Annotated in this window: 52 protein-coding genes and 1 pseudogene (1 of these 53 running past the window's edge); 23 read left to right on the forward strand and 30 right to left on the reverse strand. The window is 60.0% G+C overall.

Going from position 1 to position 56897, the window contains the following annotated elements; translation table 11 throughout:
- Positions 1-365 (reverse strand): annotated as a pseudogene (locus GQF02_RS11900) (serine/threonine protein kinase); the annotation flags it as partial.
- A gap of 213 nt (positions 366-578) precedes the next feature.
- On the opposite strand from GQF02_RS11900, the gene GQF02_RS11905 reads away from it, so the two are divergent.
- On the forward strand, positions 579-1577 hold the full coding sequence (locus GQF02_RS11905; protein ID WP_160797418.1) for an isocitrate/isopropylmalate dehydrogenase family protein: 999 nt from the start codon (positions 579-581) through the stop codon (positions 1575-1577).
- Positions 1578-1593: 16 nt separating this feature from the next.
- On the opposite strand, the gene GQF02_RS11910 is transcribed toward GQF02_RS11905, so the two are convergent.
- Positions 1594-1851, reverse strand: coding sequence for a hypothetical protein (locus GQF02_RS11910; protein WP_124736503.1), 258 nt, complete (start codon positions 1849-1851; stop codon positions 1594-1596).
- A gap of 159 nt (positions 1852-2010) precedes the next feature.
- Between GQF02_RS11910 and GQF02_RS11915 the strand changes: the two genes are divergently transcribed.
- The 6 genes from GQF02_RS11915 (at position 2011) to GQF02_RS11940 (ending at position 7370) form a co-directional block, all read left to right on the forward strand.
- Entirely contained in the window at positions 2011-3648 is a 1638-nt protein-coding gene (locus GQF02_RS11915) for a phosphoethanolamine transferase (protein WP_235930173.1), read from the forward strand.
- Positions 3649-3651: 3 nt separating this feature from the next.
- Positions 3652-4386 carry a phosphatase PAP2 family protein gene (locus tag GQF02_RS11920; protein ID WP_160797420.1) on the forward strand — a complete coding sequence of 245 codons (735 nt, stop codon included), beginning with the start codon at positions 3652-3654 and terminating at the stop codon, positions 4384-4386.
- Between the two features lie 63 nt (positions 4387-4449).
- On the forward strand, positions 4450-4719 hold the full coding sequence (locus GQF02_RS11925; RefSeq protein WP_124736505.1) for a PepSY domain-containing protein: 270 nt from the start codon (positions 4450-4452) through the stop codon (positions 4717-4719).
- 63 nt (positions 4720-4782) lie between these two features.
- Positions 4783-5331, forward strand: a complete 549-nt coding sequence (locus GQF02_RS11930) for a cytochrome b/b6 domain-containing protein (RefSeq protein ID WP_160797422.1) — start codon at positions 4783-4785, stop codon at positions 5329-5331.
- Positions 5332-5358: 27 nt separating this feature from the next.
- Positions 5359-6021, forward strand: a complete 663-nt coding sequence (locus GQF02_RS11935; protein WP_124736507.1) for a winged helix-turn-helix domain-containing protein — start codon at positions 5359-5361, stop codon at positions 6019-6021.
- The gene (locus GQF02_RS11940; protein WP_328698616.1) at positions 6018-7370 is read left to right on the forward strand and encodes an ATP-binding protein; all 1353 of its coding nucleotides are present in this window, start codon (positions 6018-6020) and stop codon (positions 7368-7370) included. The genes GQF02_RS11935 and GQF02_RS11940 overlap by 4 nt, the downstream gene beginning before the upstream one ends.
- Here the strand turns inward: GQF02_RS11940 and GQF02_RS11945 are convergent.
- From GQF02_RS11945 to GQF02_RS11960, 4 genes are read right to left on the reverse strand one after another with little or no spacing between them, the layout of a single operon-like run.
- Positions 7367-8164 carry an SDR family oxidoreductase gene (locus GQF02_RS11945; protein WP_124736508.1) on the reverse strand — a complete coding sequence of 266 codons (798 nt, stop codon included), beginning with the start codon at positions 8162-8164 and terminating at the stop codon, positions 7367-7369. The genes GQF02_RS11940 and GQF02_RS11945 overlap by 4 nt on opposite strands.
- Entirely contained in the window at positions 8161-8841 is a 681-nt protein-coding gene (locus tag GQF02_RS11950; RefSeq protein WP_124736509.1) for a TenA family transcriptional regulator, read from the reverse strand. The genes GQF02_RS11945 and GQF02_RS11950 overlap by 4 nt, the downstream gene beginning before the upstream one ends.
- Entirely contained in the window at positions 8838-10286 is a 1449-nt protein-coding gene (locus GQF02_RS11955) for an AMP-binding protein (protein ID WP_124736510.1), read from the reverse strand. The genes GQF02_RS11950 and GQF02_RS11955 overlap by 4 nt, the downstream gene beginning before the upstream one ends.
- Complete coding sequence (locus GQF02_RS11960; RefSeq protein ID WP_220789456.1) at positions 10283-10951, reverse strand: thermostable hemolysin; 669 nt, start codon at positions 10949-10951, stop codon at positions 10283-10285. The genes GQF02_RS11955 and GQF02_RS11960 overlap by 4 nt, the downstream gene beginning before the upstream one ends.
- 196 nt (positions 10952-11147) lie before the next feature.
- On the opposite strand from GQF02_RS11960, the gene GQF02_RS11965 reads away from it, so the two are divergent.
- Positions 11148-11330, forward strand: a complete 183-nt coding sequence (locus GQF02_RS11965) for a hypothetical protein (protein ID WP_160797426.1) — start codon at positions 11148-11150, stop codon at positions 11328-11330.
- A gap of 127 nt (positions 11331-11457) precedes the next feature.
- Here GQF02_RS11965 and GQF02_RS11970 read toward each other — a convergent pair whose 3' ends face one another.
- Positions 11458-13407, reverse strand: a complete 1950-nt coding sequence (locus tag GQF02_RS11970) for a TonB-dependent copper receptor (RefSeq protein WP_160797428.1) — start codon at positions 13405-13407, stop codon at positions 11458-11460.
- Between the two features lie 180 nt (positions 13408-13587).
- On the opposite strand from GQF02_RS11970, the gene GQF02_RS11975 reads away from it, so the two are divergent.
- Both GQF02_RS11975 and GQF02_RS11980 read left to right on the forward strand, forming a co-directional pair.
- Complete coding sequence (locus tag GQF02_RS11975) at positions 13588-13839, forward strand: MCP four helix bundle domain-containing protein (protein WP_160797430.1); 252 nt, start codon at positions 13588-13590, stop codon at positions 13837-13839.
- Between the two features lie 94 nt (positions 13840-13933).
- Positions 13934-15223 (forward strand): methyl-accepting chemotaxis protein, encoded by a 1290-nt coding sequence (locus tag GQF02_RS11980; protein ID WP_160797432.1) that lies wholly within the window; start codon positions 13934-13936, stop codon positions 15221-15223.
- Here GQF02_RS11980 and GQF02_RS11985 read toward each other — a convergent pair.
- Positions 15220-15801, reverse strand: coding sequence for an SCO family protein (locus GQF02_RS11985; protein ID WP_160797434.1), 582 nt, complete (start codon positions 15799-15801; stop codon positions 15220-15222). The two genes, GQF02_RS11980 and GQF02_RS11985, sit on opposite strands and share 4 nt — an antisense overlap.
- Before the next feature lie 99 nt (positions 15802-15900).
- On the opposite strand from GQF02_RS11985, the gene GQF02_RS11990 reads away from it, so the two are divergent.
- From GQF02_RS11990 to GQF02_RS12005, 4 genes are all read left to right on the forward strand, one after another.
- Entirely contained in the window at positions 15901-17139 is a 1239-nt protein-coding gene (locus tag GQF02_RS11990; protein ID WP_328698617.1) for an ATP-binding protein, read from the forward strand.
- Positions 17136-17663, forward strand: a complete 528-nt coding sequence (locus tag GQF02_RS11995; RefSeq protein ID WP_160797438.1) for a response regulator transcription factor — start codon at positions 17136-17138, stop codon at positions 17661-17663. The genes GQF02_RS11990 and GQF02_RS11995 overlap by 4 nt, the downstream gene beginning before the upstream one ends.
- Before the next feature lie 145 nt (positions 17664-17808).
- The gene (locus tag GQF02_RS12000; RefSeq protein WP_160797440.1) at positions 17809-19434 is read left to right on the forward strand and encodes a 3-(methylthio)propionyl-CoA ligase; all 1626 of its coding nucleotides are present in this window, start codon (positions 17809-17811) and stop codon (positions 19432-19434) included.
- 391 nt (positions 19435-19825) lie between these two features.
- The gene (locus GQF02_RS12005) at positions 19826-21703 is read left to right on the forward strand and encodes a methyl-accepting chemotaxis protein (protein ID WP_160797442.1); all 1878 of its coding nucleotides are present in this window, start codon (positions 19826-19828) and stop codon (positions 21701-21703) included.
- Positions 21704-21706: 3 nt separating this feature from the next.
- Here the strand turns inward: GQF02_RS12005 and GQF02_RS12010 are convergent, their stop codons facing one another.
- Positions 21707-23305 carry a DUF389 domain-containing protein gene (locus GQF02_RS12010; protein WP_160797444.1) on the reverse strand — a complete coding sequence of 533 codons (1599 nt, stop codon included), beginning with the start codon at positions 23303-23305 and terminating at the stop codon, positions 21707-21709.
- 160 nt (positions 23306-23465) lie between these two features.
- On the opposite strand from GQF02_RS12010, the gene GQF02_RS12015 reads away from it, so the two are divergent.
- Positions 23466-25355 carry a methyl-accepting chemotaxis protein gene (locus GQF02_RS12015; RefSeq protein ID WP_160797446.1) on the forward strand — a complete coding sequence of 630 codons (1890 nt, stop codon included), beginning with the start codon at positions 23466-23468 and terminating at the stop codon, positions 25353-25355.
- Positions 25356-25385: 30 nt separating this feature from the next.
- Here the strand turns inward: GQF02_RS12015 and GQF02_RS12020 are convergent, their stop codons facing one another.
- The 6 genes from GQF02_RS12020 to GQF02_RS12045 form a co-directional block, all read right to left on the reverse strand.
- Positions 25386-26777, reverse strand: coding sequence for an FAD-binding oxidoreductase (locus GQF02_RS12020; RefSeq protein ID WP_160797448.1), 1392 nt, complete (start codon positions 26775-26777; stop codon positions 25386-25388).
- Positions 26774-28258 carry a sodium:solute symporter family transporter gene (locus tag GQF02_RS12025; RefSeq protein ID WP_160797450.1) on the reverse strand — a complete coding sequence of 495 codons (1485 nt, stop codon included), beginning with the start codon at positions 28256-28258 and terminating at the stop codon, positions 26774-26776. Before GQF02_RS12025 ends, GQF02_RS12020 begins: the two co-directional genes overlap by 4 nt.
- A complete protein-coding gene (locus tag GQF02_RS12030; RefSeq protein WP_160797452.1) occupies positions 28255-28446 on the reverse strand; it encodes a hypothetical protein in 192 nt (63 codons plus the stop codon). The genes GQF02_RS12025 and GQF02_RS12030 overlap by 4 nt, the downstream gene beginning before the upstream one ends.
- A 58-nt stretch (positions 28447-28504) precedes the next feature.
- Positions 28505-30448 (reverse strand): UvrD-helicase domain-containing protein, encoded by a 1944-nt coding sequence (locus tag GQF02_RS12035; protein WP_220789457.1) that lies wholly within the window; start codon positions 30446-30448, stop codon positions 28505-28507.
- The gene (locus tag GQF02_RS12040) at positions 30433-31788 is read right to left on the reverse strand and encodes an aldehyde dehydrogenase family protein (protein WP_160797456.1); all 1356 of its coding nucleotides are present in this window, start codon (positions 31786-31788) and stop codon (positions 30433-30435) included. Before GQF02_RS12040 ends, GQF02_RS12035 begins: the two co-directional genes overlap by 16 nt.
- Positions 31789-31882: 94 nt before the next feature.
- The gene (locus tag GQF02_RS12045) at positions 31883-33046 is read right to left on the reverse strand and encodes an NAD(P)H-dependent flavin oxidoreductase (protein ID WP_124735385.1); all 1164 of its coding nucleotides are present in this window, start codon (positions 33044-33046) and stop codon (positions 31883-31885) included.
- Between the two features lie 292 nt (positions 33047-33338).
- Here GQF02_RS12045 and GQF02_RS12050 point away from each other — a divergent pair, with 292 nt between their 5' ends.
- The gene (locus GQF02_RS12050) at positions 33339-34259 is read left to right on the forward strand and encodes a LysR family transcriptional regulator (protein ID WP_160797458.1); all 921 of its coding nucleotides are present in this window, start codon (positions 33339-33341) and stop codon (positions 34257-34259) included.
- A gap of 92 nt (positions 34260-34351) precedes the next feature.
- Here the strand turns inward: GQF02_RS12050 and ubiT are convergent, their stop codons facing one another.
- The 3 genes from ubiT to ubiU are packed head-to-tail and all read right to left on the reverse strand — an operon-like array spanning position 34352 to position 36708.
- Positions 34352-34786 carry a ubiquinone anaerobic biosynthesis accessory factor UbiT gene (ubiT, locus tag GQF02_RS12055; protein ID WP_160797460.1) on the reverse strand — a complete coding sequence of 145 codons (435 nt, stop codon included), beginning with the start codon at positions 34784-34786 and terminating at the stop codon, positions 34352-34354.
- Positions 34773-35696, reverse strand: a complete 924-nt coding sequence (locus GQF02_RS12060; protein WP_160797462.1) for a U32 family peptidase — start codon at positions 35694-35696, stop codon at positions 34773-34775. Before GQF02_RS12060 ends, ubiT begins: the two co-directional genes overlap by 14 nt.
- 4 nt (positions 35697-35700) lie before the next feature.
- Entirely contained in the window at positions 35701-36708 is a 1008-nt protein-coding gene (gene ubiU, locus GQF02_RS12065; RefSeq protein WP_160797464.1) for a ubiquinone anaerobic biosynthesis protein UbiU, read from the reverse strand.
- A 252-nt stretch (positions 36709-36960) separates the two neighbouring features.
- Between ubiU and GQF02_RS12070 the strand changes: the two genes are divergently transcribed.
- The 6 genes from GQF02_RS12070 to GQF02_RS12095 are packed head-to-tail and all read left to right on the forward strand — an operon-like array spanning position 36961 to position 44033.
- A complete protein-coding gene (locus tag GQF02_RS12070; protein ID WP_160797548.1) occupies positions 36961-37449 on the forward strand; it encodes a GspH/FimT family pseudopilin in 489 nt (162 codons plus the stop codon).
- Positions 37388-38008 (forward strand): type IV pilus modification protein PilV, encoded by a 621-nt coding sequence (gene pilV, locus GQF02_RS12075; protein WP_160797466.1) that lies wholly within the window; start codon positions 37388-37390, stop codon positions 38006-38008. The genes GQF02_RS12070 and pilV (GQF02_RS12075) overlap by 62 nt, the downstream gene beginning before the upstream one ends.
- A 10-nt stretch (positions 38009-38018) precedes the next feature.
- Positions 38019-38750: a PilW family protein gene (locus tag GQF02_RS12080; RefSeq protein ID WP_160797550.1), complete on the forward strand. Its 732-nt coding sequence runs from the start codon at positions 38019-38021 to the stop codon at positions 38748-38750.
- The gene (locus tag GQF02_RS12085; RefSeq protein WP_160797468.1) at positions 38747-39157 is read left to right on the forward strand and encodes a pilus assembly PilX family protein; all 411 of its coding nucleotides are present in this window, start codon (positions 38747-38749) and stop codon (positions 39155-39157) included. Before GQF02_RS12080 ends, GQF02_RS12085 begins: the two co-directional genes overlap by 4 nt.
- 14 nt (positions 39158-39171) lie before the next feature.
- Positions 39172-43584: a pilus assembly protein gene (locus GQF02_RS12090; RefSeq protein ID WP_160797470.1), complete on the forward strand. Its 4413-nt coding sequence runs from the start codon at positions 39172-39174 to the stop codon at positions 43582-43584.
- A 5-nt stretch (positions 43585-43589) separates the two neighbouring features.
- Positions 43590-44033, forward strand: coding sequence for a type IV pilin protein (locus tag GQF02_RS12095; protein ID WP_160797472.1), 444 nt, complete (start codon positions 43590-43592; stop codon positions 44031-44033).
- A 5-nt stretch (positions 44034-44038) separates the two neighbouring features.
- Here GQF02_RS12095 and GQF02_RS12100 read toward each other — a convergent pair whose 3' ends face one another.
- From GQF02_RS12100 to GQF02_RS12155, 12 genes are all read right to left on the reverse strand, one after another.
- A complete protein-coding gene (locus tag GQF02_RS12100; protein ID WP_160797552.1) occupies positions 44039-44446 on the reverse strand; it encodes a type IV pilin protein in 408 nt (135 codons plus the stop codon).
- A 44-nt stretch (positions 44447-44490) separates the two neighbouring features.
- Positions 44491-47862, reverse strand: coding sequence for a pilus assembly protein (locus GQF02_RS12105; RefSeq protein WP_160797474.1), 3372 nt, complete (start codon positions 47860-47862; stop codon positions 44491-44493).
- Positions 47856-48374, reverse strand: a complete 519-nt coding sequence (locus GQF02_RS12110) for a pilus assembly PilX family protein (protein WP_160797476.1) — start codon at positions 48372-48374, stop codon at positions 47856-47858. Before GQF02_RS12110 ends, GQF02_RS12105 begins: the two co-directional genes overlap by 7 nt.
- The gene (locus tag GQF02_RS12115) at positions 48371-49486 is read right to left on the reverse strand and encodes a PilW family protein (RefSeq protein ID WP_160797478.1); all 1116 of its coding nucleotides are present in this window, start codon (positions 49484-49486) and stop codon (positions 48371-48373) included. Before GQF02_RS12115 ends, GQF02_RS12110 begins: the two co-directional genes overlap by 4 nt.
- Before the next feature lie 2 nt (positions 49487-49488).
- On the reverse strand, positions 49489-49929 hold the full coding sequence (pilV, locus tag GQF02_RS12120; RefSeq protein WP_160797480.1) for a type IV pilus modification protein PilV: 441 nt from the start codon (positions 49927-49929) through the stop codon (positions 49489-49491).
- On the reverse strand, positions 49916-50509 hold the full coding sequence (locus tag GQF02_RS12125; RefSeq protein ID WP_220789458.1) for a GspH/FimT family pseudopilin: 594 nt from the start codon (positions 50507-50509) through the stop codon (positions 49916-49918). The genes pilV (GQF02_RS12120) and GQF02_RS12125 overlap by 14 nt, the downstream gene beginning before the upstream one ends.
- A gap of 403 nt (positions 50510-50912) precedes the next feature.
- Positions 50913-51542 carry a type IV pilus modification PilV family protein gene (locus GQF02_RS12130; RefSeq protein WP_160797484.1) on the reverse strand — a complete coding sequence of 210 codons (630 nt, stop codon included), beginning with the start codon at positions 51540-51542 and terminating at the stop codon, positions 50913-50915.
- 2 nt (positions 51543-51544) lie between these two features.
- Positions 51545-53347, reverse strand: coding sequence for a DUF342 domain-containing protein (locus GQF02_RS12135; protein WP_160797486.1), 1803 nt, complete (start codon positions 53345-53347; stop codon positions 51545-51547).
- Positions 53344-53931: a PilW family protein gene (locus tag GQF02_RS12140; RefSeq protein ID WP_160797488.1), complete on the reverse strand. Its 588-nt coding sequence runs from the start codon at positions 53929-53931 to the stop codon at positions 53344-53346. The genes GQF02_RS12135 and GQF02_RS12140 overlap by 4 nt, the downstream gene beginning before the upstream one ends.
- Positions 53928-54416: a GspH/FimT family pseudopilin gene (locus GQF02_RS12145; RefSeq protein ID WP_160797554.1), complete on the reverse strand. Its 489-nt coding sequence runs from the start codon at positions 54414-54416 to the stop codon at positions 53928-53930. The genes GQF02_RS12140 and GQF02_RS12145 overlap by 4 nt, the downstream gene beginning before the upstream one ends.
- A 2-nt stretch (positions 54417-54418) precedes the next feature.
- Positions 54419-54841 carry a type IV pilin protein gene (locus GQF02_RS12150; protein ID WP_160797490.1) on the reverse strand — a complete coding sequence of 141 codons (423 nt, stop codon included), beginning with the start codon at positions 54839-54841 and terminating at the stop codon, positions 54419-54421.
- Between the two features lie 198 nt (positions 54842-55039).
- Complete coding sequence (locus GQF02_RS12155; RefSeq protein ID WP_160797492.1) at positions 55040-55423, reverse strand: SirB2 family protein; 384 nt, start codon at positions 55421-55423, stop codon at positions 55040-55042.
- 67 nt (positions 55424-55490) lie between these two features.
- Between GQF02_RS12155 and recC the strand changes: the two genes are divergently transcribed.
- A protein-coding gene (gene recC / locus GQF02_RS12160; RefSeq protein WP_235930174.1) for an exodeoxyribonuclease V subunit gamma crosses the window boundary here: on the forward strand, positions 55491-56897 show its 5' portion. It continues 1830 nt past the right edge of the window; the window shows 1407 of its 3237 coding nt (coding positions 1-1407); its start codon is at positions 55491-55493; its stop codon lies off the right edge, out of view.

The following is a 56897-nucleotide window of genomic DNA, read 5'->3' on the forward strand; positions in this document are numbered from 1 at the left end:
GACATGGCCGCTTCGATGATTTCGTTACCGATGGTGAGCAGGGTGTCGCGTGGCGGCATGCAGGTCATCATCGAGCCGGTGCGGAAGTCCGGGGTGATCACCGGCTGGTTCCACTGCAGCGGGCTTGGACGGTCGACTTTGACGCCGCGCTCTTCCAGTACCTTGGCCAGGTTGTCGAGCTGGATATTGGCTTTTGCAACGGTTTCCAGTGGACGTGGGCCCCACATGCCGCGCATCGGACTGTCGATTGGTACCTTTTCGGAGGTTGCTGGTTCTTCCGGCGGTACGCAGCTGTGGTCGGCGCGGCCGACAATCACGTGCTTGAGCGGGTCGAAGTCGTTCCAGGAGTTAACAATCTTGGTCATGGTTGATGCCCTCGTTTAGTAAAACCGGTGTGATTTGCTTGGACGTATTTTTACGCGCTAAGCCTTACGCGGGCATTCCAAAAACTGTTCATTCGCTATCAAAAAACTGGCGTTCCACCTGGGGGCAAACCGGGTGTTTTTTCTGATATAGGCTTGCAAGCCTTGCCGGTAAACGCTTAACTTCTATGTCATTGCTTGTATCAGGGGTTGGGCATGCGTTTATGTGTGATTGCCGGGGACGGTATCGGGCGTGAAGTGACCGAGGTGGCGGTCGAAGTGCTGACGGCGCTGCTGCCGGGCTTGCAGATCATGGAGCACGAAGCAGGGTGGGACACATTTTGTCGTACTGGCACCGCCCTGCCCGAGGCGACGCTTGCCAGTGCCCGTGCATGCAAGGCGGTGCTGTTTGGTGCGGTGAGTTCGCCTGCGCGCAAAGTGGAAGGCTACCGTTCTCCGATTGTGGCCTTGCGCCGTGCGCTGGATTGTTATGCCAATTTGCGTCCGACCCGCTCCTTGCCGCTGGCCGCCGGCCGGCCGGATCTGGACTTGCTGATTGTGCGCGAGAACACCGAAGACCTGTATATCGGCGAAGAACAGAGTGACGGCGAGACGGCCACCGCCATCAAGCGCATTACGCGCCATGCCTCGATGCAGGTGGCCAAGGTGGCATTTGAACTGGCGGCAAGGCGGGCGCGCCAGCGCCTGTGCATTATCCACAAGGCCAATATCCTGCCGCTGACCGATGGCCTGTTTCGCGATGCGGCGCGTGCGGCAGGCGCAAACTATCCACAGGTGGCGGTTGACGAGTTGCTGGTGGATACGGCCGCACTGCGTCTGGTGCAGGCGCCACAAGCATTCGATGTGCTGCTGGCGCCTAATCTGTATGGCGACATTCTGTCTGATCTGGCTGCAGGCCTGAATGGCGGGCTGGGGCTGGCGCCTTCGCTGAGCGTGGGGCAGGGCGTGGCGATTGCCGAACCGGTGCACGGCTCGGCCCCCGATATTGCCGGGCAAGGTATCGCCAATCCGGTCGCAGCCTTGCTTAGTGCTGCCATGCTGTTGCGTCACCACTGGCAACTGCCGGTTAAGGCCGATGCGCTGGAGTCGGCTATCCGGCAGCTATTGTCTGCCGGTATCGCGACCGCCGATCTTGGCGGCACGGCCTCTACGCGCGCCTTTGGCCGGGCAGTTCTTGCGCAGCTGGCGCGTTAAGCGGCCAGTCTTGTGCCTATTCCGGCGCCGATGATTCGGCAGCCTGCATGATCTGCTCGATCAGTTTGCTGCGGGCGGCGATATGGTGATCGAAGCGCCAGTCCTGCAGTAGCTGGATGGCGGTGTCGAAGTACTTCATGTCGATATCGTACAGGGTGCGGATATCGAAGGCGGTGCCGGTTTCCAGTGCGGCGGCCAGCGCAATCAGCACTGCCAGCTGTTCCGGATCCTTATTGTCTTCCACCAGTTTCCTGATCTGTTTGGCTGCATTCATCTTGCCAGTCTCTCCCGGGTTGGCCATCCTGCCTTGGCCATGATAGGACGCTGCAGCGCTGCGGCAAGTCCAGGCCGGCTATTGCTGAGCCCTGAATGCTTAAGCTTGCGTTAATCTATTTAGGGTAAACTGCCGCAACAATATTTCTGCCTATCAAATATGCGACTGCCTGCCCTGCGTCCCCAGCGCCCAGAAATTGTGGCTTTGGTGCTCTCCTTACTGTTTGTCGTCCTGTTTAACCTTCCTTTGTGGCAGCGTGTTCTGGGCATTGTCTCTCCGGTGACCGGCCATAGCGTGTGGATGCTGGGACTGACCTTTGTCCTGCTGGCGGCCTTCTTTAATCTGGCATTGCTGTTGTTTGCCTGGCCGTGGATCTTCAAGCCGGTGGCGACCGTGCTGCTGCTGACCAGTGCGGCGGCGACCTATTTCATGCAGCAGTATGGCGTGCTGATCGACATGAATATGGTGCAGAACGTATTCCAGACCGATCCGGCCGAAGTGCGCGACCTGATTACCGGGCGCATGCTGGCGAGCATTCTGTTGCTGGGTGTATTGCCTGCGCTATGGCTGTGGAAAACGCCCATTCATTACCGCCCGGCTTGGCGTGAGCTGTTGGTACGCATCGTCGCCTTTTTTGTGGCTTCGATGATGCTGGCCGGTGTGGCGCTGGCCGGCTATCAGGAGTTTGCCTCGCTGTTCCGCAACCACCGCGACCTGCGTTATCTGCTGACCCCGAACAACTATATCCAGGCCACCAGTTCCTATTTGCGCCAGCATACGGCGACGCCCGATGTGATCCAGCCGTTTGCGACCGATGCACGCAAAATGTCGTTTGCCACCTTGCCGCACAAGAAGCGGGTGCTGGTACTGGTGGTGGGAGAGACGGCGCGTGCCGATCGTTTCGCACTGAATGGCTATGCACGTAATACCAATCCCGAGCTGTCTAAAATACCCGGCCTGATCAACTTCAGCGATGTCAGCTCCTGCGGTACTGAAACGGCGGTGTCGCTGCCGTGCATGCTGTCTGGCATGACGCGTGCCGACTACGATGCCAAAGTCGCCAAGAAGCGGGAAAACCTGCTCGATATCGTGCAGCGCAGCGGCTATGGCGTGTTGTGGCGCAATAACAATTCCGGCTGCAAGGGCACATGCCTGCGCATGCCGATCGAGGATATGGCGCATCTGGAAACGCCGGGGCTGTGTAACAAGGAAGAGTGCGGCGACGAGATCCTGTTGCAGGGTTTGCCGGAAAAACTGGCGGCAGCCAAGGGCGATATGCTGATCGTGCTGCATCAGAAAGGCAGCCATGGTCCGGCCTATTACAAGCGTTACCCCAAAGAGTTCGAGGTGTTCAAGCCGGTATGCCGCACCAGCGAGTTGCAGAAGTGCTCGGAACAGGAAATAGGCAATGCCTTCGATAACACCATTCTTTATACCGACCACTTTCTGGCGCGCACCATCGCGCTCTTGCAGCAGCAAAAAGATGTAGACAGCGCCATGGTGTATCTGTCGGATCATGGAGAGTCGCTGGGCGAGAACAATCTCTACCTGCACGGCACGCCTTACTTTATGGCGCCGGAAGCGCAGTACAAGGTGCCGATGCTGATGTGGTTCTCCGATGGCTACCAGAAGCGCAATGCCGTGAATACCCAGTGCCTGTCCGCCAAAAAGACCGGCTCTTACAGCCACGACAATCTGTTCCATTCGGTGCTGGGCCTGCTGGACATCTCGACGACCGAGTACCGCAAGCCGCTGGATGTATTCGCCGACTGCCGCCAACCCCGTCCCAAGGACTGATCAATGAGCGCCGAAATTTTACCGATGCCGGTAGCTGTTGCTGCTGGCGACAAGCGGGCGTTTTACCAGATGCAGGGCATGGTGCTGGCCAGCCTCGCGCTACTATTTTGGGTGCTCAACCGCTTTACCGGTCTGGATTTGTGGCTGGCTGGTCTGGCTTATGATCCGGCATCTGGCGGTTTTGCGCTGAAAAACAGCGTGTGGCTGGACTGGATCAATCACCGCCTGGCCAAGTATGCGGTGATTGCCATTGCGCTGTGCTGGCTGGTCCAGGGGGTGCGGCGGCGCGACGGACACATGCTGACGACGGGCATGGCGATGGCGCTGGCGACGCTGGCGGTGTCGCTGCTGAAAGCGGCCAGCCCGCATTCCTGCCCGTGGAGTCTGACCCAGTTTGGCGGTTCGGCCGAGCTGTTTACCATTTTTGGCGAGATCTCGGCTCACCCCGGCCCGGGGCGCTGCTTTCCCGGCGGACATGCGTCCGGCGGTTTCGCTTTAATGGCTGGTTATCTTTTTTATCGCGAGAGCAACCGGGTGCGGGCGCGCAGCTGGCTGGCGGCAGGGCTATTGGCCGGTGCCCTGATGGGCGCCGGGCAGATGGTGCGTGGCGCCCATTTTCTTAGCCACAACCTGTGGAGCGGCTGGGTGGTATGGCTGGTGTGCGTGGTGGTGTTTGCGCTGTATGACGGCCTGCGTGCACATCGCCAAAAAAAATCATTTGGCTTAAGTTTGGGTTAAGGCTGGGGGTGTGTAATGGCATCACGCCACTGGGACAGGTGGCTTCAACTTAGGATGAAGATCATGAAAAAATTGCTGCTTGTTGCCATGATGGCCGGTTTTGCTTCGACTGCCGCTTTTGCCGCTGCCAAGTGCGAAGTCCATCCGAAAGACCAGTGGATCAAGGAAGCCGACTTCAAGAAGAAGCTCGAGGCTGATGGCTACACCATCAAGAAGTTCAAGGTTTCCGGTGACTGCTACGAGATGTACGGCAAGACCAAGGACGGCAAGAAGGCCGAAATCTATTTCGATACCGTTTCCGGCAAGGCCGTGAAGTCTGAAATCGGGAATTGAACGGTGTCAGGGCTATGACCGGAGGGCGCGATGGCGCCCTTTTTCTTTTGCCGGAGGTATGCAATGAATGCAAACGATACGCTGACCCGGGTGCGGGTATGGGATCCGCTGGTGCGTCTGTTTCATTGGGCGCTGGTGCTATGCATCGCTTTGAATCTGTTTGTGCTGGAAGATGGAGACACGCCGCATCGCTGGACAGGCTATATCGCCACCAGCCTGATCGCGTTACGCATCGTCTGGGGCTTTGTCGGTTCGCGCCATGCCCGCTTTTCCGACTTCTGGCCGACGCGCCAGCGTCTGCTGGCGCACTGGCAGCGCATGAAAACGGGCGAGCCCGACCCGCATCCGGGTCATAATCCGGCAGGCGCCCTGATGATGCTGGCGCTGATGGCGCTGGTACTGGGGCTGGGTATCAGCGGTTATATGATGGGAACTGATGCCTTCTGGGGCGAGGAATGGCTGGAAGATACCCATGGGTTCATCGCCAACAGTCTGATGGCGCTGGCCGGCGTACATATCTTGGCCGCCTTGCTGATGAGCCATATCGAAGGGGTCAATCTGCCGCGGGCGATGGTGACCGGAGTCAAGGTGTATCAGCGCAGACAGCGGTAAGCAGGGCTGGATAATCAAGGAGGCGGTATGCGGGTGTTGCTGGTAGAAGATGACGGGATGATCGGTGACGGGCTGAAAATCGGCCTGACAGCCTTGGGGTTTACCACCGACTGGTTTCGCGACGGGCGCGAAGCATTCGCGGCACTGTCGGCTGCGCCTTACGACGCCGTGGTGCTGGACCTGGGTCTGCCCGGCATGGACGGCATGGACATTCTGGCCGCGTGGCGCAAGGCCGGGCGGGCCGAGCCTGTGCTGGTGCTGACTGCGCGCGATGCGCTGCATGACCGGGTCGGCGGTCTGGATGCCGGTGCCGACGATTATCTGGCCAAGCCGTTTGCGCTGGCCGAGGTGGCCGCGCGCCTGCGCGCGCTGATCCGCCGTCATCACGGGCAAAGCTCGCCCACTTTCACCCATGCCGACATTACGCTGGACCCGGTGGCGCACAAGGTGGTGCAGGCCGGGCGCGAGATCGAACTGACCGCGCGCGAATTCACCCTGCTGGAATTGTTGATGGCAAATGCAGGCCGTATCCTGCCCAAAGAACGCATAGAAGAAAAGCTGTATGGCTGGGACAAGGATGTAGAGAGCAATGCGCTGGAAGTGCATGTCCACCATCTGCGCAAAAAGCTGGGTAGTCAGGTGATACGTACCGTGCGCGGTGTCGGCTATACGTTGGGGGGCGAGGCGTGACCAAGAGTTTGCGTCTGCAGGTGATGCTGACGGTCGCGGCAGCCATCTTGCTGATCTGGGGCGGTAGTTCCGCCGTGGCATGGATGCAGGTACGCCATGAAATCGACGAATTATTCGATACCCAGCAAATCCAGTTTGCCCGGCAACTGTTGGCGGCCGATCTGCATGACTTTGATGAGGACAGCGCCCGCCTGCCACGCGGCAAGGCGCTTTTGCCCAAGCAGTTGCCCAAAGGGCAGCGCGGCAATCTGGAGGATGATGCCCTGTCTTTTATCGTCTGGGACGATGAGGGGCGGGTGGTGTTTTCCGATGGCGAAGACCAGGGTTTTGCGCCGCCGTCCGGGCAGCATGGTTTTTACAATGTGTCGCTTGATGGCGATAGCTGGCGTGTGCTCTATCTGCCTATGCCTGACGGGCACCGTGTCGCGGCAGTGGGGCAGCAGCTCTCTTTTCGCAACGAGGTCGCGCGCGAGATATTGATGGTGCAACTGCTGCCGTGGTTGCTGGCTTTGCCCCTACTGTTGCTGGTGTTGTGGCTGACCCTGACCCGCCGTCTGGTGCCGTTTCGCCGGGTGGCCGAACAGCTGGATGCTCGCAGGCTGGACGATGCGACACCGGTTGTCGCCGATGTGCCGCGCGAGGCTGCACCGATGCTGGCGGCGCTGAACCAGCTGATCGGGCGCATGGCCGATACCCTGTCGCGGGAACGCCGCTTTACCGCGGATGCTGCACACGAGCTGAGAACGCCGCTGGCGGCATTGAAGATTCAGGCCGAGGTCGCGCAACTGGGTTTGCCAGCGGCAGAGCAGGCGCGGGCTCTCGCCCAGCTGGAAGTCGGTATCGACCGTGCCACGCGCCTGGTCAACCAGTTGCTGGCCCTGACCCGGCTCGACCCGATGGCCGGTCCGCAGAACGCGCAGCCGGTGGACTGGGCGCGGGTGTTGCGGCAAGTGGCCGGGGATGTGGCGGCCGAGGCGGCAGAGCAGGGCATCACCCTGAAACTGGAGGGCGATATGGCGAGTGCCTTGCCGCTTAAGGGAGACGAAACGCTGCTGGCGCTGATGCTGCGCAATCTGGCCGACAATGCCATCCGTTATTCGCATCCGGGTGGCGAGGTGGTGTTGCATGCCAGCGCTGACGCCATCGCCCTGCTGGACCGGGGCCCGGGCATAGACCCGGAACTGATGCCGCGCATACGCGAGCGTTTCTTCCGTCCACCGGGGCAGGCACAGACCGGCAGCGGCCTGGGCCTGTCTATTGTCGAGCGGGTTGCCGCTTTGCACGGCTTGCAACTGGAGCTGGAAAACCGCCCGGAGGGCGGTTTGCTGGCACGACTGCTTCGGGGCTAAGGCTGGCGCTTCGCATGGCGGCGGATCAGCGCGATCTTGCCGCCTAATGCCTTGTCGACGATGGCCGGACATAGCAGGTTGAGGCGGGCAAACAACTTTTCCGGCCAGCCGATATAGCGTCGCCCGCTACGGCCACTGGCCAGTGCCGCCATCACGGCGCTGGCGACCATTTCGGGGCTGTCGCTGGCATTGCCCATCTCGCGGTTGAGCGCATTGACGCTATCGCTATTTAGCGCGGTGCGGGTCGCGCGCGGTGCGATGTAATGTACGCGTAGCGGCTGACCCGTCATCTCGCGCCGCAGTGCTTCATTAAAACCGTACAGACCGAACTTGGTCGCTGAATAGACGGTTTGCCCGGGAAAGCCCAGGCTGCCGAAGGTCGAGCCGATATTGACAATGTCGGCGTCGCCACTTTGTTGCAGCAAGGGTAATAGCGCCTGCGTCACCAGCATGGGCGCGCTCAGATTGGTCGCCACCAGCTGCTCTATTTCTGCCTCCGTCATCTGCTCGAATAGCGCAAAATGCCCGCTGCCGGCAACATTTACCAGACCCGAAATGCCCGCGCTATCGCGGCAAGCATCCAGCAATGCTGCCCGGCCTGAAGCCTTGGTCAGATCGGCTGAAACCCACAGCGCGTCGGTGCTGTCCGGCAAGGCGGCCGCCAGGGCAGCCAGACGCCCGGTATCGCGTCCGGTGAGTATCAGCTTGTGGCCGGCGGCGGCCAGCGCATGGGCGATGGCGCCACCGATACCGCCGGATGCACCGGTGACGACAAAAGTACGGGCTTTTTTCATGCAAACTCCGGTAGCAGGGCGGTCGCTGCGGCGGCATCGACCGAGCGCAAGGTGTCGCCAAACAGGCGGTAGAACATATTGGCACTGTGCAGGATGCAGGCCTGGTCTTGCGGATCGGTGATCCGGTTCATCAGTTTCTCGAAAAACACGATATGGTCCTGATCCAGTGCGCCATGCGAGCGCAGATAGCTGAAAGCCGAATCGGGCAGGCCGGTCGATAGCTGTATCGCGTCGGCCGCCTGACTGGCGATATTGACGCTAGTGCCTTCCAGCACCAGCACCATGCCGAAAAAGCCGACCGGGTTGACGCGGCTGACCATATCCCAGGCGTAGGCGACCATCAGCTCGGTCTGGGCATTGGGCAGGCTGTGGCGGGCCTTTTCCTTGTCGTAGCCGCAGGCGGCGATATCGTTCAACACCCATTCCTGATGACCGGTTTCTTCTTCTATGTATTCGGCCACCGCCTCGCGCAGCCACTCCTTGCTGTCCGGCAGGCGCGCCCCTGCCTGCATCAGTAAGGGGACCGTATGCTTCACATGATGGTAGGCCTGGGTCAGATAGGCGGCGTAGCTTGCCGCATCCATGGTGCCGGCCATGGCCTGATGGATCAGTTCGCTGGCCAGCAGATAGTCGCGGCCGCTGCTCGTGGCAGCCAATAGTTTTGGATAGAAAGTCATGCTTGGACTCCGGTGCGAGGGAGGGTAAGGGCGGCAAGGGCCGCCGCGTAGTGTTCGGCAATCAGCGCGCGTCTGGGGCGGCCGTTGTCGGTCATCAGCGGGCTGCCGGGCAACAAGGGTGTCTCCAGACGGATAAAGTGCGCCACGCGCGCATAGTCGGGCAGGCTAAGGCTGGCGTGATCCAGTGCCTGCTGCACGTGCTGGTCGTCGGCTCCCGGAGCAAACACCAGCGCGACCAGCGCCGGCAGCGCCTCGCCCAGCACCACGCACTGGCGTATCACGCCCTGTGCCAGCAATTCGCTTTCCACCCATTCGGGGGACACGTTGCGACCGAAGGCGGTAATCAGCAGATGCTTGCTGCGCCCGTTGACGTGGACGAAACCATCGGCGTCGATCCTGACGCGGTCGCCGCTTTTGACGCACGTGCTGAAGCTGGCCGGATCGCCCAGGTAACCGCTTGCATCCGGCAAGGTGATGACCAGCTCGTCGTTGACGACTTCCACGCTGACATGCGGCAGCACCCGGCCGACGCTGCCTGGCCTGTCCTGTTCCGGGGTATTCAGGCAGACCACGGATCCGCACTCGGACAGCCCGTAGCCTTCGTACACCGGCAGGCCCAGCGCGCGGGCATGCTCGACCAGCCGTGGGGCGACGCGGGCCCCCCCCACCGCGACAAAGCGCAGGCTGGCCGGCACCTGCCAGCCAGCCTGTGCGGCGGCGACGAGTTCGCCCAGCAGTTGTGGCACCAGAATCAGGCTGGCGGGCGTGTAGGTGTCCAGTGCGCGGCACAGGCGGGCGACGTCAAAGCCCGAGCTGCCGGACAGGCCGACCTGCGCCAGTGGCGGCACATGACAGCATGCGCCTGCGAGCAAGGCACGGTAGACACCGGCGACATTTTCCAGCAGCGTCGACAGCGGCAGCACGGCCAGGTGTGAGCGCAGGCTTGCGCCGCCGCTGGCATCCAGGAGTGCGCGGGTGGTGGCCAGCAGCAGCGTCTGGCTCAGGCAGACACCCTTGGGGGCACCGGTGGTGCCGGAGGTAAAGGTGATTTTGGCGCTGTCGCTGTGTCCGGTGGCGTCCGGCTGCAGTACGGTCGCGCCCAGTGTGCGGCAGCCGGGAAAGAGCGGGGCGCCAGGTATGGGCTGTAGCAGCAGTTCCGCCTTGCTGCTGGCCAGCACATGCGCCTGTTGCGCCGGTGAAAAAAACAGCGGCAACGGCACCAGCGTGACGCCGGCCTGCAGTGCGGCCAGGTCGGCGATGACCCAGTCGCAGCCGTTGTCGGCGGCCAGCGCGACCACACGGTAAGCTGCCAGCGCGGAGGCTGCGGCGTCGACCGCCGCGAGCAACTCGTCGGCCTGATAGCGATGCGTCCCATCGTCGAGAACGATGCGGCTGCCGCTTTGCTGTAGGGCGGCCTGCAGTGTTTGCCACAGTGGCGTGTTCATGGGTTTGCCTCCAGCCGCAGGCGCTCGGCAAAGTTGTGAGCAAGGTGCTGCCAGGCCGTCCAGTGCGGCTGGTTCGCCAGACGCGCAGCCAGCGCCTGGTAGGACGGTTCGATCAGGCCCAGCGTTACCCAGGGTGCCTGGGCGTAGTAGCTGCCCCAGCGCTGTTGCTGCGCAAGCGGCAGCCGGGTCGGATCGGCTGGCGTCAGGGCGACCGTCTGCAAGCCCATATGGCCCAGCATCTTCCCCAGGCGTCGCGTCGCGGTAAACACCACCCAAGGGCGGCCAGCCGCCTGCATGGTCAGCACCAGCATGCGGATCAGTGCGCCGGCCTGGCGGTCATGCGCTGCCAGGTTGCCGATTTCTGCCAGCTGCGAACGGGCGACCGGCCGGCCCAGTGCGCCGGCCAGACGCTGCTCGATGCTTTCATCCAGATACTGTTCCAGATATAGCGGTGCATGCTCTGCCAGCCTGACACCGAGTACGGCGCGGATCTGCTGCTGATCCGCCTCGCCCAGCAGCCACGGCAGAAAGTGATCCGGCCGCGCCTGGTAGTGCTGCCAGAAGGTCTGTGCCACGAAGGCGGCCAGTTCGTCGTGCTCCGCTTCACCGCTGCGGCTAAGGCGGCAGTGCTGCTGGCATAGGGTATCGGGTTGGGCTGACATCATGTTTCCCTGTGCTGGGTCATGCTATGCAGCTTAGTGGTGTTGCCTTAAGGCTGGCTTAACAGCGGGAAGGTGTCCGCAGTGGCATGTTCCTCGCCGCAGCCTGGCTGCGACAATTGGTCGCATGGGCAAGGTGCGCTTGCTGTGTCAAGCTGGCCTTATCCAAAGTTTGCGGCCTCCCTGTGCGGAGGCTTCTTTTTTGCCCGCCGCACAAGCCTCGCAACTGGCTGGCACGGCTTCCGATGTGGTCGAGAATACGCAGGTGATCGCCGGCGACCAACGTCGCTGCCTCGGCGCCGGCATTCTGGCTCAATCCGGATGGCAGCCGGGACTGGCTGCGTTGCTGATCCTGCTATGGCTGTGGCGGCGGCGGAAACCATAAAAAACGGTGCAAGCCTTGGCGTGCACCGTTGCTTTTGTATGCTGCCACTTATGGCAAAATTTCTGAATGAAAAGACACGCCCGGCACAGTAATGGCCGGGCGTTACTGTGGAGCCGTTAGCCCGGGCTTACCAGCGGCCCTGCACCTGTAGCCATAGCGTGCGGCCAGGTTCGTTGATGCGGCCGGTTATCGGGTTGAGTCCGTTGGGCTCGCCCTTGTTGAGCGCTTCGGCGTAGGCGCGGTCGAGCAGGTTGTCGACGCCGGCCGACAGCAGGATCGCGTCGTTCAGCTGGTAGCCGGCCTTCAGGCCTACCGTCGCGAAGCCGCTGCTCTCGCCAAGGTCGGTGCCGACGATATTGCCCTGCCCCGGTGCGACCCGGCCCTGGCGGGCGACACCGCGCACATGGGCGGCCAGCGCCAGCCTGTCATTTTCCCAGCCCAGCGTCAGCAGGCCTTCCAGCGGCGGCGTCTGCGCGAGCGCCTTGCCGTCGCTGCGGTTCTCGCCCCACGCATAGGAGAGCGTCGCACCCGCGTGCCAGTTGGCCGCGAAGCGCCAGTTGGCGTCTGCCTCGAAGCCGGCGCGGCGGGCGTCGACGTTGCGGGCGCTGCCGGCGATCGAGCCCGGTTTGCCTTCGAGCAGGATGAAGTCGTCGATACGCGACAGGTAGCCGGAGACGGACGCCTGCAGCGTGCCGTTTCTGTACAGCGTGCCGAAGTCGAGTTCGGTGTTGCTTTCCTTGTTCAGCTTGGCGCCATTTGTCTTGGCGCGCTCCCAGAAGTCCGGCGCACGCTGGGCGATCCCCAATCCGATATACGGCGTCCACGCGCCTTGCCTGCTTTCCAGCCGGACAAAGCCAGAGGTCAGGTTGTAGTGCTGCTCGGTATTGCGCAAGGCCGCGTTGCCAAAGCCCGCATCGTAGCGCGCGTCGACGCGGTCGTGGCGCAGGCCGGCGACCAGCTGTTCGCTGGTGCCCAGCGGCAGCTTGCCCTCGGCGAACACGCCGGCACTGTCGAAGCTCTGGTCGGGTGAGCGCGGCTTGCCTGCGTAATCGACCCCGCCGCGGAAGGTATGGTCGTCTTGCAGCCAGTCGGCGCCGACGGTCAGTTCGGCCCTGGCGAGTTTGAGGTCGGCGGCGACGCGCGCGGTGTCGGTCTCGCGGTCAGGATTGCTCAGCATCTTCATGCCCGGTTGCGGACGCAGGCTGAAGTTGTCCATCACATGGTCGACGTAGCTGTGGCCGTATTCGGCGCGCAGCGCGGCCAGCCACGGCGTGAGGTTCCGCCGCTCGGCCTTGATGCCCCACGCGTCGCGGTCGAATACGGTGCCGTCCATCGAACGGTCGGCGTAGGCGGCTTCGCCGCGGCTGCGGTCGGCGGACAGCTCGATGGTGGTGTCGGCGTCGGGCGTGAAGCCGGCGATCGCGGTCGCGCTGTGGCGGTCGAATGCCGAGTGCACCTTATCCCCGTTGCCGTCCTGGTAGTCGCCGCCGTGCGCCTGGGTGCCGATCGCGCGAACATAGCCCAGCTGGCTGCCGACGGTCGCGTCGAGCCACGCGTCATTGCGGTCGAAGTTGCCGCCGGTCGCCGACAGGTTAAGCTGGGTGCCGGCCTCGGCAAACGGCTCGGTCTTGCGCTCGAAATTGACGGCACCGCTGATCAGCCCCATCCCGTATTTGACCGACTGCGGGCCCTTGATGACCTCGACCAGATCGTATGCGCTGGGAACGATGTACGCGGTCGGCGGATCCATGCGCCCGCCGCAGCCACCGTACAGAAAGTGGCCGTCGGCCTGTACCGCCAGGCGCGAGCCGCCCAGCCCGCGCAGCAGCGGGTCGGACGAAGCGCCACCCTTGCGGATGCTGCTCATGCCGGGGACCGTCTTCAGAAAGTCGGCCGCGTCGGCAGCGGCGACCGGCCGGTGCGGCGCCTGCGGGTCGGCAGTGACGACGAGCGGGCTGACGGTGCGCGCGCCGGTGACGACGATTTCGTCCAGTATGTGGATTTCGGGGGCTTCGGCCCAGGCACTATGGATGCTGAGAATCAAGGGTAACAGGGGCAGGGCATGTGTTTTTTGCATCGCATCATCCGGTGATGGTTAATGGTAGCGATGCTAATGGTGTTGTCATTTTGAAGGAATGCGACACATTGTCGCAGCAGCGCAAGGTGGGTAGAAAACCCCCTCTGATGACTATGGTTTGCGGTGTTATTATTCTAAATAAATAATTAAATGATTTTTAGAGCTTAGGGTATTGGCAAGATGAAAACACTCTCTATTTCGCTACGTCTGTATCTGCAATCTTTAGTCTTGCTGGCTGGCATCTTGCTGGTGGCCGGCTTCGGGTTTTATGCAATGAAGCAAAGCGATACAGCGATGGATTCGATATATTACGACCGGCTGGAACCCGTGACTGATTTGGGGCAGGTACGTTTCAATTTGGGGGAAATACATTCCTATAGTTTGCAGCTAGCTTACGCTAGCGGAAAAAGGGGAGCGTGCCGCCCTGCCTGATATTCTTCGTTCATTTGATGGATTACTGCAGCAAAATGCCGCGTTGTGGAAAAAGTATGCCGCGACGACGATGACCGCCGAGGAGTCACAGCTGGTGGCTAAATATGAAGCATTGACGGCCAAGCGCCTGCCTGTCTTGCAGGCTTTGCTTGCGGAGGCGGGCAAGAGCCAAGCCGACCCGGCGCGGCTGCATGCCATCATTGCCGAGTATGACCCTCTGGCTACCGAGAGTTTGACAGTGTTGGGTGAATTGGTCGCTTTGCAGGCCCGGGTTGCCCGAGAGGCGCAGCAGGTAGCAGACAATGGATTTCAGCAGGCCGAGATGTGGATGGCGGGTTTGGTGTTGCTGTGTTTGAGTGGCGGCTTGCTGTATGCAATGCTTAATGTACGTTCGGTGACGCGGCCATTGTCCGATGTGGGGCAGGTGATTGAAGCCGCCGGTGTGCACAACGATTTCAGCCGGCGGGTGACGGTGCTGCGCCATGACGAGCTGGGGCAGATGGCGCAATCCTTTAACGGGCTGATGGACAAGCTGGCGTCCACTTTCGGCTCTTTGGGGCAGGAAGTGCAGCGCTTTAACCAGGCGGCGGCATCGGTGTCTGACTCGGCCGCCCAAGTGTCACAGGCATCCGAGCATTCCAGCCAGGCGGCGGTAGCGATGGCTGCGACGGTCGAGCAAATGATGGTTGCCGTGCAACATATCTCGGATAGCGCCAAGCAGGCGCAGCAGCAAACTACGCAGGTGCAGACCCACTCGGAGCAGGGCGAGCAAGTGGTGCTGCAGACGGTGGCACACATCCGCGTTGTGGCCGACAGCGTCAATGGCAGCGCCGGCGAGATCGGCTTGCTTAACGAGCAGGCGCTGAAAATTTCATCGGTAGTGCAGGTGATACGCGATATTGCCGACCAGACCAATTTGCTGGCACTCAATGCCGCGATCGAGGCTGCACGTGCGGGTGAACAAGGGCGCGGCTTTGCCGTAGTGGCCGATGAAGTGAGGAAGCTGGCCGAACGGACCAGCCAGTCGACCAGCGAAATCGGCTCTCTCTTGGGCTGCGTGGGTACCGGTACCCGTCAGGCTGTCGAAACCATGCAGCAGACCGTGGCACAGGTCGTCAGTAGTGTCGAAATGGCGCAGGGGGCGCAGTCGTCGATAGGCGATATGCGCAGCAATGCCGAGCAAGTGCTGGAGAGTGTGGCCAATATCAGCCTGGCGCTGGGCGAGCAAAGCTCGGCCAACCAGATGATCGCGCAAAAAGTCGAGATGGTGGCGCAGGCTGCCGAAGAAAACTCCGCCATCATCCGTCAGGTGGCAGAGTCTGCCGCCGATGTCAGTCGTACCGCAGAGCGCATGCGTGAAACCATGGCGCAGTTCCGGGTCTAGTCAAGCAATAGCCGGATGTCGTGTGCCAGGGCGTCGGCGGGGGTGCCGTAAGGCTGGTACACCCGCAGCCTGCCGGTTTTATCGAGCAGGTAGGAGCCGGCACTATGGTCGATCAGATAGCCGCCGCCTTCGGTCGGCAAGACTTGCGACACGATGCGAAAGCGCGTGGCAACGGCGGCGAGTTCCGCCGCACTGCCGGATAGGCCGATAAAGCGCGGGTTGAAATGCGGCACATAGCCGGCGAGCACCGCCGGCGTGTCGCGCTTGGCATCTACCGAGACAAACAATACCTGCACCTGATCACTGTCCTTTCCCAGCGTTTTCATCGCGGCGGCGTATTCCAGCAAGGTAGTGGGGCAGATATCGGGACAATGGGTGTAACCGAAAAACAGCGCGACCACTTTGCCCTTGTAATCGGCCAGTGAAACGCGCTGGCCGGTGTGTGCGTTCAGCGTGAGTTCGCCACCAAAGGTTTCGCCTGAGATATCGCTACCCTTGAACGGCAAGGGAGCAGGCGTTGGCGAGCAGGCGGACAGCGCAAGGGCAAGCAGCAAGGGAAGCAAGGCGGAAGGTTTCATAAGGGCTATGGTAAGCCCAGGATATGTGCTTAGGCTTGCGGCAAATTGTCGCAGCCTTCGCCGCCCACAGGTGCTGATGGTAAAGTTGTGGCCATGCCTGTGCCCTTATCCCCTGTCTTGTTTACCAATGCCGCCAAACGCATGATCCAGTTGCGCTGGCTGATGCTGCTGGCTGCCGCCTTATTGCTGGGTCTGCTGTTCTGGCAAGGCGTAGTCCTGCCGTGGGGCTTGTGCATACAGGCGCTGGCGACGCTGGCACTCATCAATCTGGCGCTGGCGCATGGGCTTTTTACTGCGCTGCTTCATATACATGCGTTGGCCTTGGGTTTGCTGGCCGATGTATTGGTCCTGACTGAAATTCTGGCTTTGAGCGGCGGTGCGGCCAATCCGTTGGCCTCGCTCTATCTGCCGCCCATTCTGTTTGCTGCCTTATTGTTGCCCGCGCGTTTTGCCTGGGGTCTGGGTGGCCTGTCTTTGCTGGCTTATGGCGGGCTTTTTTTCTGGCACCTGCCATGGCCGGTGGCCGGTGGCGATGCGGCTTACGCCTTTACCCTGCATTTAGCCGGTATGTGGCTGACTTTTGCCCTGTCTGTCATGCTGATTGTCGGCGTGGTGTCGTGCCTGTCGCGCGAGCTGGCCGGGCGCGAGGCTGCGCTTGCGGCCGCGCGCGAGGCGCAATTGCGTAACGAGCAACTGGTGGCATTGGGCGTGCAGGCCGCCAGTGCCGCCCATACCCTGTCTACCCCGCTGGCGACGCTAAGCCTGCTGTCGGACGAGCTGTCGGACGCCTATGCCGATGATCCCGAGCTGGCCGAAGATCTGCTGCTGATGCGCCAGCAACTGGCGCAGTGCCGCGAGGGCTTGTCCCGGCTGCGGCATGATGCCGAGCCGGCCAGCGAATGCCTGCCCTTGTTCGATGCGCTGGCTACGCGCATTGCCGGCTGGCGTGCGCTGCGCCCCGATGTGGTCTTGAGCTGGCAAGGCAGGCATAGCGGCGGACCTGCTCTCGCGCTGGATAACGGCTTCTGGGCCGCCTTGTTTAATTTGCTGAACAATGCGGCGGATGCCGGTGGCGGCAAAGTCGAGCTGGAGGTGGCCTTGGCGGCGGGGAGCTTGCAACTGACCATCATTAACCGGGAAGGCTGCCTGTCCGAGGCGCAACTGGAGCGTGCCGGCCTCGCCATGCTGCCTTCGGGCAAGACGGGCGGAATGGGGATCGGTGTGCTGTTGTCGCATGTGACCCTGTCGCGTCTGGGTGGCAGCCTGACGCTATGTAATGACCAGGCCGGCGGTGTGCGTGCCACGCTGCGCCTGCCTTTGATGGAGATGGCCGGGTGAGCGATTTTTTGCTGGTGGATGATGATGCGGCCTTCAGCCGCATGCTGATGCGCGTTTTGCTGCGGCGTGGCTTTAGCATTGCCTGTGCTGCGAATGGCAGCGATGCGTTGCAGCAGGCGATGCAGTTGCAGCCTGCGCGCATCGTGCTGGATTTGAATCTGGGCGGCGATTCCGGCCTTAAGCTATTGCCGCAACTGCGTGAGGCGGCGCCTGATGCCGCCATTGTCGTGCTGACCGGTTATGCCAGCATCGCCACTGCCGTTGAAGCCATCAAGCTGGGAGCGATACAGTATCTGGCCAAGCCGGCCGCAGTCGAGGCCATTCTGGCGGCCTTCGGCCAGCAGGCGGCAAACCCTGACCTTGCACTGGCCGAGATGCCGATGTCGCTGAAACGGATCAGCTGGGAGCATTTGCAGCGCGTGCTGGCCGAGCATGAAGGCAATGTTTCCGCGACGGCACGCTCGCTCAAGATGCACCGGCGCACCCTGCAGCGCATGCTGGCCAAGCGGCCGGTTGCCGGCTGATTGGCGCAGATGCCACGCTGGCGGCATGGCTATATCAGCAAAACTTTAGCGACTGCATCAGAAAAAGTGATTGGAGTATTCATTCGGTTTCCGCCTTAATGTTGTTTGCATTGCAGCAAACAGAACTGATAGAGGGGAAAACAAGATGATGTTGCGTGGACAGATGATGGAAATGCCTTTGCTGATTTCGGACCTGCTGGTGCATGCCGAAACCTGGCATGCGGACAGCGAGATCGTATCGCGTACAGTAGAAGGCCCGATCCATCGCTATACCTACCGCGATCTGGGTAAGCGTTCGCGTCAGCTGGCCAATGCGCTGAAGTCGCTGGAAATCAAGATGGGTGACTGCGTGGGTACGCTGGCCTGGAACGGCTATCGCCACCTTGAGCTTTACTACGCGGTGTCCGGTTCTGGCGCGATCTGCCATACCGTCAATCCGCGCCTGTTCCCCGAGCAGATCAGCTACATCATTAATCATGCCGAAGACCAGGCCCTGTTCTTCGACCTGTCTTTCCTGCCAGTTGTCGAGCAGATCGCCTCCGAGCTGACTTCGGTGCGCCATTTCGTGTTGATGACCGACCGCGCCAATATGCCGAAGGACAGCTCCATTCCTAATCTGCGTTGCTATGAAGATCTGGTAAACAGCCATAGCGACCAGCTGGACTGGCCCGAATTCGACGAAAAAACTGCGTCCAGCCTGTGCTACACCTCGGGCACGACCGGTCACCCCAAGGGCGTGCTGTATTCGCACCGTTCGACCGTATTGCACGCCTTCGCCAGCTCGCTGCCGGACAGCCTGGATATCTCGGCACAAAGCGCCGTGATGCCGGTGGTGCCGATGTTCCATGTCAGCGGCTGGGGTCTGCCTTATAGCTGCGTGATGAACGGCGCCAAGCTGGTGCTGCCTGGCCCCAAGATGGACGGCGTCAATCTGTACGAGCTGATCGAAGAAGAGGGCGTGACCATGGCGGCCGGCGTGCCGACCATCTGGATGATGCTGCTGCAGCATTGCCAGCGCAATCATCTGAAAATACACAGCCTCAAGCGCGTAGTCATCGGCGGTTCGGCCGCCCCCGAATCCATGGTTGACCAGTTGGCCGAACACGGCGCCGAAGTGCGCCAGTTGTGGGGCATGACCGAGCTGTCGCCATGCGGCACCACCAGCACCCCCAAGTTCAAGCACAACGGTTGTGATATCGCGACCTTGCGCCATCTGCAGGGCAAGCAGGGTCGTCCTATCTATGGCGTGAAAATCCGTATCGTCGACGATGAAAACCAGCCGCTGCCGCACGACGGCAAGGCCTTCGGTAATCTGCAGGTCAAGGGCTCGTGGGTGTTGTCGCAATACTTCCGTCGCGAGCTGGACGATAACCATACCGCCGACGGCTGGTTCAATACCGGCGATGTGGTGAATATCGATACCGACGGCTACATGAAGATTACCGACCGCACCAAGGACGTGATCAAGTCCGGCGGCGAGTGGATCAGCTCCATCGATCTGGAGAATATTCTGGTCGGTCACCCGGCTGTCGCCGAGGCCGCCGCCATCGGCATCATTCATCCGAAGTGGGACGAGCGCCCGCTGATGGTGGTGGTACTGAAAGAAGGCATGAGCGCGACGCGCGACGAGCTGATCGGTTTTTATGAAGGCAAGATCGCCAAGTGGTGGACACCGGATGATGTCGCCTTTGTCGATGAGTTGCCACATACCGCGACCGGTAAGTTACAAAAAATGAAGCTGCGCGAACAGTTCAGTTCGTATAAGTGGTAAGTGCTATGTGCAAGCGAATATTCTTTCGTAATATATTGAAGATTTAGAACAATTACGTTAGAGTAAAGCTTCACACGGAAGCCTGATGGTTTTTTTGTGGTGTTAGCCCCTCGAAGCATCCGGCCGGTTCGCCGGCAAGATGTTTCTTCCTCGTGTTGGCCCCTGTCCTTATCCGGCAGGGGATTTTTTTTGCCCGCTGCATGTGGCAGGCCGGCATTTTCCCTGCGAATAGGCTCTGAGTTTTTATTTAAAAATCAGAGTATTTGATATTGCAAATATATTAGCATATGATTGATTTCGGGTATTTGTTCTGAAAATGGCTTTGGCCGACTCCCCTGCCGCTCGTAAAACCGTGTACCTGGGGTCGTGGTAAAACTGCATAGAGAATCTGATGAAATCATTGAAATCAAAACTTATGGCGCTAACCGCGCTATTCATGCTGTTGCTGACGCTGATACTGGTTTCGGTGGCATATACACAGATGCACAGTACCATCAACCAGAGTACCGATTTCGAGTTCGATGCCAGGGTCGATGGGCAGAGTAACTTTATCGAAAACTGGGTTGCCGACAAGAAAAGCCAGCTAAGCGCTCAGACGCAGACAATATTGCAGCCTGATGCCTTGCGCGGCCTGAAGCAGGGTGCGGCGGGAGGGGGCTTCGTTGTTAATTATGTCGGCTTCGCCGATGGGCGTTCGCTGTTTTCCGATGAATGGGTTGCGCCTGCCGATTACAGTATTACCAACCGCGACTGGTTCAAGCAGGCGCGCGCAGTCGGCAAGCCTATCGTCACCGCGCCTTATGTGGACGAGGCGAGCAAGAAACTGACCGTAACCATAGCCGTGCCCTTTAATACAGGCGGCCAGTTTGGCGGCGTGATCGCGGGTGACATCTTCGTTGACGGTCTGGTCAAGGCGGTCATCGGCGATAAGGTGCGCGGGGGGGGCTACAGCTTTATCGTCGATGGCGACGGCAAGCTGATTGCCCATCCACAAGCTGAACTGGTGCTCAAAGACATCAGGTCGGTCGCCCCCGAGCTGACTAAGGAACGCATCGTCGAAGTTGCTGCGGCAAACCAGGCTCAAGAGGCCGAGATCGGCGGGCAGGACATGCGCTATGCCATCCAGGCCATTGATGGTACCAACTGGTATGTCGGGGTGGCCGTGCCGCTGGCGGTGACGGAAGCGCCATTGGATGATCTGCTGGTCAGCGTCACCGGTTTTGCCGTACTGGCTTTGCTGCTGATGGTGCCGCTGGCTTCAGGGCTGGTCGGGCGCATGCTCGCAGGTTTGGGTGGCCTCAAGGACGCGATGGTGGAAATCTCGCAGGGCGATGCCGACCTGACACTGACGCTGCCGGTACATGGGCAGGATGAAATTGCCCAGACTGCTGCCGCTTTCAATGCCTTTATTCTGCGCCTGAACCAGCTGTTTGGCGGCTTGCGCCAGAATGCCACCACGGTGGTGGGTGGTGTCGGGGAGGCCAGCGGCCTGGTCGGCAAAGTGGCGGTGAGTTCGCGCGAACTGTCCGATGTCTCCAGTGCCAATGCCGCGACGCTGGAGCAGATCACGGTCAGCATCACCCATATTGCCGATAATGCCGGCGAGGCGGATAGCTTGCTGTGCGAAACGCGTAACGAGCTGGAAAACAGCGCCCAGAGCATGGAGCGCCTGTCCGGCGGCATGGAAGGCACGGTGGCTTCGGTGCGGGCACTGGAAACCATGCTGGCATCGCTCAATACCCGCTCGCAGGATATTTCCGGCATTACCCATGTGATACGCGATATCGCAGACCAGACCAATCTGCTGGCACTGAATGCCGCGATCGAGGCGGCGCGTGCAGGCGAGCAGGGACGGGGTTTTGCCGTGGTGGCGGATGAGGTACGCAAGCTGGCGGAGCGCACCACGCAGGCCACGCAGGAAATTGCCACGATGGTCGGCGCCATTCGCAGCGAAACGGCACAGGCGGTGGGCGACGTCAATAAGACGGTAGATGCGGTGGAAAACGGGGTCAGCGTGACCCGCGAGGCGGTCGGGCAGATTGGCAAGATCCGCCTGTCGATGAGTGGTGTCGTCGACAAGATGAAAGAAATCAGCCATTCGACCAGCGAGCAGCAGCATGCGACCACCCTGATCGCGCAAAGCACCGAGCAGATCAACGGCCGTGTACTGGAGAATGATGCGGTACTGCAGGATGTCAGCGCCACCTTGCAGGGCCTGAATAGCACCGCCGGCAAGATGGATGCCGAATTTGGCCGCTTTAAACTGTAAGCCTTACGGGCCGGTCGGCCCCAGCGTCAGGTAAACGCTGCGCAGGGCTGCTTTCCCTTGTTCGCGTTCGATCACCGCCTGCCCCGCCATGGGGTAGGCGGTTTGTTTTTGGCTGTCGATATCGTGGCGTTGCAGCGCCGTGGCTATGGTGGCCACGCGGGCTTGTGCCAGTGCGCGCGTGCCGCGGCCATCTTCGTTCAGGCTGGCATGGCCGGTGAGTACGACTCGGGCGATGCCCCAGCGTTTGAGTGCCCAGGCGCTGCTGACCAGTGTCCGGCTGGATTCTGCGTTCAGCTCGGCACTATTTTCGGCAAAATTCTGTACCGGTAGCGGCATCGGTGGCGGAATGATCTGTAGCTGCCAGCCGCTGAGCCGGGCACTGAGCGTGATCTCGGCATTTTGCAAATCTGCCAGTGATAGCCCGCCCGCCGGGGCGATATAGGCGCTGATTTCCCGGGTATTTTCGTCGATAAACAGCTGGCCTATGCGCGCGGGGATGCCGGCAATAATGGTGTTCCTGATGGCCAGCGGTGCCTTGCGGCTGTCCATTTGCTGTTGCTGACTCTGTGCCAGCTTGCCCAGTTGTGCGCTGATGCGCCGATCCAGATCCAGCGCATTGGTGTTGGCGACAATCTGGTCCAGCGTCAGCCGGCTATCCTTGCCGAAGCGCGCATCGAGCAGGGTATTCAGTTTTTGTTCCAGACCGGCATCAAAACTGCGTGTCAGCACCACCAGATTGACTTCGGCCCCCTGCTTGCCCGGTGGCGACAGCACCTTGAGCTGCTGGATGGTGTCGCTGGCCGGCAGTGCACTATTGACCGTATCTTGCACCTGCTTGGATAAAATGGCCTGGCTGACCGAGCTGTTCAGTGTCTTGACCAGCGGAATGGACAGCAGTGCCAGCACGAACAGCGCGACGCCGCCACGCCATGCCAGCGCCTTGCCGCTGGGCCATTTGCCCAGCCCATACCACAGCGACACACCCGTCACCGAGAAGGCGATCGCCAGCATATTGGTCAGAAACAGCAAAAACGCGCCGGAGAAAATGTCCCACGAGGCATTGGCCCAGCCGTAGCCGCTGGTTGCCAGCGGCGGCATCAGCGCGGTGGCAATCGCCACGCCGGCAAAGGTGCCGCCTTGCTGGCGGATGATGGCAAAGCCGGCGACCATTCCCGAGAAGACGGCCACCAGCAGGTCGAAGAAGTTGGGATTGGTGCGCGCGAGGATCTGCGCGGTGGGCGGAATAAAAGGCGAGAAATTGACGATGGTGTAGCTGGTCACCAGTGCCGCCACCACGCCAAAGCCCAGTGCCAGCGCCGCCTGCTTGCCGTAGGCCAGATTGGTCTTGGCGATCGAATAGCCCAGCAGGTTGATCGGCCCCATCAAAGGCGCGATCAGCATCGCGCCTATCACTACCGCGGCCGAGTCCAGTAACAGGCCCAGCGTGGCAATGGCGCAGGAAATGAACACCAGAAAGATATAGGCCGGGGTCAGCAGGCCGTTTTCGACCATACTGCGATCGACCTCGGCCTGATCCACATGCTGCTGGCGCCGGTTCCACCATTCCCCGACGATGATCTCGGCCAGGCTGCGCGTTGCCATGCTCATTCCTATCTATTGGTTTCAGGCATTTATTGTGGATCAAGTGTGATGGCACTTCCAGTTTTGCTTATACGTCATTTTTATTGCCTGATATGTATATCAAATACATAATCCGCAGCAAGCGTCCGGCTCGAGGCGCCAACAACTAAAGGGGAGCTCCATGCGTTCACTCAAGGCGCGAATCATAGGCTTTAATGCCTTGCTGCTGGCAGGATTTGCCGTGCTGCTGTTTGCCATCGTTTTTGTCCAGGTCCGTACCATGGCGTTGCAAGGTATTGCCAGTGAACAGAACACCACGCTCAAGGGGCAGTCTATCCTGATTGGCGACTGGGCCCGGGACAAGCAGAGCGTGCTCAAGGGGCGCTCGCAGCGCTTCGACAATGAAATCAATATGCTGGGCCGTGATCCGCAGTGGTTCCTGACGCAGGGCATGCAGGAGGGGCGCTTTATCGATCTGTATGCCGGTTTTTCCGATAACAAGGCGCTGTTCGCTTCGGGCTGGATGCCACCTGCCGACTACTCCGTCACCAGCCGGGCCTGGTATCAGCAGGCCGTGGCAGCGGGAAAACTGGTGATGACCGATCCCTATATCGACGCCGACACCAAGGCTATCGTGCTCACGGTGGCCATTCCCTTGCCGGGCAGCAATGGCGGCGTGCTGGCCGGCGATATTTCGATGACCGAACTGACGCGCACGCTGGCGACCCTGCCGGTAGGCGGCAATGGTTACAGCCTGCTGGTGGACAGCAAGGGCAAACTGATCTCGGCTCCGGACAAGACGCTGGTGACCCAGCCGCTGACAACACTGGTGCCGGCGCTGGACAATGCCGCGATGCAGGCCGCCAGCGGCAGCCATGAACTGGTGGAGGTCGAGGTCGGCGGCAAGGCCATGCTAGCTTCGGTGACGCGGCTGGAAGCGCTGAACTGGAGCATTGTTGTGCTGAGCGAGAAGTCGCTGGTGCTGGCGCCGCTAAACAAGCTGCTGTTGACACTGGGGGCTTTCACACTGGGGGCTTTCCTGTTGATGCTGCCGCTGTCAGGTCTGGTGCAGGGGCGGATGCTGGCCGGGCTGACACGCTTGCGCGATGCGATGGTCGGGATGGCCAGTGGCGAGGCGGATTTGACACGCAAGCTGGCGGTGGATGGCAATGACGAGATCAGCCAGACAGCGCAGGCCTTTAATCGTTTTACCGGGCAACTGGGCGAGCTGTTTTCCCAGTTGCGTGCAGAGGCCGCACAGGTGGTCGGCGGCGTGGCGGATGCCAGTCACCGGGTGGGCGAAGTGGCGACCGGTGCCAGCCAGATGGCCGAAGTTTCGACAGCCAACGCCGCCACGCTGGAGCAACTGGGTGTGAGCATTTCGCAGATCGCCGACGGTGCAGGTCAGGCCGACTTGCTGGTGAAGGCGACCGGACAGGAGCTGGAGTCCTGTGCCGACGGCATTCATGCGCTGTCGGACGATATGGAAAATACGCTGGGTTCGGTACGCAGTCTGGAGGCCATGCTGGCCGGGCTGGACCGGCGCTCGCAGGAGATTTCCGGCATTACCGGCGTGATTCGCGATATCGCTGACCAGACCAATCTGTTGGCGCTGAACGCTGCGATCGAGGCGGCGCGTGCCGGCGAACAGGGGCGCGGCTTTGCGGTGGTGGCGGACGAGGTGCGCAAGCTGGCCGAGCGCACCGCCAGTGCCACTCAGGAAATCAGCAGCAAGGTCGGCGCTATCCGTGACGAGGCGAGACGTGCGGTCGATGATGTGCAAGGTACGCTCAGCGTGGTCGATCAGAGTTCAGCGCGCACCGAAGAAGCCGCCGCGCGTATCCAGAGTGTACGTGACTCCATGCGGCAGGTATTGCAGCGCATGAGCGAGATCTCCAGCTCGACCAGCGAGCAGCATCAGGCGTCCGGTGCGATTGCGCAGAGTACTGAAGCAATCAATAACCGCATTGTGGCCAACGAGGATGCCTTGCAGGATGTGAACGCGACCCTGTCGCGGCTCTCCTCTCTGGCCGGGCAGATGGACAGCCGTTTCGGCAAATTCAGGGTCTAGCATTCAGGCGGGCGTTTGCCCGCCTACCGGCTAGATCTGGCTTAGCCACTTGCCCGGGTTCATCAGCCCTTGCGGGTCCAGCGCCTGTTTCATGCTGCGCATGATAGAGAGCGCCACCGGGTCCTTGTAGCGCGCGAGCCAAGCCCCCTTGAGCTGGCCGACGCCGTGTTCGGCGGCAAGCGTGCCGCCGTAGTGTGCAACCTGATCGTAGACGATGGCATTAACCGCAGCTTCGTCATCGAACAGGGCCGCGTTATCCGTGCGGGTATGGCTGACGTTGTAATGCAGGTTGCCGTCGCCGGCATGGCCGAACACCATGATGCGGCAGCCGGGAAAGGCCGCCTGCAGGGCATCGCCGCAAGCAGCGATAAAGGCGGCAATGGCGGAGCTGGGTACACCGATATCGTGCTTGATGCTGGCGCCTTCTTTTTTCTGCGTTTCCGACATGTCTTCGCGCAACTGCCACAGCTTCAGGCGCTCCGCCTCGCTTTGCGCGATTACGCCATCCACCATCTGCTGCTCTGCCAGCCACATCGTCAGGCGCTCGCCCAGTTCGGCGCTATCGCCGGCATCCGACAGTTCGATCAGCAAGGCCCACGGCGCGATAAACGGCAGCCGCCCCGCTTGATGCTTGTCCAGCAGGCGCTGGCACGGCTCGGACAGGATCTCGAAACTGGTCAGGCGGTCGCCGAACGCCTGCCTGAGCGCCCCCAGCCAGTGAATGGCGGTGTCGGCGCTATCGACCCCGATCCAGGCGGTGGCGCTGGCATCAGGCAGGGGGAACAGCTTGAGGGTGGCGGCGGTGATGATGCCCAGCTGCCCTTCGGCGCCGATAAACAGCTGCTTCACATCCAGCCCGCTGCTGTCTTTTCTGAGGCCTGACAGCGCATGCAATACCCGCCCGTCAGCCAGTACCACTTCCAGTCCCAGACACAGTTCGCGCATGGTGCCGTAGCGCAGCACGGCCAGACCGCCGGCGTTGGTCGAGAGATTGCCGCCGATCTGGCAGCTGCCCTCGGATGCCAGCGACAGCGGAAACAGGCGGCTGGCCTCGCGCGCCGCCGTCTGGACAGATGCCAGCGTAGCGCCGGCTTCGACCGTGATCGAATTATTGGCGCAGTCGATGTCGCGTATCCCTTGCATGCGTGCAAGCGACAGCACCAGTTGCAGGCCGGACGTATCCGGCGTGGCCGCGCCGCAGGTCGAGGTATTGCCGCCTTGCGGCACGATGGCGATATGGCGTGCGGCGCACAGCCTGACCAGCGCGGCGACTTCGGCGGTGGAGGCCGGTGCAACGACGGCCACGCAACGGCCGTGATAACGGCCGCGCCAGTCGGTGAGATAGGGGGCGGTGTCGCCGTCCTGGGTCAGGACATGGGTCGGGCCGACGATTTCGGCCAGGCGGTGAATCAAGTCGTTCATTGTGGTTTTACTTTGCGGAAAAGGGCGCGGCGCTGCGAGCCCAGAACGCCGGCGGCAAAAGCCAGCGGCACGGCAAAGAGCGCGGGGCTCGCCCAGGGAAAGAGCGGCCTGTCAAAGCCCAGTACCGCGACCCAGACAGCCGGGCCCAGCACAATCAGCACGCCGGAGGCGAGTATGCCGCTAGCGGCGCAAGCCAGCGCGCCTTGTTCGGTCAGCCCGCGCCAGTATAAAGCCAGCAGCAGCACCGGGAAGTTGGCCGAGGCGGCAATGGCAAAGGCCAGCCCCATCACAAAGGCGATATTCTGCTGCTGGAACAGCGTCGAGAGCAGTACCGCCAGCAGGCCCAGCGCCAGTGCGGCATAGCGCGACACAGCTTTCTTTTCGGCGGCGCTGACCGTTCGGCTGTGCAAGCCGGCCCACAAATCATGGCTGATCGCCGCCGCGCCGGCCAGTGTCAGCCCGGACACCACGGCGAGAATGGTGGCAAAGGCCACGGCAGCGACCAGTCCGGCTAAGGGCGCACCGCCTAGCAAGCCGGCCAGATGCAGCGCCGCCATATTGCCGCCGCCTAGCAGTTTACCGCCTGCGTCAAAAAATGCAGGGTGAGCGGGCAAGAGCGCGATGGCGCCATAACCTATCAGGATGTTGAGGCAGAAAAAGCCGCCCACCAGCAAGGTGGCGATGGCCGCCGAGCGCCGTGCGGCGCGGGCGTCAGGCACGGTCAGAAAACGCATCAGTACATGTGGCAACCCCAACAGGCCCAGTGTCAGCCCCAGCCCCAGCGACAGTACCTCCACCGGGTCGGACAGTGCCGCACCCGGCAGCAGGATGGCGTCGCCGCGCAGTCTCGTCGCCGCATCAAACAAGGCCGGTGCGCTAAAGCCGAACTGGGCGAGCACGCCCCATGCCAGCATGGCACCACACAATAGCAAGAGCACCGCCTTGATCATCTGCACCCAGGTCGTGGCCAGCATGCCGCCGATGGCGACATAGCCCACCATCAGCAGCGCCACCAGCGCCACCGCCGCCAGATAAGGCAGGCCGAACAGCAGTTCGATCAGCTTGCCTGCGCCCACCATCTGCACAATCAGATAAAACAGCGTCACCAGCAGCGAACTTGTGGCACTGAGCGCGCGCAGCCTGCGGCTGGCAAAGCGTTGCGCCAGCACATCGCTCACGGTAAAGCAGCCAAGCTGGCGCAGCTTGCCGGCTAGCAGCAGCATCAATAGCGGCCAGCCGGCCAGCGTACCGACCGCGTAAACCAGCGAGTCGTAACCTGCGGCGAAGTAGAGACCGGCCGCGCCAAGAAAAGCCGCCGCCGACAGATAGTCGCCGGCCAGTGCCAAGGCATTTTGCCATGGCCCGATGCGGTTGCCGGCGCTGAAAAAATCACCGGCAGACTGGCTGCGCCGTGCCGCCAGATGGCAGATGGCAAGCGTGAGCACGACCAGCGGCAGGAAAAACAGTAGCGCCGCGCTCATGGCGTGTCATCCCGGCGCAGGGCGGCAAACAAGGTGATGGCAAACAGCGCGGCAAACGCCGCCAGCGCAAACAGGATGGACAGCGGCCAGCCGGCTAAGCGTCCGGCTAGCAGGCCTGGCGCATAGGCGAGCACGCCATAGTAGAGCGCGACGACCAGCAGCGTCAGGCAGCAGAGCAGGGTTTTCATTCGGTATTCTTCTTTATTGTGTGCAAGGGCGGGGAGTGGCAGGCGAGGCCGGCAGCGCTTATGCGCCGCTTCCTGCCTCTCCCGCCAGCAGGCGGTAAAACCGCCCCGGTTCCTGTTCGGCGGCGCAGTGCAGGGTCAGCTGGTTTTGCGCGCGGGTGGCCGCGACATAGGCGCGGCGTTTTTCCTCGGCCATGGGGGCGCCCGGCAGGGGAAACGCTTGCTCGTCCATGCCGGTCAGGATGACATGCGGCCATTGCTTGCCCTTGGCGTGAAAAACCGAGCCGACGGCCAACGCCTGGGCGGCATCCTGTTCGGCTTTCCAGTGCATCCAGTTCAGGCGCTCGCAGCGAGCCAGCCATTGCGCTGCGCTAAAACCCTGTTGCGCGATATGGCGGCATAGTGCCTGCCAGCCCTGTACCCGGCTATCGGGGGCCTCGCCCCATGGCGCATAGGCGCGCAGGGTAGACAAGAGGCGGGCTTCGCGGGAGAACACGGCCAAGGCATCGGCAAGCTTGGCATCGCCATTGTGGCTTGTCAGCGTGGCCAGCGCCTGTTGCAATGCCAGGAGCTGGCTGCGCTGGGCCGGATGCACCGGCGGCGGCAAGTCGGTCAGCCACTGCGCCAGCAGCGGCCAGTGTTCGCCCGACTCGGCCACCATGGCACCCAGTTCGCGCTGGCGCTTATCGTTCAGGCACCAGCCGGGCAGGGTGACCAGGCGCCGGGCCAGACGCTCGCGCCGCTCGCGCTCGTAGCGCAGCTTTTTCTGGTCATTCTGTTGTGCGCTTTGCGCGCTCCATGTCGGCGCTATCAGCTGGGCCAGCGCCTGGATCAGCATGCCTTCGCTATTGCGCCAGCACGGCCAGCCATCCAGGGTATAGAACGGGATGCCGGCCTCGGTCAGCGCCAGTTGCGCCGCCACGGTCTGGCCACGGTCGCGCGCGATCAGTGCCGTGTCGCCGGCCGGATAGGGGTTGGCGGCCAGCACTTGGGCCAGATGGCCGTGTGCCGCTTCGATTTCGGTCGCGCAGCCGGCGCCGGCCAGCACCGGCAGACGCGGGCTGCGTAGCGGCTGCACGCGCGCGGCCAGCAAGGGGCCGAAGCGGTAGGAGGCGGACAGCGGCAGTACGGTGACCTTGGGGAGCTGGCGGCGAAAACCGGCAAACACACTTTCGGCATCGGCGCCGCGCCATGAATACAGCACCTGGTCGCGGTCGCCGACCGCCACCAGCTTGCCGACCTGTCCGCCCCAGGCCAGTAGCCACGCCAGCTGCAAGGGGCTGGTGTCGTGAAATTCGTCGATAAACAGGCAGGATGCGTTAAAACGGCCGGGAGCGAGCAGCAGGTCCTGCTCCAGCGCATCCATCAGGTCGTGGCAGGCGTCTTCGATCAGGCGAAAGCCGGTATAGCGTTCCAGACGCAGGGTGCGCCGGCGGTTTTCGTAAGCGAGATAGGCCAGCCATACCGCGTGCGGGCGCTGCAAAGTGCCGGCGATGACTTCGGCGTCTTCTTCATAGGCAAGCAAGGCCGCCAGCCGCCCTTGCTTGATGCTCTGGAAGGTGTCCAGCAAATCGGTGAGGCTGGCCGCATCCTGCGGCAGCTGCAATTCGTCGCTGCCGGCGATGGCCTGATTGACCTCGGCTACCACCTGCGGCAGCACATGTTCCAGTACCCAGTCTTTTTTCACCAGCTGACGCTCGTCGGCCAGCAGGCGCCCGGCCTCGCCCATGCACACTTCGTCAAAGCTCTGCACTGTGATGGCGTCGCTGCGGCTGCCGTGCTCGGCCAGGCGTTGCTGCAAGCTGGCTTTGCCGCTACGGCTAAAGGTCAGTGCCAGCACTTTGCCGCCGCTATGCGCGTGCTGTAGCGCCAACAGGGCGAGCAAGGTGGTCTTGCCGCTGCCGGCGGCCGCCTCGATCAGCAGATGGCCGTCGCTGTGATCGAGCACGGCCTGCTGCTCGGCGCTGAGCGCGAGTCGGGTGTGCGCCCTCACTTTTGCCACCATGTTTTCACATTGACGAACTCGTACAGACCGAACTCGGACAATTCGCGCCCGTAACCGGATGATTTCACTCCGCCAAAGGGCAGGCGCAAGTCGGAGCTGGTATAGCGGTTGATAAACACGCTGCCCGCCTCGATGTCGGCACCCAGCGCCCGCGCCCGCGCGGTATCGGCCGAGAAAATGCTGGCACCCAGACCATAAGGCGTGTCGTTGGCGATGCGGATGGCGTCGGCTTCGTCGCGTGCGCGGATGATGCTGGCGACCGGACCGAATACTTCTTCGTGCCATACCCGGCAGTTTGCGTTGACACTATCCAGTACGGTAGCCGGATAAAAGAAGCCGGCGCCGCTTGGCATCACCCCGCCGCATAGCAGTTGCGCGCCGTGGGAAACGGCATCCAGCACCTGGGCGTGCAAGGCTTCGCGCAAATCGGCGCGCGCCAGCGGCCCCAGGGTGGTGGCCGTATCGCGCGGCTCTCCCATCACCAGCGCGCGCGCGTGGCGGCTGAAGCGTTCGGCAAAGGCATCGGCGATTTCGGGCACGACAATCATGCGTTTGGCGGCATTGCAGCTTTGGCCGGCGTCGCGAAAGCGCGAGTGTGCCGCCTCGAAGGCGGCTTCATCCACATCGGCATCGGCCAGCACGATAAACGGGTTGCTGCCGCCCAGCTCCAGTACGCTTTTCTTGAGATGGCGCCCGGCGGCGGCGGCGACAAGGCGGCCGGTGCCGGTCGAGCCGGTAAAGGCCACCGCATCTGCCGCGCGGATGGCGTCTTCCACTTCGTCGTGGCTGATCCACGCTACATCGAAGACCTCAAGCCCGCTGCCGCGCACGATGTCCAGCAGCTTTTGCGTAGATAAAGGCACCGAAGGCGCCGGTTTGACCAGACAGGCATTGCCCGACATCAGGGCAGGAATGGCAAAGCGCAGTACCTGCCATACCGGGTAGTTCCAAGGCATGATGGCCAGCACCAGGCCCAGCGCCTCGAAGCTGACGCCACTGGCACTGGCCTGGGTCGGGATGTTTTGCGGGGCCAGCAGGCGCGGTGCCAGTTCGGCGTAATAGCGGATCAGCTGCGCCGATTTGTCGATTTCGGCCAGACATTCGCTGGTGCGTTTACCCACTTCCAGCGTCACCAGCGCCGCCAGCGCGGTGCGTTCATGCTCCAGTGCCTCGGCCACGCGCAGCAAACGCGCCGCGCGCGCTTCGCACGAAAGCGCCGCCCACGCCGGGCGTGCGCGCTTAAGCGCGGCAATACAAAGATTCAGCGCTTCGCCCTGCCACGCGCCACGGGTAAAGGCCACCTCGCCGGTGGCCGGGTTGCAACTGGTAAATGCATTCATGCAGGCAGTGTAACGGAGAGAGGGGAAAGCGGGGAGTGTTGCCGTGTCGCGGCGCCGGGCGAGATGGGGCCCGCCCGGCCTGAGTGCGAGGCAGTTACACGCCGACAGGCTTGCGTCCTGTCATCAGATACTCGATGGTTTCGCGTGCGCTGCGCATCTGTTCGCCAAACGGCAGCGGATCCTTGCCGCGGAAGAACAGACCCTTGCTGACTTCACCGCGATAAGCGGCGGAGAGCTTGAGGTCGATGCAGAACTGGCCGGCTTTGGACAGACCATCGCGCAATCCGCAGACCGACAGGCAGTTGAGCGCCTGCGTGCAGCGTGCCGGATCGGCCTTGGCATTGGCCTGCAGTTTGTCCAGACGCTTGATATAGCTTTTCAGCCATGGCGTGAGCACGCCGCGCGCGGGCAGGCCCGCCACCGACATGAACTCGACAATATCCTCATCCTTGGCCTGGGCCAGCGTGCGCTTGAAGTTGTCGTGCGCATCGCCTTCATGGGTCACGGCAAAAGCGGTACCGATCTGCACCGCCGATGCGCCCCATTCGGTGAGCGCCGTTCTGACCTTGGCAAAATGGCTCATGCCGCCGGCGACGATGAGCGGAATACGCTCGCGTTCGATTTCCAGCGTCTTGAACAACTGCTGGGTTTCTTCCAGCACCCGCTTGAAATTGAAACGCTCGTCGCCAAGATCGGCCACCTGCGCCGCACCCAGATGGCCGCCGGCGTGGTGGGGGTGCTCGATCACAATGGCGTCGGGCAGACGGCCTTTCTTCATCCAGCGTTTGAGCACAATGGCGATGCCGCGCGACTCCGACAGGATGGGGATCAGCGCCACATCGGGGTGATCGGCGGTCATCTCCGGCAGATCCAGCGGCAGGCCCGCGCCCATGACCACGGCGTGCGCGCCCGACTCGCAAGCCTGACGCACCAGTGCCGGATGGTCGGCTACCGCCTTCATGACATTGACGGCAATCAGGCCACGGCCTTGTGCACGCGCCAGTGCGCCTTTGATTTCCCTGTCCAGCGCCACCCGGTTTAGCCGGTTCAGTTCCTCATCACCGCTGGCCTTGCTGGAGGCGGCGACAAGATCCGGGTGCAGATGACGCAAGTCCACACTGGCGATGGTTCCAACGGCATTTTCGTGTGCCACGGCACCGGCCAGACTTTGGGCCGAGATGCCGACTCCCATGCCGCCTTGTACGACGGGCAGGAGTTTGCGCTGACGGATGGTGAGCGCAGAGAAGCTGGGGTTCATGCCGTAGACCTTTAGCGATGGAGCAAAAGGTCTATTCTGTGGTGGTTTTTGCGAATGACATTTGATCTGGATCAATGTTTTGAGTTTTGACTCTAGTGTCGGCGCTGCGATAGTCGATGCAGGCTAGCCATTGTCAGGCCCGGTGGATGCTGCTGTGGAGTGTTGTTTTTATGTTTAATGACATTCGTGTTGCGTTTTTTTTGGAATTTGCATTTAAGATTTTGCGGAATTGGATTATCCTTTTTAAATAATAGATTGTTAATTGCAGGCATTCAGGCACAGGGATAAGAGTATGGATACGCTCAAGGCGCTTATGGTGTTCATGACGACTGCTGAAAATGGCAGTTTTTCCGATGCAGCGCGCAAGATGGGCGTTTCGCCGGCGGCGGTCAGTCAGAGTATTGCCCGCCTGGAGCAGGAGCTGGAAGTACGTCTGTTTAACCGTACCACGCGCCAGCTGACCCTGACCGAAGATGGCCGGCGCTTTTACGCGCAGTGCAAAGGGCCGGTCAATAATCTGGACAATGCCATCAGCCAGCTCAAGGCCAGCCAGGATGAACCGGCCGGCCATCTGCGCGTCAGCATGCCCAACAGCTTCGGCCGACGGCTGATCCTGCCTTTGATGGGCGAGTTCTGCCAGCTCTATCCCAAGATCCGCGTATTTTTCGGGCTGGATGACCATTTCAGCGACCTGATCGAAGACGGCTACGATGTCGGTATCCGTCAGGGCATGATGCCGGACAGCCGCATGATGGCGCGCCATCTGGCCGATATTCCTTTGTATACCGTGGCCACGCCGGCTTACTGGGACAAGCATGGCCGGCCGCAAACGCCGGAGGAGCTGTCGACGCATGATTGCATCAACTTCCAGTTTCCGACTTCGGGGCGATTGTCCAAGTGGGAGTTTGAGCGTAATGGCGAGCGCATTCCGCTGGATGTGTCGGGCACTTACACGCTGAACGAGATTGAGGCGGTGGCCGAGCTGGCGCGCCTGGGACAGGGTGTTGCCCAGTTGCCGGGCAATGAGGCGATCGATGCCATGCGCCGCGGCGAGCTGGAGCCGGTATTGCTCGACTTCCTTTCGACCGAACGGGCCATTTACCTGTGCTTCCCGCACCGCGAACACACCGCCCCGCGCACCCGCGTATTTGTCGACTTTATCGTCGAGCGCCTGGCGAACCACTCCGATGTGCTGGCGAAGTGGCCTGCGTAAGATAGGACGTAGGGCGGCTTAGGCCACTGGCCGTAACCCGCCGATGGGAGTTGGGAGTCGGGGTGTTCTCCCCGCTCCCAACTCCCTTGTACTTATACCGCCATAAACCGTGCCAGCGGCGTGTCGCTCCAGTCCACGCTATCCAGCAGGTTCTTCACGATCAGCCCCAGTTCGGTGTCGCCTTCGATCACCAGCTTGCGGTTGAAAAACAGCGTATCCGGGTCTTCTTCGCGCAGCATCATGCGCGCCAAATCCGCGAGGTTGGCGGCGAAGCGCAAGTCCGGCGCCTGGGTCGATTGGTCCACGCTAAAGCGGGCCTCGTCGGCGGCGAAGCGCAGCTTGATGCCGGCGTCCAGCACATCCACTTCAAAGCGCTTGCCGGCCAGTAGCTCCATCTCGGCCGGCAGTACACCGCGCTTGACCAGTTGGTTAAGCGCCGTGACCAAGGCCAGTGTTGGCGGGGTGGCCGGCAGCTTGCTGGCGATGCTGGCGATAATAGGCGGCAGGGTGATGTCAGGCACTCGCATGCAAGGTGTCTCCTGTATTGATAATGCCGGCGGTTCCGCACCAGTAGCCGTCAACGGCCTCCCCGGCGTGTTTGCCTTTCAGGCTCTCCATGGAGGCGTTTGCACTTTGCGTGCCGGCGATGACGGCGCTAAAGGCCGCGACCACCTCGGCTGTGTGGGCTGACTGCGGGCTGACGCGTACCGCCGTCACTCCCATCGCGTCCATTTCGGCTAAGTGCGGCAGCAGGGCATGGCAACCGTCGGACATGGTCTGGATGCCGTTGATGGAGAGAAAGCCGGCACCCTCGCGGGTGGCAAGCTGCAGTCCGTCCGGGTAGTCCAGGCATTTGAACTGGCAGTCGTCTTTCTTCAGGTTGTAGTGGCGCGCGGTAAAGCAGCGCGCCGAAAACGCCAGCGGCAGGCGGCCCCAGGCAAATACCTCGGTTTCAAGTTCGGGCTGGGTGGCTAAAATGGCGGCCAGCGTGCTGCGATCCATCTCCACCGGCGGCAGCCAGCGATAAGCGCCCAAGCGCTGCATCAGCGCCAGCGTGCTGCTGTTGTAGACATTCATATGAGTGCCGGCGACAAAGGGGATGCCGGATTCGCGTGCCAGCTTGGCGGCGCCCAGATCGTTGACTTCGAGGCGCACGCGGCCATTTTCCACCAGCTTGCGCAGGCGCTTGAGGTCGGATTCGCTCTCCAGCAGTGCCTGGCAGCTGAGCACGACATCCTTGCCGGCATCGGCTAACTGGTGCGCCAGCGTAATCCAGTCGCTGGTACGCAGTTGCTGGCGGCGCGAGCACACCGCTTCGCCCAGATATATCGTGTCCAGCGGCCAGCCGGCTGCTTCTTCATAAAACTTGAATACCTCGTCGCGCGACCAGAAAAACAGGATGGGGCCGAGGGTGAGCTTGAGATTAAGTGCGGTCATCTGATTATTTCCATGGCCGGTTGTAAGCGCCCAGCGTCTGCTGCTGGCCCTCGGCCAGCTTGCCAAGCGCCGCCTGCCATGCCGGCTTGACCGAAAAGCGCTGCATCTCGCGCCCAGCCGTATCGATGGCTTCGCGCAGTGTCTTGGCGACCTGTGCCACATAAGCCGGGCTGCGCTGGCGGCCTTCGACCTTGATGGCCGATACGCCGATATCGATGATTTGCGGCAGCATTTCCAGCACGTTCAGGCTGGTTGGCTCTTCCAGCGCGTAATAGGTGTCGCCCTGCACCTCAAAGCGGCCCTTGCATAGCGTCGGGTAGCCGGCCGGCTCGTTCTGGCCGTACTGGTCGATCAGGATATCGTTCAGGCGGGCGCTGGTGGTGTTGCCGTTTTGCTCCCAGCGCACAAACTTGGCCGGAGAGCAGACGCCGTGGGTATTGGGCGACTCGCCGGTGGCGTAGCTGGACAGCAGGCAGCGCCCTTCCACCATCACGCACAGGCTGCCGAAGCCGAATACCTCGATTTCCACATCAGTATGGCGGATCACATGGCCGACCTGATCCAGCGTCAGCACGCGCGGCAATACCGCGCGCTGCACGCCGAACAGATCGCGCGCAAGATTGACCGCCTCGTAATTGGTGGCCGAGCTTTGCACCGACATATGCAGGCGCAGGTTCGGGTGGCGGCGGCTGGCGTAATCCATCAGACCGAGGTCGGCCAGAATCACCGCATCCACCCCCAAGTCCGCCGCCTGATCGACGGCGCGCTGCCAGCGCGAGATATCGACCCCCTGGGCAAAGGTATTGATCGCCATCAGCACCTTGCGCCCCTTGTCGTGGGCGTAGCGGATGCCGGCTGTGGCGGATTTTTCGTCAAAATTCAGCCCGGCGAAATTGCGGGCATTGGTTTCATTCTTGAGCCCCATATACACCGCATCGGCACCATGGTCGATGGCGGTCTTGAGCGCGGGCAGGCTGCCGGCAGGGCAGACCAGTTCGGGTAGCTTAGGCATGCGAGGCTAGCGTAATCATAAACCCGCCCACGGTAACAGTATGGGCGGGGATGCGACTTGTTCTGGGTCAAGGGGGAGGCAGGTGGTGGGCGTTGCGGGTGGCAAGATGCTGGCGGCTGAACCATGTTGCAGTTTCACCCTATTTTTAACAGTACCGTGTTTGCCATGTGAATATTTTGCCTGTTAAGGATATACAATCAGGTAATGTGTATCTTCCCGCGATCCTGCCTGCCGGCCCACAGGAGTCCCGCCATGAAAAATGGCTTTACCCTGATCGAGATGATGATCGTGCTGAGCGTGTTGGCTATAGGCTTGGCGATTGCGATGCCCGCACTAACAACAGTGATTGAGGGAAATCGTATGACCGGTACGGCCAATCAGCTGCTCGGTGATTTGTATCTCGCGCGCTCGGAGGCTGTGCGTAGTGGCCGCTCAGTCGAGGTTTGCGCGTCTACAAATGCCCAGACCTGCTCAAACCTCGCGACTGACTGGAGTCAGGGGTGGATTGTCAGAGCTGCGGCCAGTGGTACCTTGCTTGCTGTGCATCAGCCGGCATCTACTTTTCAGGCTTCTGCAACTTGGTCCTCATTACGCTTTTCGCCCAGCGGCGAAGTCAGGTCTAGTGCCGGAGCGGCGAATCGTCTTGCTGCACAAACCACTATCACATTGAGTAATGCCCATGCGTCACGCACTGTTGAAATTGCCCCTTATGGCCATGCCGCTATCCGTGGCGCTCAGTAGTGCCAAGCCTAGGCAACGAGGATTCTCGTTGGTAGAGGTTTTAGTCAGCGTGATCGTGGTTGCATTCGGCTTGTTGGGATTGGCTGCTTTGAATATTAAAACCCTGCAGTCTAGCCATATTGCTTATCAGCGTAGTGTTGCCAGCGAACTGGCGGGCAATCTTGCCGAGCGTATGCGTGCTAATAGCGGTGATCGTATTTATGGCACCAGTGGTGACAATTACCTAATAAATGATGTGGTTGCCTGTTATCTGCCAGCAAGCGGCTCTGGTGGGATGTCTGGGCTGACGTGCCCAGCTGGTGACCTTTCTACTCTTGCCGCTGCGGATCTGGCTGATATGCGTGCTTATGCTGCTGAGCGCTTGCCTCAAGCGCGTATCGAGTTGGCCTTGATGGTGGGCGGGAGCATCGCTTCAGGGCCTGTTGCGGCATCAAGCTGTAGTTATGCGCTTCCGAATGCGAGTGCAGTGGCGCAGTCTTGTCTAATCAATATCAATGTACGCTGGCGTGAGCGACCAGACTCGGCCTCTGAAACCTCTTTTCAGTACACGATGCGTTAGGAGCCGGGGCATGCTTATCACTAAAGGCTTCAAGGTTTCCAGGCAGCAGGGTTTGACCCTGATAGAACTGATGATCGCCCTGACTCTGGGTTTATTTGTCGTACTGGTAGTGGGGCAAGTCTTTCTATCTAGCAAGACCGCATGGCGTAACCAGCTGGCGCAGGCCGACTTACAGGAAAAAGGCCGCTTTGCCACCCGCTGGATCAATCAGCAGCTGGCACAGGCTGGTTATGTAGACATCAGCCGGATTGCTGCCGCCGGAAATTTTCCTGCCAGTGGCAGTTATGTGAATACGGCGGTGATCTCGGCCGCTAGTGGTACATCCACACTCTCGATGCGCTATTGGGGCAATACTGAAGTTGTTGACTGCACCGGTGCTGCAGTTGCATCGGGAACCTTGCGTTCACAGCAGATATCGTTGGCCTCGGGCACGCTTAGTTGTGACAACACGGCTGTATTGGCGGGAGTGCAGCAGCTAGTGATGACGTATGGCGAAGACACCGATGCCGCAGCGGATGGTTTGGCAAATAGTTACCGTGCGGCAGGAAATGTGGGCAACTGGGCGCGGATACGAGCCATAAGGATTTGCATGCTAATCCAGTCCGATCTCAATAGCGTACAGACTACCCGCCAGATATTGAATGACTGTAATGGCAATAGCTACAGCGTCCCTAACAACCGGTTGGCGCGGGTATTTCGTAGCACGGTTTATCTGCGTAATGCCCCCGGAGGCCCTGCATGATGAGGCAACACACTCGCGGTTTTTCGCTGCTGGTAGTGCTGGTGTTTCTGCTGATTCTGGGGGCGCTGGCTTTGTTTGCGACCCGCATGGCGCTGATGCAGGAAAAAATGGCCGGCAATAGCCGCGACAAAACTCTGTCTTTTCTGTCCGCAGAAGCGGGCCTGCGGGATGCCGAGGTATTTTTGGCGACTGCCGACAGCCTACCCAACTCGACGAACCCAACGCTGAACCGCAATGCCGCAGGGCAGCCGCCGGGTGTCAGTCGTGCGCCTAGCATGGTCATCGAGTGTGTGAATGCATGTGCAGTAACGGCTGATCGGGTGTATTACCGCATCGTCGTGACCGGGTATGGTGCACGGGAGAGTGCGCAGACCCGGCTGGAGACAATTATGTGGGTGGAAGAATAATGATGGGAACAATCATGAAAAATATTCTGGCGCTATTGATTGGGCTGTTTGTCAGTCTCACCAGCACCGCTGGCGTGTTAACGATCCCTACTAAGCCGCTATTGGGGAATACCACACCACAAGCGCCATTAAATATGCTGGTGTTAGGTAAGGATCATAAGCTTTTTTATGAATCTTATAATGATACGTCTGATCTGGATGGTGACGGTACGCTAGACGTCGGTTATAAGGGATATGAGCTAAAGAAAAGTCCTCAACTGGGCGAGTCAATATATAAGATTGATTATTACGGATATTTTGATAGCTATAAATGTTATGGGTATAAAAATAATCGTTTCGAACCGGATAGTACAACCAGCGATAAAACTTGTTCTGGAAAGTGGAGTGGTGATTTTCTTAACTACCTGACGACTTCCCGTATCGATGCCTTGCGCAAGGTTTTGTATGGTGGCAAGCGGTTTGTGGATACCACAACAGAAACCGTATTGGAACGTGCTTTTATTCCGCAGGATGCGCATAGCTGGGGTAAGGAATATACCAGTAAAACCGTGGATGGCTACAATATTAGTGATTACACCCCATTAAGCAATCCTGATAGTAATAAGCGCCACCTGTTTGCTTCGACCACCTTGTGTGGTGGGTCATGCAGTACCAGTTATACCCAGCCACCCGTATTGCGCTACATTAAAAATAGTGACCGCAGGATATGGGAGTGGGTGAGTATAGAAAGGCCAGTAGCAGATAATCAGTATGCGGATGGTAGTAATCAAAGGAAAGATATTGAAGGTATTCAGGATTTGACTGTCAGGGTGCTCGTTTGTAAAGCTGGGCTGGAAGAGAGTAATTGTATCTCATACTCGGGTGGAAAAAAGCCTGGAGGTTTACTGCAAAAATATGGTAGTAATGATGCTATGCGTTTTGGTTTGTATAGTGGTAGTTATAGCAATAACCTGCAAGGTGGGGTGTTGCGTAAAAATATAGGTAATTTGGCCGGGGAAATAGACTTTACTACTGGTGTTTTTATTGGTAGTAGTGGTGCTGAGGGTATTGTTCGGACTTTTGATAATCTACGAGTTGAAGGCTTTTCGAATAGTAGAGAGTATTTTGGTCAGACTAGTGGCGATGATGCCTGTGACTATGGTAACGCGTTTGCTAACCGTTTGAGTAATGGTAGATGTAGTGGTTGGGGTAATCCATTAGGTGAAATTTTATTTGATGCCGTGCGTTATTTTGCAGGAGAAAAATCACCTCTTGTAGGATCTAATAGTGATGGAAAAGGAAATGCCCTTAATTTGCCTAGTGGCATCACTTGGCAAGACCCTTATGGCGCGGATCATAATAATGTAAAAAGAAATAATTGGTGCGCCAAGCCGGCGGTCACTATTTTATCTGATATTAGCCCTTCATACGATAATGATGTCCCTGATAGTACTTTTAATGGTATTTCTTTTAATCGTTCCTCGATTTTGAGTTCCCTATGGGGTAAGGAATTTGGTGGTAGTAAAACTGTCATTATTGGTAGTGATGGCGACACTCAAAAGGATCTGGCGCCGACGCCAAAGTTGGTTAGCAGTTTTGCCCGCTTGCATGGCTTGTTTGAAGAGCCGGGTAAAGAGGGGACTTTTAATAGCGCAGCCATTGCCGATTTCGCCCGCCGCAACCCTATTCGCAGCGAATTTAGCTATGTAAATCCTAATAATAGCCAGGAGAGATTGACGCAAGGGCTCAGTTTTTTCTCTATTGCCATGGCCTCGCCCCTGCCAAAGATCAATATCCCGCTTGCTGATGGCAAAGTGGTGACTTTTGTTCCGTTTGCCAAATCTCCATCCAATAGCAATAATGATAGTTTAAATAAAGATGACTATCGGCCCACCAACCAGATTGTAGATTTTTATATTGACACTGTCCGCAATGTGGATGGCTTTCCAAAAGATGACGCGGTGAATGGCGGGCGTGCTTATTATAAATTCCGTATCAATTTTGAAGACTTGGAATACGGTGGTGACCATGATATGGATGCTATTGCCGAGTATGAAATGCAGTTGCAGTCCGATAGTAAGATTAAGGTGGTTGTGAAGTCGACTTATGCGGCCGGTGGTATTGATCAGCATATGGGCTATGTGGTTTCCGGTACGACTAAAGATGGCGTGTACCTCGTGGTTAAGGATAAAGGGGGCAATGATGTTAAATACTGGATGGATGCCTCTCCGGCCGATACGGCCAACCCTTCAGGAAAACCTCTTAATCCTGTTTCTGCCATGAGTGCGTTGAGCGATACGCGTGTATTTACGCCCAGTACGGCCGGCAGTATGGTCACCGAGTTGAAGTCTCCGTTGTGGTATGTTGCCAAATATGGCGGTTTTGTCGATATACCCGGTGCCGGACGTAAAGCCAACGAGATTGACGATGTTGCCGAGTGGAGTGCCGATGGGAAAACACCAGACAATTATTTTCTGGTGTCTAACCCGCTTAAACTGGAGGAGCAACTGGATAAGGCCTTTCGCATGATTAGTATGCAGGCTGGTGCCGCAGCGGCAGGGGGCAGTAATTCACGTAATCTTATAGCGGGTTCACTTTATTTTCGCGTTGGATTTCGTTCCGAGAACTGGGAAGGGGAGTTGTTGGCACAAGCACTCAGTGTAGACAGCAATAAAAATTTGGTACTGGGGAGTGGCTGGAGTGCCCATCAGTTACTAAAAAATGATACTGGCCGGCAGATTATTGTGGGAAAGGGAAGTCGTGGTGCTGTTCCTTTTCTTTATGGTCAGGCAGGCTTGCCTTCTTTGCCCGCCCTGAGTGCTGATTTGATCGCTTATCTGCGTGGTAATGCCAGCAAAGAAGGCACTGCTGCGGGGGCATATCGCCAGAGACCGAACACCAAACTAGGGGATATTCATGGATCTTCCCCTGTTTATGTTGATTACGGGACGAGTGGAGGGCTGGTTTTTGTTGGAGCCAATGATGGCATGCTGCATGTCTTTGATGCCAAGGATGGTAGCGAAAAACTAGGTTTTATTCCTAATGCGGTCGTGTCAAAGTTGCCTGAGCTTGCCAAGCAGTCATATGGCCACGAATTTTATGTTGATGCCACACCAACTGCGGCTAAGGTCGGCAGCCAAACCTTGCTTGCGGGTGGCTTGGGGGCGGGAGGTCAAGCATGGTATTTGCTGGACATCAGTAATCCGGAAAATTTTACGGAGTCAAAAGCTGATAGCTTGGTAAAGTGGGAATTGTCATCTACGGATAGTGAATTGTCACCTGCGGATCGTAAAGATATCGGTTACAGCTACGGTAGACCGCATATCGTTAAACTGAACGATGGCAAGTATTGGGTATTGCTACCTAATGGTTATAACAGTGAAAATGGTAAAGCCGGCTTGTTGATTGTGCCATTGGATAGGCCCGTTGAAGGGTGGGGCACAAGCATTATAAAAATAATGGCAGAAGTCGCGGTGACTGCTCCTGCTACTGCGCCTAAAAATGGCTTGTCGAATATCACGCCTTATGATTTGAACAAAGATGGCAAGGTCGATGTGGTGTATGGCGGGGATCTGGAGGGCAATGTATGGCGCTTTGATCTAAGTGGAGCAGGCACTACAGCTTGGGCTGCCGCCAAACCTAGCCGTTTATTTACCGCCAAGGGGGCAGATGGAAAAAAACAAGCTATTATCGCAGCCCCTGCTGTGGCGTCACATCCGGCCTATCCATCAAATCCGGCTACCATCGCCAACCCAGGTTTGATGGTGATGGTCGGAACCGGAAAGTTTATTGAGAACTGCGATAAAGCAGGTGGCTGTACCAATGAATCTGCCAGCAATACCGTTTACGGTTTGTGGGATGCCGGTATCGAAATTTGTAACCGCAATGAATTGCTTGAGCAGACTCTGGGGGTGAGGGTCATTGATGGAAAAAAATTCCGCACTGTTACCAATAATCAGACTAACTGGGCGAGTGCCGCGCAGATAGTCGCACTTGCAGGTACTGCTTGTACAGCAAACACGGCACGCTCGGCATTGCTGAGTAATCACTTGGGGTGGCGTGAAGATCTCAATATATCGGGAGAGCGGATTGTTGATGAGTTGCGTTACGAGAGCCGCATGTTGCAGTACCAGACCTATATTCCAGCTACGATAGATAGTGATCCATGTCTGCCTCGTGACGAGAGCTTTATGTTGCGTGTCAATTATAACAATGGTGGGCGTTTTGCCCGCTCTCGCATTGATGATCCAAAAATAAATGGTCAGGATGTTCCTGAGATTGTCGGTCTTGGTAGCTCCGGTTCATTGGGTTCGGTTGATATCAGATTGGGTGGCATCGTCTATAGCTTGCAGTCGTCAACAACCGGACAATCGATTGATCCTATCAAGTGGCGTGTTGGGCGGACAGTAGGGCAGGTCAGCTGGCGTGAATTGATCAATACGGACTAAGAAAAATGAAAATCAATAAAGGATTTACCCTGATTGAGATGATGATCACGGTGGCAATTATCGGCATACTAACGGCCATTGCAATGCCGTCTTACCGGGAATATGTGCTACGTAGTCACCGTACTGAGGCCACGGCGAAAATCAGCGAGATCCAGTTGGCACAGGAGCGTTTCTTTACCGTTAATAATCGTTATGCCGACTCGCTCGTCGATCTGGCAATCGCAAATGCTTCAGGCGCGTCGGCAAGAACGGAGAATGGCTATTACTTGATTCAAATTACTGCATTAAATGCCTCTACGCCTATCGCCAGTGGTGGTGGCTATTCGCTGACTGCCGCGCCGCAAGCGGCAGGAGGGCAATCGTATGATCGTTGTGGCACCCTGAGCTTGAATAGTCTAGGAGTAAAGGGGCAGGCATCTGGCATCTCGATAAGTGAGTGCTGGAAATAAAAGACCTAGCCCCAGCACCCCGCCACGCCCACTTGCGAGTGGGCGTTTTCCATGGCTTTTTGTCCGAAATGGTTGAGCGTCAGCGTGCCGCATTCATCGCCGGCCATGGCACCCGCAGCGCGTGGTACGGCTTTGAGGATATAGCTGCGGCCATCGCTCTTAAGTTCGATCAGGTAGCGTGCCTGGCTGGTGGGAACGTCGCGTGGCGATTGTGCCAGTTCGGGTGGGATGGTGTAGTCACCCCCGGCCGGAGTTTTGCTATAGCTGTTGCCCAGTGTGCGGTTGCGTTCCAGTTGCTGCGCGTTTTGCTGCAGTACGGCCGCCGCATCGGTGCGCGCCGCGCGTGCGACATAGCGCTGGTAGGAGGGCAGGGCGACTGCCGCGATGATGCCGATGATGGCGACGGTGATCATCAGTTCGATCAGGGTAAAGCCGGTCTGTTGCGGTGTGCGTGGTTTCACAGTATCTGCTTCCAGTAGATGCGTTTGAGCTTCAGTTGGCCGGTCGGCGGCGGTAGCGGCACACCGATATTGATCAGCTCGATCTTGCCGGCGGTGCCGCTCACATAGACAGGCGCCAGGCCCGGGGTGGCCGGATTCTCGACAAAGGTCGGGGCGGTGGGGATGCCGACGGCAAGCCGGACGCCGCTGGCGCTATTGCCGCCTATCTTGTCCTTGCTGTTGATCACGCCATCGCCGTTGAGATCGAAGGTGGAATCCAGCGTGCGTCCGCCGCTGTCGGCGCGCAGCGCCATCAGCCAGCCGTCACCGCCGGGTACACAGGGGTCGGTGGAGGGCAGCATGGTGGTGAACAGGATGCGGCCATGATTGAGTAGCGGGGTGGTGATCACCCGCTCGCCGCTGTTGCGGCTCAGGCTCAGTAGCCAGCCGTATTGGCGGCTCCAGTCGACGTTATGACTGCTGGTCTTGCGCAGCACGGCACCGCCCTGGGTGATTTCTTCTTCCAGCGTTTGCGTCTGCAACTGGGCCGCGCCCAGGATGATGCCATTGTCGCTGCCCTTGTCTTGCACCGCGTAGAAGGCCTGAACCTCCTGATTGTTGATGTCGGATGGCCCCAGATAACGGCCGCTTCCGAAGTAGACCATATTGCCATTGCCTTGCGGATGCGGGCCTATCAGCGGCGCGGTGGTGATGGCTTGCCCTGGCGGGGTGATAAATAGCGGCTTGCCCTGATTGGCTGTTTTCCAGGCCACCGGTGTGCTGGCCGACAGGTCGAATTTCCACAGTTGCCCTGCCAGATCGCCGGCGTAAGCGGCATCGCTCACGCCGTCTTTGTCCTGATCGTAGAGGGTGATGCCGGCTAGCCCCTGATCCTGGCCCAGCAGGATCTTTTGCAGCAGTTTGCCGTCGCTCAGGCGCACGACAAACAGTGCCGACCTGGCGCTGTCGTAGCCGCTGCCGAACACTGCCGCCCAGTCGCCATTATTCAGGCGTGTGATTTGTGGCTGGCCATAGCTGTAGCCGAGGTCAGGGTCGGTGAACTGCCACAGCACATGCTGGCTGGAAAAATTGTCCGGGTCGCTGACATTCAGCGCATAGACCGCCCGTCCGCCCTTGTTCAGCCCGCCCACCAGTACCGTTTTCCAGCTGCCGCCGTAGTAGGCATCGCCCAGTGTCGGGCTGCCGTCCACCGTATAGCGGTGGCTATAGGCCGGCTCGCTCAGTGCCTTGAGATTGTCGAATACAGCAGGTGGCACAAAACCGAACAGTTCGCGCCCGTTGTCGGCATCAAAGCCGTGCAGGATGCCGTCGTTGGCACCGGCCAGCAGCAGCGGGGTACGCACCCGTTTGGCTGCAAGATAGCCGGCGTAGCTGTTGCGCTCGCTGCTTGCCAGGCCTTCGGCCTTGCTCCAGCCGAAATCCTGGCTGCCGGCATAGGCCGGAGCCGAGTTGATGATGTCGCCCAGTACCGAAACAGGGCGGTTGCGCAAACTGCCGCCGTTGCGCACCTCTTGGCTAGCATCGCCGCGCAGCCATTGCAGGCGCAAGTTGCAGCTGGCCAGATCCGGCCCCAGCGCCTGTAACTGTGCATCGGACAGGCTGTTGCAGCTGTCGAGTAGGCGCGGGCTGCTGCCGTTGAGAGTAAACAGGCGGCGTGCGGCAGGTGCGGGCAGCTGGCGGGCGGCATCCCATTTGACCTGCCCCAGCGTGCTGTCGGCCTTGAGCTGCCAGGCTTGCAGCTGGCCATGCCAGTCCTTGCTGTCAAAGCCGGCCTGATACAGCAGAGAACTCTGCTGGATGGCTCCCGAGTTGGCGCTTAGCGGCGCGGCGGTAGGGCTGGCATCAATGATGGAGGCGAAAGTCTGGCGGAAGGCCTCGCTCAGCGCCTTGGGGTCATCGGCGCTGAAGAACTGGCCGCGGCTATTGATGGCGGCGTGCCACAGGTCGTAGACGTGACCGGTCAGGGCATTTTTGCCCGAGCTGTCGACTGCCGGCCAGTTGGTCGTGCCATTCATCAGCGCTTTGTAACCCTCGCCAGCCCAGGTACTGCCGGCCCATTGGGGGTGGCTGGTCAGTGTTTCACCCAGCCCCAGCCCGATGCCGAAAGTCACCATGTGCTGCCATGTGGCCGGATTGTTTTTCGGATTCCAGTACTGCGTGTCGGCATTGCCCGAGCGATCGCTAAAGCTGGCCGGTACATTGTTGGCCAGGTCCGGGCGCAGGTCGCTTGCCCAGTAGGCAAAAGCCGTATCCGCCAGGCTGTTGTTGTTGCTGTCCCGGAAAGGGGGGCGCGGACTATAGCTCTGGCGCTTGCCCTGCGCGTCGGCGGGCAGGGTGTGGTTGCTGCCATCTACGTTGCCGCCAATATTGAAGCCGCCGTCCTGATTCCACAGCCCGTCGGTGAAAACCACGCTGAAGTTTTTGCGGCAGCTGTATTCGGTGCCTTTGTCGACATAGGGCTGTTCTGCCCAGGGGCTGTCCCGGCCGGTTTGCTGCAGGTAAGAACCGGTACGTTCTAGTGCACTGCGCAGCGGCGTCCAGCCATAGACCTTAAAGCGTTCCAGGCTCTGGTAGAAGCGCTCGCGCTGTGTGCTGTCCAGTACACGTAGCCGGTTGTCGCGCGTCCTGCCATCGTAGCCTTGGCAGTTGCCGTCAAAGCGGTTGCAGGCGGTGAGCGCCTGCCAGCCCAGACGGATACGGCCATCATCGATGCCGTCGATGGCTTGCAGCGCACCCGAGGTCATGGTTTGCGCGCGGGTACGGTAGAACGAGTACCAGTTGGCGAAATTCTGCTTGCGCTCGGCACTGCTGCCCGCGGCGATGTCGTCTCCGCTGCCGACGACGATTTCCAGATAGCAGTCTTCATCTTTCGGGTCGGAGGCATCGCACGCGCGGGGTTTGCTCATGCCTGCATCGGCATACCACAGGGTGTAGAACGCTGATTTCTGGCCCTGCTTGTCCTGATCCTGACAATAGTTTTTGCTGAGGGAAAAATTGCAATTGGCGTAGGTCAGATATTGGGTGTCGAGGTTGACACTGCCCTGGCCGGAATTGAACCCGTTGATATAGGCCTGGTTGAAGCGGGTGCTGTAATTGCGGCCACGCACTTGCGGAGCCGGATAGCTGAATTTGGGGTTGTAGGCGATGCCGTTGAAGGATGCTGCCTTGAAACGCTTGCTGCTGGCGGTTTCACCTACCGAGTCCGGGGCGTAGGCATAGGCCATGCTGCCCGAGTCGTCCAGCGTCAGCAGCACATTGGGTGCCATGTCGACGGCCAGATATAGCGGCACATCGGCCAGCTCGACGGCGGGCAGCTGCGGGGAGAAGGCCAGCGCGATGGCGCAGGGCAGGTATGGGCGTTTCAGCATGAGCTTCCTTCGACGCAGGGTTCGAACAGGGCTTGCAGCACCACGCGCGCCTTGCCTTCGCCGCCGGTGGCGCTGGCGGTGATGCGGTAGCGCCCGTCAGGCTGGCCGTTGCTGGCCAGCAGGCGTTCGATGCGGTAGCGCGGCTGGGCTGCGAGGTGGGGAAGCGGCGCGTCTTCGGGCAGGCTCAGGCTGTTGCTAGCCTGCCAGCGGGCATCATCCTGCCAGTAGGCGGCATCATTGGGCGCGGTGGTGGCCGCGTCGCACAGGCCACCGCTACAGGTGTTGCGCTCAGCGGCAAAAGTTTGGTCTTTCCATTGCAGGTAGTCGCGCTCGCCATGGTGCAGTGCCGTTTCGGCCGCTTCAAAGGCGAGGCTGCGGTTGCGGCTGTTGCCGGCCATTTTTTCCTGCAGCACGCTGTCTTGCACCGCATACAGGCCGAGCATGGCCAAGAGCAGCAGAAAGACCAGTACCACCAGTAATGCCATGCCGCGCTGGGGATTGAGTGTATTCACAGGCGGTTCCTGATGGCGATGGTGGCGGTGAGTACCTGGCGCAGGCGCCGGTCGGTAGGCCGGATTTCTTCGCCATTAAAAATAATGTGTTGTGGCGAGCTGCCGACTTCACGCTCGGAAGCCAGTAGCAGCGAGGCACGCACCGCCAGCACCCGCCGCCATTTGGACTTGCTGCTATCGCCCGGGGCCAGGGTTTCGACTTCGCTGGCCGCTACGTAGCGATCGACATTGTTGTCGCCATCGAGATCGATGCCGTAGCGCAGCTGCAGGTCTTGAGCGCCATCCACCAGAATCTCGGGCGCATCGCTGCCACTCTGGCGCAGCAGAGCCGGCTGGCCGCCATCGCCTTTGCCGATAAAGTAGCGCAGGGTGGTGGCCGCTTGTTGCTGATCCAGTTTGACCAGTTTTGAGCCGGGCTCGAAGGTGTAGGCGGGGGCATTGCAGCGTGAAGTGGGCGGGGTGACCGGTCCCAGTGTCTTGCTGCAGTTGCCAGGTTGAGTGCTGTTGCCGGTGTTGTGCACCAGCTTGAGTTTGGCGCCGTTGTCGCTGAGCTGGGTGATCTGGAACATGGCGGCGTGGCTGCAATCGTTCTGGATCGCCACCACGATATCGCCATCGGCGAGGCCGTGAGCACTGGTTTTTTTCAGTTCCATGGTGGCCGAATTGGCATTGTGGCCGGTGATGTCCAGCAGGGTTTCAGGCGCCCGGTTTTCGTGTTCCAGATGGGCGATCTTGAGCACATCGCCCTTGAGATAGGCCGCTGCGTCGATACCGTCCGGGGCGCTGGCCGGATCGTCGAAACCCTCAAGCGGAATGTCGTACAGGTCGCTGCCGATGGCGGCGCGTGCACTGCCATCGTTGAGCACATTGGTAAAGCTCCGGATATTGCAGCCGGCAAGCGTGCTGCCGAGGTCGCCGCTTTGGCGCACATCGCGCGACAGCTTTTCAAAGGCAAAACGTGCATTTTGCTGCAGTGCCGACTCGGCTTCCTGCAGGCTGTGGGTCTGCTTGCTGCCCAGATAGACGTAGCCTGTGCTGGCCACGATACCCAGACCCAGGGCGAGCGAGACCATCAGTTCGATCAAGGATATGCCGCGCTGCGCTTGATGCATGCTCAGACTCCTGTCTCTGTGATGAATTGGGTGCGTAGGGGCGTGCCGTCAGCGTTGGTTTTTCCTTCATCCCAGCTCAGTGTGATGCTGGCGCGTGTACCTTGTATCCGTATCTGTCCTGTGCCGTCGGGCAGGGTGCGGCGGATCTGCGCCTGCCAGTCTTGCAAGTCGCAGCTGGCGACAGGAAGGCCGCCGCTACAGTTGCCTTGGGTGCTGTAAGCGCCGTCCAGTGCCGCCTGGCGGTTGGCGCGCATGCTTTCGATGATGTCGTAGGCCAGAAAAGTGGCCTGGCTGCGCTGGCTGGCGCCGTGGCCGGTGGACAGTGAAGAAATAAAGAGTGCGGCCAGCGCCAGCATACCCAGCGCCAGCACCAGCATGGAAATCAAAACTTCAATCAGCGAAAAGCCTGCGCTGCGGTGGCGGCGAAATTTAGCAGGGGGCATCGTCTTTTCCCGTTTGTAGGGTGAGCCGGCCATTGGCTGCGAGCTTGAGGCAGCGCACGGCACCGGGGAGGGCGATTTTTAGCGTGCCTGCCTGTTTGGCACTGCCGTCGGCCAGATAGCTGATGCCGGTCTGCAGGCCGGCTGATGCGGTGATGCTTACGCCTGCTCTGCCCGGCGCCAGTTGGCGGATCAGTTGATCGGGGTCTTCCAGTTGCAATAGCGGGCGGCTCAGATCGTCGAAGACCCAGAGGCCGGCCTCGTTACCCATGGCGGCCTGCCAGCCATTATTCAGGCAAGCGCGTGTGCCATTGCCTGCGGCCAAGGGACAGACGCTGACTTCATGCCCGCGCTTGATGGCCTCGCTACGGGCCAGATAGAGTGCACTGACCAGCGTCTGGCTGACTGTCTTGATCTTGTGCTCGGCCACCAGTTGCCCGAAAGAGGGCAGTGCCATGGCAAGTACGATGGCGAGAATGGACAGCGTGACGATCAGTTCGATCAGGGTTACGCCGCGGTTATGGCATATGCCCAGGCGCACGCTTGCCGGTCTGTGCTTGCCGGATGAGTGCAATGGATTCATTAGATCGGGATGGGGGTAGAGCGGTGGCTCAGCCTATTTCCAGGAGCGGAGTCAGTAGATACCGCGCATCTTTTGCCGGAAATTAAATAGCATTTAGTATATGAGTTTAATTGCTATCTAGATATGACGAGGGTCAAATGTTGGCAAGCCCGGGCATAGAGATCTGCTTCATGCCGTGCTGTGATGGCGTTTGAGCAGCAATGGGAACTGCTCGGCTGTTGTCTGTGCACAGTTGTTGTTGGTGAAACACGACTGGCCGCCAGTAGGGGTGGGGTATTTAGCCTGCCGGTTGCGATGGCTAAGGCGGCGGTGTGGCACAGGTGGTGCGCGCAGAGCTGACTTCCAGTGTGCGTCCAGTCAGCGCGAGGGCGTGCCAACTGTATGAGCCGGGGTCGGTCGGCTTCTATTTACCCTGTACGCTATTTTCCTTGCAGTTGGCCGTGATATTGAAGGTTTCATCATGGCCTTGCCCCGTGCCGTCTATTGCGATAATCAGGCTGCTGCCTTGAGGGGCTTCGCTGGTGCAGCGCCATGTATGCCAGGGGTGGCCGCCCAAGTCTGAGCAAGTCCCCTGATTGATGGTCACGCGGGCGTTTTGGTGCACATCATGGACCATGATGGTGGTGGGGGTAGCGCACTGGGCAGGTGGCGGCGGGATTTCCGGCGCTGTACTGCAATCGGCCTGCGGCGAGGAGACGGCCAGTTCATTGGCTTTGCCGTCTGCATCGCTCCAGCGCACGCTGACTGTCGTCATCTGGTTCTTGATGCTGTATTTGCATAAAAACCGGTTAAGCGGAGGTGGCGCATCGGGCACGGGCAAGGCGAAGGTGTCGCTGGCACACTGCTTGGGTTCACAGCTTTTGCGCTCTTCCAGTGCGCTTTGCGCCAGATTGGTGGCATTGGCGTAGTCGCTGCTGTGAATTTCGCTTTGCAGCAACGCGCCTTGAAAACGTATCAGCCCCAGAATGCCCAGACTCAGCACCAGCAGGCTGACAAGTACACCCATCAGGGTAAATCCGGCTTGTCGGGTCATGATTATTCCGCGTGATCTATCCAGCTGCCCTGGACGACCCGGTAAACTTTTTCACCGGCGACAGGCGGCGTGAGGGGGGGCTGGCCGCTGCCGCTATCTCCTGGCTTGAACGAGTCGGGCAGATTGGTCAGGTCTATGGTCGTGCTGGCACCCCAGTTGTTGTCGCCGCTGGCACCCTGATTGGCGACCGTGACATAGCCTTTGATCACGGTTCTTCCGCCGCTATTCAGGGTGTTGCCGGCGATCACGTTGCCGTGCACGGTACTACTGCTGCCCAGCATAATGTCGCCCCCCTTGTACTGGCTGTCCTGGTAGCTGCCGGCGAGATAGGCGATATTGCCGCTGGCGTGGCTATTGAACTGCTGGCTTTGTGTATTGCAGTAGTCGGTCGGATATTGGCCGGGGTAGTCGTTGTTGCTGCACACACCCGGGTAAGCGATATAGTTGACGGCATAGACCTGATGGTTATCCATGGTCTTGATATTGCCGCTGGCGATAAAGCTGTTGTAATAGCGGCCGTTTCCCGCCTGCAAGTCGCCATCAAACCAGACAAGACCGGGGGCCAGACTATTGCCTGCCAGTGTCCATACGCCTGTTTGGGAAACCGTGAGGCAGGTGTTGTAGTCGGAATAGCCGCGGCACAAGCGCCCGACGCTCGGGGTCGTGCAGCGTCCATTGCTGTCGGTTTTCTGGCACAGGTAGTTTTCGTGATTGTTCTGGTTTCTTCCCAGTAGATAAAGGCCGTCATCAATACCGTGGATCGCGCGCACCTGTACCTGTATTTTCCCGTCGCTAAGACGGCGGAACAGATAATGGGCCTGCTGCTGGTAGTCGTTGGCATCGACCTTATGCTTTTGCAGCGTGATCGGTGTCAATGGCGTGATCGGCACTTGCAGGCCAGGCTCTATCCTGACCTTGATGTCTTTATTGTTCCGGTTGTAACTGGCCTCTCCGCCGATGGTGGCATTGAGTTGTCCGCCCCAGCCTTCTATCTCGAGGTTGTGCTCTGCCTTGAGCGAGCTGATCGGTCTGCTGGTTCTGCTGCTGAACGAGCCCTGCGTTTCAACCTCTCCTAGCGAACTGCCGCCATTGGTCACGGCCACATTGCCGATGGCGATCAGCGTATCGACACGCGTGCTGCCTATATTGGCCGTCCCGTTGGTCTGCGCCCTGACGATGGTGGCGCTGTCGCGGGTTTGCAGATTGCCCATGGCGCTGACACGCTGGTAGTGGCCATTTCTCAGGGTGATATTGCCGTTGGCGCCCAGCACATTCACGGTCTGGTTGCCGCCTATGGTGATGTTGCCGGTAGCAAGCAAGGTGTCGATGCCCTTGACTGAGCCATTGAGCGTGACATCGCCGTCCACTTTCAGCTTGGCATCCTTGCCGCCAATGATATTGATGGCGCCACTCAGGTTCAGGTCATTGTGAATTTGCAGCACGCTCTCGGATGGCGGCGGCGGTGTGGGGTCGCCTACCAAGGCAAAGCGTTGCTGCACCGCTACGCTGTAGCCATCGAAGTGACCGTGGCTGGTGACGCGCAACTGCTCTCCTTCCTCCTGGTAGCTGAGGGTGTAATGCTGCGGCGTGGTGCTGGCCGGTCGGCTGCCATCAGTTTCAAGAGCCTTGCCCGCGATACGCATCCCTTCCTCGGCATAGCCCAGCGCCTGATGGTATTTATGCTGGGCCTGGGCATTGAAGTGTTCGATCAGGACATGACGCGAGGTATAGAGCAAGACCAGCGAGATCAGCGCCAGCAGCGACATGACAAGCAGCAAGGTGGCTGCGCCGCGTTGCGTTTTCATCGGATCGCCTCCTGAGTAATGATCGGGTGGTTGCGCGGGGTGACGGTCGCAGCCAGCGCTAGTGCAGCAAGTCCGCCTTGCTGTGCGCTCAGTGCAATATGAATGCCATCGCGACCTGTCTGGCTAAAGCTCAGCCCGGTCACCGAGCCTGCCGCCGGCAAGGTCAGGTCCTGCCAGTCGGCATCGGGGGCATCGCAATGCCAATTGTCCTGACGGGTAGCCAGTTGCTGGATGCGGCCCTTGCCGTCCTGCTGTTTCAGGCGCAGGGCGTAAAAATGCGGGGCCTGCGCGCTCTCCCCGGGCGGGCTGGCATGGGCAAAGCGCAGGCAATGGCCGTTTTGTCCGATAAAAATACGGGCGTAAGGTGCCGGGTCTGCTTGGCCGGCGTAGCCTGCACGACGCAGGGACATGGCCATGCTGCTCATGGCGCTGTCCATCATGGCGCGCAGCGCGGCTTGCTGGCGCTCATGGCTGGCGCTGGTGGTGAAGTTGACGAACAGGGTCGATACCGCCAGTAGCACGATCAGGCCGATGGCAAGAGCGATCATCATTTCCGTCAGGGTAAAGCCAAGGTGTTTTTTCATGGGCAGTTGCCCTTGCTGGCATGGATAAAGCCGGTTGGCAGCAGCTTGATGGTGCTGTCTCTGCAATTTTGCTGCGTCAGCACCCAACTGGCTTCGCCTAAGGCGACGCCGGCCGCGTTTTGCGGCAGGCCCTTGAGCGGGGAAAAACGGATCTGTGCCGGCAAGTCCTGTGTTTCCAGCGACACGCCACGGTAGTCTGCCGCACGGATGCAGGCCAGCGCCTGCTCGCAGCTTTCCCCCCGGTTCTGGCTGACAATAAGCGACCAGTCGTCGCCGCTACGGGTTTGCAGCCAGACAGGCTGTTGCCGAGTGATTGCCTGCTTGCGCGCAAAGCGCAGCGTATCGGTGACCGACCCGGTTGCTCCGGCCAGACGTGCGCGGGCAAACCAGGCGGACAGGCTGGGCGTGGCGAGCGTCAGCAAAATGGCCAGTACCGACAGCGTGACCAGCATTTCGATCAGGGTAAAACCTCGGCGCGCGTGCATAGTCAAGCCCAGCAGGCCGCCGGCGTGCGGCGGGTTTGCGTGCCGACTTGCTCCAGACGCAGTGTCTGGCAGGTGCTATCGGCTTGCTGTGGCGAGCCGGCGCGTACCCGGGCTTCTACATAAAAAGCCCCACTGGCTGCCTCGCCCGCCGGAATGCCGGTGGACAGGATGTAATCGCCCTGTTCGCTGTTGGCGGACTGGGCCGGTGTCAGTGCATTGAGGGAGGGCGCGTAGTTGATGTCAAAGCCGCGATGGCGGATTTGCGCTTGCTGAATGCGCATGATGGCGGCTTGTGCATCGGTACGCCGCGCCTTTTGCATATAGCCTTGATAAGCGGGCAGGGCGATGGCGGCGAGAATGCCGACGATGGCCATGGTGATAATCAGCTCGATCAGGGTAAAGCCGGAATGTTGTTTGTAAACCATGGCGATATTATCCGCGAGGCGCCGCATGGCGTGAGGGTAGCTGGCGCTATCGGCTTATTTCTTGTGCTTAACATCCTCTGGTTTTAGCCGCCATTTGCATGGCTTGCTGCTGGTGTTGCGGTCAGTGCCGGGTTCTGTACAAAAATACGGCCCGCTACGCATGCTTGCGTAGCGGGCCGGCTGGCTTGGCGGGCGGGATCAGAACAGGAAGGGCGCGATCATCTTGGTTTTGGCCACGGCAAAGATATAGGCCAGCAGGGCAAAGGAGGCGATCAGCGCCGCCTGGCGGATCTGCAGCGTGCGGCCGCGCTTGAGGGCGATGGTGCCCAGCGCGATATAGCCGAGCAAGGCCACGATTTTGGCAACTATCCACGGCGAGGACAGCGGCCAGCCGCCCAGAATCACCAGCGCCACGGCACAGGCCAATAGCAGGGTGTCGATAATGTGCGGCAGGATGCGGGCGAGCTTGCTTTGCAGGAGGGGAGAGCCTGCCAGCATCAGCCCGGCGCGGATGGCGAACGACAGCAGGGTCAGGTAGGCAAAGCCGGCATGGGCATGTTTGAGCATCAGGTACGAGTACATATCGGGTTCCTGTTAGGCCTCGGGCATAAGATGGAGGGGGGGATGTTACACTGTCGGACCGGGTCTGATGAGAGTGTTTGTCATGTTGCATCTGTATCAATCCAACCGTCTGGAAACGCTGGGGACTTTGCTGGCCACGGTACAGCAGGCCGCACCCTTGTCCGACCCGTTTGCCGCCGAAACCGTGCTGGTGCAAAGCCGCGGCATGGGGCGCTGGATTACGCTGGACCTGGCGCAGAAAGCCGGCATCGCCGCTCATCTCGATTTTGTGCTGCCGGCGGCGTTTGCCTGGCAACTGATGCAAAAAGTGTTGCCGGGCCTGCCCAGAAAATCGACTTTTGCCCCCGAGGTATTGAGCTGGCGGCTGATGGCCTTGTTGCCGACCCTGAGCGGCGAGCCGTGTCAGGCGCTGGCGCGTTATCTGGAAGGCGGCGAGACGGCGGCATTCGAGCTCTCCGGCAAAGTGGCCGACATTTTCGACCAGTATCTGGTGTTCCGCCCGCAGTGGATACGCGCATGGGAGAAGGGCGAACTCTTGGGGCTGGGTGAAGACGAGGCGTGGCAGGCTGCCTTGTGGCGGGTGCTGGCCGCCGAAGATGCCACACGCCACCGCGTGCGCCTCTTGGATGATTTTTTGTCGTCGCTGACGCGCGAGCATCTGCCCGAGCGGGTGATCCTGTTCGGCATCTCCAATCTGGCGCCCATGTATCTGGCGCTGGTCAAGCGTCTCTCCGCGCTGACCGAGGTGTTCCTGTTTACCCTGAACCCGTGTGAAGCCTACTGGGGCGATCTGGTGGACGCGCGCCACCAGCGCGACCTGTTCGACACGGATGCCGTGGCCGCGGCACAGGGCCACCCCTTGCTGGCTTCGCTTGGCAAGCAGGGGCGCGATTTTTTTGACCTGATTGCCGGCGATGCCGAACTGGACTCGCACCCGCTGTACGACGCGGGAGAAGAGGACACCCTGCTTGCGCGCTTGCAGCGCGATATGCTGACGCTGGCCAATCCCGGGGTCGCCAGCTATGTGCCGCAGCCGCATGCGAGCGATGACTGTTCCATCGAGCTGCATGCCACCCATGGCGCGATGCGCGAGCTGGAGGTCCTCAAAGACCGGCTGCTGGCGCGCTTTGCTGCCGACAGCAGCCTGACACCGGCCGATATCGTGGTGCTCTCCCCCGACATCAATGCCTACGCGCCGTTTATCGACAGCGTATTCGGCAAGCGCAGCGATGCCGGTGCCGCCAATATCCCCTATACCATCGCCGACCGTACCGTCGCGCGCGAGCAGCCTTTGCTTGCCAGCTTTGCCGCGCTGCTGGATCTGCTCGATTCGCGCTTTGCCGCCGATGATGTGCTGTCGCTTTTGGATTGCGATGCCTTGTTGGCGCGCTTCGGTCTGCTGGCGGCGGATGTGCCTTTTATCCACGACTGGGTGCGCAAGAGCGGCATACGCTGGGGGCGTGATGCCGCGCAC

The sequence above is a fragment of the Craterilacuibacter sinensis genome (assembly GCF_009831765.1).
Taxonomy (GTDB): Bacteria; Pseudomonadota; Gammaproteobacteria; order Burkholderiales; family Chromobacteriaceae; genus Craterilacuibacter; species Craterilacuibacter sinensis.

Excerpts from the sequence above, each read along its gene's own strand:
- GQF02_RS11905 (WP_160797418.1), top strand. The coding sequence starts at position 579 with ATGCGTTTATGTGTGATTGCCGGGGACGGTATCGGGCGTGAAGTGACC.
- GQF02_RS11910 (WP_124736503.1), bottom strand. The coding sequence starts at position 1,851 with ATGAATGCAGCCAAACAGATCAGGAAACTGGTGGAAGACAATAAGGAT.
- GQF02_RS11915 (WP_235930173.1), top strand. The coding sequence starts at position 2,011 with ATGCGACTGCCTGCCCTGCGTCCCCAGCGCCCAGAAATTGTGGCTTTG.
- GQF02_RS11920 (WP_160797420.1), top strand. The coding sequence starts at position 3,652 with ATGAGCGCCGAAATTTTACCGATGCCGGTAGCTGTTGCTGCTGGCGAC.
- GQF02_RS11925 (WP_124736505.1), top strand. The coding sequence starts at position 4,450 with ATGAAAAAATTGCTGCTTGTTGCCATGATGGCCGGTTTTGCTTCGACT.
- GQF02_RS11930 (WP_160797422.1), top strand. The coding sequence starts at position 4,783 with ATGAATGCAAACGATACGCTGACCCGGGTGCGGGTATGGGATCCGCTG.
- GQF02_RS11935 (WP_124736507.1), top strand. The coding sequence starts at position 5,359 with ATGCGGGTGTTGCTGGTAGAAGATGACGGGATGATCGGTGACGGGCTG.
- GQF02_RS11945 (WP_124736508.1), bottom strand. The coding sequence starts at position 8,164 with ATGAAAAAAGCCCGTACTTTTGTCGTCACCGGTGCATCCGGCGGTATC.
- GQF02_RS11950 (WP_124736509.1), bottom strand. The coding sequence starts at position 8,841 with ATGACTTTCTATCCAAAACTATTGGCTGCCACGAGCAGCGGCCGCGAC.
- GQF02_RS11955 (WP_124736510.1), bottom strand. The coding sequence starts at position 10,286 with ATGAACACGCCACTGTGGCAAACACTGCAGGCCGCCCTACAGCAAAGC.
- GQF02_RS11960 (WP_220789456.1), bottom strand. The coding sequence starts at position 10,951 with ATGATGTCAGCCCAACCCGATACCCTATGCCAGCAGCACTGCCGCCTT.
- GQF02_RS11970 (WP_160797428.1), bottom strand. The coding sequence starts at position 13,407 with ATGCAAAAAACACATGCCCTGCCCCTGTTACCCTTGATTCTCAGCATC.
- GQF02_RS11975 (WP_160797430.1), top strand. The coding sequence starts at position 13,588 with ATGAAAACACTCTCTATTTCGCTACGTCTGTATCTGCAATCTTTAGTC.
- GQF02_RS11985 (WP_160797434.1), bottom strand. The coding sequence starts at position 15,801 with ATGAAACCTTCCGCCTTGCTTCCCTTGCTGCTTGCCCTTGCGCTGTCC.
- GQF02_RS12000 (WP_160797440.1), top strand. The coding sequence starts at position 17,809 with ATGATGTTGCGTGGACAGATGATGGAAATGCCTTTGCTGATTTCGGAC.
- GQF02_RS12005 (WP_160797442.1), top strand. The coding sequence starts at position 19,826 with ATGAAATCATTGAAATCAAAACTTATGGCGCTAACCGCGCTATTCATG.
- GQF02_RS12010 (WP_160797444.1), bottom strand. The coding sequence starts at position 23,305 with ATGGCAACGCGCAGCCTGGCCGAGATCATCGTCGGGGAATGGTGGAAC.
- GQF02_RS12015 (WP_160797446.1), top strand. The coding sequence starts at position 23,466 with ATGCGTTCACTCAAGGCGCGAATCATAGGCTTTAATGCCTTGCTGCTG.
- GQF02_RS12020 (WP_160797448.1), bottom strand. The coding sequence starts at position 26,777 with ATGAACGACTTGATTCACCGCCTGGCCGAAATCGTCGGCCCGACCCAT.
- GQF02_RS12025 (WP_160797450.1), bottom strand. The coding sequence starts at position 28,258 with ATGAGCGCGGCGCTACTGTTTTTCCTGCCGCTGGTCGTGCTCACGCTT.
- GQF02_RS12030 (WP_160797452.1), bottom strand. The coding sequence starts at position 28,446 with ATGAAAACCCTGCTCTGCTGCCTGACGCTGCTGGTCGTCGCGCTCTAC.
- GQF02_RS12035 (WP_220789457.1), bottom strand. The coding sequence starts at position 30,448 with ATGGTGGCAAAAGTGAGGGCGCACACCCGACTCGCGCTCAGCGCCGAG.
- GQF02_RS12040 (WP_160797456.1), bottom strand. The coding sequence starts at position 31,788 with ATGAATGCATTTACCAGTTGCAACCCGGCCACCGGCGAGGTGGCCTTT.
- GQF02_RS12045 (WP_124735385.1), bottom strand. The coding sequence starts at position 33,046 with ATGAACCCCAGCTTCTCTGCGCTCACCATCCGTCAGCGCAAACTCCTG.
- GQF02_RS12050 (WP_160797458.1), top strand. The coding sequence starts at position 33,339 with ATGGATACGCTCAAGGCGCTTATGGTGTTCATGACGACTGCTGAAAAT.
- ubiT (WP_160797460.1), bottom strand. The coding sequence starts at position 34,786 with ATGCGAGTGCCTGACATCACCCTGCCGCCTATTATCGCCAGCATCGCC.
- GQF02_RS12060 (WP_160797462.1), bottom strand. The coding sequence starts at position 35,696 with ATGACCGCACTTAATCTCAAGCTCACCCTCGGCCCCATCCTGTTTTTC.
- ubiU (WP_160797464.1), bottom strand. The coding sequence starts at position 36,708 with ATGCCTAAGCTACCCGAACTGGTCTGCCCTGCCGGCAGCCTGCCCGCG.
- GQF02_RS12070 (WP_160797548.1), top strand. The coding sequence starts at position 36,961 with ATGAAAAATGGCTTTACCCTGATCGAGATGATGATCGTGCTGAGCGTG.
- pilV (WP_160797466.1), top strand. The coding sequence starts at position 37,388 with ATGCGTCACGCACTGTTGAAATTGCCCCTTATGGCCATGCCGCTATCC.
- GQF02_RS12080 (WP_160797550.1), top strand. The coding sequence starts at position 38,019 with ATGCTTATCACTAAAGGCTTCAAGGTTTCCAGGCAGCAGGGTTTGACC.
- GQF02_RS12085 (WP_160797468.1), top strand. The coding sequence starts at position 38,747 with ATGATGAGGCAACACACTCGCGGTTTTTCGCTGCTGGTAGTGCTGGTG.
- GQF02_RS12090 (WP_160797470.1), top strand. The coding sequence starts at position 39,172 with ATGAAAAATATTCTGGCGCTATTGATTGGGCTGTTTGTCAGTCTCACC.
- GQF02_RS12095 (WP_160797472.1), top strand. The coding sequence starts at position 43,590 with ATGAAAATCAATAAAGGATTTACCCTGATTGAGATGATGATCACGGTG.
- GQF02_RS12100 (WP_160797552.1), bottom strand. The coding sequence starts at position 44,446 with ATGATCACCGTCGCCATCATCGGCATCATCGCGGCAGTCGCCCTGCCC.
- GQF02_RS12105 (WP_160797474.1), bottom strand. The coding sequence starts at position 47,862 with ATGCTGAAACGCCCATACCTGCCCTGCGCCATCGCGCTGGCCTTCTCC.
- GQF02_RS12115 (WP_160797478.1), bottom strand. The coding sequence starts at position 49,486 with ATGCATCAAGCGCAGCGCGGCATATCCTTGATCGAACTGATGGTCTCG.
- pilV (WP_160797480.1), bottom strand. The coding sequence starts at position 49,929 with ATGCCCCCTGCTAAATTTCGCCGCCACCGCAGCGCAGGCTTTTCGCTG.
- GQF02_RS12125 (WP_220789458.1), bottom strand. The coding sequence starts at position 50,509 with ATGAATCCATTGCACTCATCCGGCAAGCACAGACCGGCAAGCGTGCGC.
- GQF02_RS12130 (WP_160797484.1), bottom strand. The coding sequence starts at position 51,542 with ATGACCCGACAAGCCGGATTTACCCTGATGGGTGTACTTGTCAGCCTG.
- GQF02_RS12135 (WP_160797486.1), bottom strand. The coding sequence starts at position 53,347 with ATGAAAACGCAACGCGGCGCAGCCACCTTGCTGCTTGTCATGTCGCTG.
- GQF02_RS12140 (WP_160797488.1), bottom strand. The coding sequence starts at position 53,931 with ATGAAAAAACACCTTGGCTTTACCCTGACGGAAATGATGATCGCTCTT.
- GQF02_RS12145 (WP_160797554.1), bottom strand. The coding sequence starts at position 54,416 with ATGCACGCGCGCCGAGGTTTTACCCTGATCGAAATGCTGGTCACGCTG.
- GQF02_RS12150 (WP_160797490.1), bottom strand. The coding sequence starts at position 54,841 with ATGGTTTACAAACAACATTCCGGCTTTACCCTGATCGAGCTGATTATC.
- GQF02_RS12155 (WP_160797492.1), bottom strand. The coding sequence starts at position 55,423 with ATGTACTCGTACCTGATGCTCAAACATGCCCATGCCGGCTTTGCCTAC.